General features: G+C 61.0%; 42 protein-coding genes. 19 read left to right on the plus strand and 23 right to left on the minus strand.

Annotation, left to right across the window (positions count from 1 at the left end):
* Nucleotides 1-22: 22 nt before the first annotated feature.
* The gene (locus KGB29_RS19660) at nt 23-850 is read left to right on the plus strand and encodes a 1-aminocyclopropane-1-carboxylate deaminase/D-cysteine desulfhydrase (RefSeq protein WP_411740513.1); all 828 of its coding nucleotides are present in this window, start codon (nt 23-25) and stop codon (nt 848-850) included.
* Between the two features lie 113 nt (nt 851-963).
* On the opposite strand, the gene KGB29_RS19665 is transcribed toward KGB29_RS19660, so the two are convergent.
* From KGB29_RS19665 to KGB29_RS19675, 3 genes are all read right to left on the minus strand, one after another.
* Entirely contained in the window at nt 964-1533 is a 570-nt protein-coding gene (locus KGB29_RS19665) for a cytochrome b (RefSeq protein WP_090456690.1), read from the minus strand.
* 240 nt (nt 1534-1773) lie between these two features.
* Nucleotides 1774-2601: a phosphonoacetaldehyde hydrolase gene (gene phnX, locus KGB29_RS19670; protein ID WP_102671614.1), complete on the minus strand. Its 828-nt coding sequence runs from the start codon at nt 2599-2601 to the stop codon at nt 1774-1776.
* A gap of 157 nt (nt 2602-2758) precedes the next feature.
* Nucleotides 2759-3868: a 2-aminoethylphosphonate--pyruvate transaminase gene (locus KGB29_RS19675; protein ID WP_150812581.1), complete on the minus strand. Its 1110-nt coding sequence runs from the start codon at nt 3866-3868 to the stop codon at nt 2759-2761.
* A gap of 109 nt (nt 3869-3977) precedes the next feature.
* On the opposite strand from KGB29_RS19675, the gene KGB29_RS19680 reads away from it, so the two are divergent.
* On the plus strand, nt 3978-4841 hold the full coding sequence (locus KGB29_RS19680; protein ID WP_008020876.1) for a LysR substrate-binding domain-containing protein: 864 nt from the start codon (nt 3978-3980) through the stop codon (nt 4839-4841).
* A 121-nt stretch (nt 4842-4962) separates the two neighbouring features.
* Here the strand turns inward: KGB29_RS19680 and KGB29_RS19685 are convergent, their stop codons facing one another.
* Nucleotides 4963-5835, minus strand: a complete 873-nt coding sequence (locus KGB29_RS19685) for a LysR family transcriptional regulator (RefSeq protein WP_150812582.1) — start codon at nt 5833-5835, stop codon at nt 4963-4965.
* 268 nt (nt 5836-6103) lie between these two features.
* Here KGB29_RS19685 and KGB29_RS19690 point away from each other — a divergent pair, with 268 nt between their 5' ends.
* Both KGB29_RS19690 and KGB29_RS19695 read left to right on the plus strand, forming a co-directional pair.
* On the plus strand, nt 6104-7429 hold the full coding sequence (locus tag KGB29_RS19690) for an MFS transporter (protein ID WP_150812583.1): 1326 nt from the start codon (nt 6104-6106) through the stop codon (nt 7427-7429).
* 70 nt (nt 7430-7499) lie between these two features.
* Nucleotides 7500-8891: an FAD-dependent oxidoreductase gene (locus KGB29_RS19695; RefSeq protein WP_150812584.1), complete on the plus strand. Its 1392-nt coding sequence runs from the start codon at nt 7500-7502 to the stop codon at nt 8889-8891.
* Between the two features lie 3 nt (nt 8892-8894).
* On the opposite strand, the gene KGB29_RS19700 is transcribed toward KGB29_RS19695, so the two are convergent.
* Nucleotides 8895-10316, minus strand: a complete 1422-nt coding sequence (locus KGB29_RS19700; RefSeq protein ID WP_150812626.1) for a type VI secretion system Vgr family protein — start codon at nt 10314-10316, stop codon at nt 8895-8897.
* A gap of 225 nt (nt 10317-10541) precedes the next feature.
* On the opposite strand from KGB29_RS19700, the gene KGB29_RS19705 reads away from it, so the two are divergent.
* Nucleotides 10542-11246, plus strand: a complete 705-nt coding sequence (locus KGB29_RS19705; RefSeq protein ID WP_056854673.1) for a YebC/PmpR family DNA-binding transcriptional regulator — start codon at nt 10542-10544, stop codon at nt 11244-11246.
* Between the two features lie 136 nt (nt 11247-11382).
* Here the strand turns inward: KGB29_RS19705 and KGB29_RS19710 are convergent, their stop codons facing one another.
* The 4 genes from KGB29_RS19710 to KGB29_RS19725 all read right to left on the minus strand — a co-directional run bounded on the left by KGB29_RS19710 (nt 11383) and on the right by KGB29_RS19725 (nt 15457).
* Entirely contained in the window at nt 11383-12696 is a 1314-nt protein-coding gene (locus KGB29_RS19710; protein WP_150812585.1) for a leucine-rich repeat-containing protein kinase family protein, read from the minus strand.
* A 215-nt stretch (nt 12697-12911) separates the two neighbouring features.
* Nucleotides 12912-14036, minus strand: a complete 1125-nt coding sequence (gene zapE / locus KGB29_RS19715) for a cell division protein ZapE (protein WP_150812586.1) — start codon at nt 14034-14036, stop codon at nt 12912-12914.
* 165 nt (nt 14037-14201) lie between these two features.
* Nucleotides 14202-14954, minus strand: coding sequence for an anti-sigma factor family protein (locus tag KGB29_RS19720; RefSeq protein WP_102671605.1), 753 nt, complete (start codon nt 14952-14954; stop codon nt 14202-14204).
* Complete coding sequence (locus tag KGB29_RS19725) at nt 14951-15457, minus strand: sigma-70 family RNA polymerase sigma factor (RefSeq protein ID WP_150812587.1); 507 nt, start codon at nt 15455-15457, stop codon at nt 14951-14953. Before KGB29_RS19725 ends, KGB29_RS19720 begins: the two co-directional genes overlap by 4 nt.
* Nucleotides 15458-15615: 158 nt before the next feature.
* Here KGB29_RS19725 and KGB29_RS19730 point away from each other — a divergent pair, with 158 nt between their 5' ends.
* Together KGB29_RS19730 and KGB29_RS19735 are read left to right on the plus strand one after the other, a co-directional pair.
* Nucleotides 15616-16701, plus strand: a complete 1086-nt coding sequence (locus KGB29_RS19730; protein ID WP_223616476.1) for a catalase family peroxidase — start codon at nt 15616-15618, stop codon at nt 16699-16701.
* Entirely contained in the window at nt 16698-17243 is a 546-nt protein-coding gene (locus KGB29_RS19735) for a cytochrome b (RefSeq protein ID WP_102671603.1), read from the plus strand. Before KGB29_RS19730 ends, KGB29_RS19735 begins: the two co-directional genes overlap by 4 nt.
* Nucleotides 17244-17305: 62 nt before the next feature.
* Here the strand turns inward: KGB29_RS19735 and KGB29_RS19740 are convergent, their stop codons facing one another.
* Both KGB29_RS19740 and KGB29_RS19745 read right to left on the minus strand, forming a co-directional pair.
* Nucleotides 17306-18457, minus strand: coding sequence for a M14-type cytosolic carboxypeptidase (locus tag KGB29_RS19740; protein WP_150812589.1), 1152 nt, complete (start codon nt 18455-18457; stop codon nt 17306-17308).
* Between the two features lie 485 nt (nt 18458-18942).
* Nucleotides 18943-19284 carry a DUF6124 family protein gene (locus tag KGB29_RS19745; RefSeq protein ID WP_150812590.1) on the minus strand — a complete coding sequence of 114 codons (342 nt, stop codon included), beginning with the start codon at nt 19282-19284 and terminating at the stop codon, nt 18943-18945.
* Nucleotides 19285-19413: 129 nt separating this feature from the next.
* Here KGB29_RS19745 and KGB29_RS19750 point away from each other — a divergent pair, with 129 nt between their 5' ends.
* Nucleotides 19414-20061: a LexA family protein gene (locus KGB29_RS19750; RefSeq protein ID WP_150812591.1), complete on the plus strand. Its 648-nt coding sequence runs from the start codon at nt 19414-19416 to the stop codon at nt 20059-20061.
* Nucleotides 20062-20100: 39 nt separating this feature from the next.
* Here the strand turns inward: KGB29_RS19750 and KGB29_RS19755 are convergent, their stop codons facing one another.
* The 4 genes from KGB29_RS19755 to KGB29_RS19770 all read right to left on the minus strand — a co-directional run bounded on the left by KGB29_RS19755 (nt 20101) and on the right by KGB29_RS19770 (nt 25782).
* Nucleotides 20101-22056, minus strand: coding sequence for an acetyl/propionyl/methylcrotonyl-CoA carboxylase subunit alpha (locus KGB29_RS19755; RefSeq protein WP_150812592.1), 1956 nt, complete (start codon nt 22054-22056; stop codon nt 20101-20103).
* The gene (locus KGB29_RS19760; RefSeq protein ID WP_150812593.1) at nt 22056-22868 is read right to left on the minus strand and encodes a gamma-carboxygeranoyl-CoA hydratase; all 813 of its coding nucleotides are present in this window, start codon (nt 22866-22868) and stop codon (nt 22056-22058) included. The genes KGB29_RS19755 and KGB29_RS19760 overlap by 1 nt, the downstream gene beginning before the upstream one ends.
* A 130-nt stretch (nt 22869-22998) precedes the next feature.
* Entirely contained in the window at nt 22999-24606 is a 1608-nt protein-coding gene (locus KGB29_RS19765; protein WP_150812594.1) for a carboxyl transferase domain-containing protein, read from the minus strand.
* A gap of 12 nt (nt 24607-24618) precedes the next feature.
* On the minus strand, nt 24619-25782 hold the full coding sequence (locus tag KGB29_RS19770) for an isovaleryl-CoA dehydrogenase (RefSeq protein ID WP_007946948.1): 1164 nt from the start codon (nt 25780-25782) through the stop codon (nt 24619-24621).
* Nucleotides 25783-26123: 341 nt separating this feature from the next.
* Here KGB29_RS19770 and KGB29_RS19775 point away from each other — a divergent pair, with 341 nt between their 5' ends.
* A complete protein-coding gene (locus KGB29_RS19775) occupies nt 26124-27821 on the plus strand; it encodes an AMP-binding protein (RefSeq protein WP_150812595.1) in 1698 nt (565 codons plus the stop codon).
* Nucleotides 27822-28503: 682 nt separating this feature from the next.
* Here KGB29_RS19775 and KGB29_RS19780 read toward each other — a convergent pair.
* The 3 genes from KGB29_RS19780 to KGB29_RS19790 form a co-directional block, all read right to left on the minus strand.
* Complete coding sequence (locus KGB29_RS19780; protein ID WP_150812596.1) at nt 28504-29403, minus strand: hydroxymethylglutaryl-CoA lyase; 900 nt, start codon at nt 29401-29403, stop codon at nt 28504-28506.
* Between the two features lie 146 nt (nt 29404-29549).
* Entirely contained in the window at nt 29550-29951 is a 402-nt protein-coding gene (locus tag KGB29_RS19785) for a MerR family transcriptional regulator (protein WP_057714129.1), read from the minus strand.
* 206 nt (nt 29952-30157) lie between these two features.
* Nucleotides 30158-31087: a LysR family transcriptional regulator gene (locus tag KGB29_RS19790; protein WP_090456650.1), complete on the minus strand. Its 930-nt coding sequence runs from the start codon at nt 31085-31087 to the stop codon at nt 30158-30160.
* 165 nt (nt 31088-31252) lie between these two features.
* Here KGB29_RS19790 and KGB29_RS19795 point away from each other — a divergent pair, with 165 nt between their 5' ends.
* A complete protein-coding gene (locus tag KGB29_RS19795; RefSeq protein WP_095059574.1) occupies nt 31253-32482 on the plus strand; it encodes an acyl-CoA dehydrogenase in 1230 nt (409 codons plus the stop codon).
* A gap of 125 nt (nt 32483-32607) precedes the next feature.
* On the opposite strand, the gene KGB29_RS19800 is transcribed toward KGB29_RS19795, so the two are convergent.
* Both KGB29_RS19800 and xthA read right to left on the minus strand, forming a co-directional pair.
* The gene (locus KGB29_RS19800) at nt 32608-33948 is read right to left on the minus strand and encodes a phosphate ABC transporter substrate-binding/OmpA family protein (protein ID WP_150812597.1); all 1341 of its coding nucleotides are present in this window, start codon (nt 33946-33948) and stop codon (nt 32608-32610) included.
* A gap of 190 nt (nt 33949-34138) precedes the next feature.
* Entirely contained in the window at nt 34139-34951 is an 813-nt protein-coding gene (gene xthA, locus KGB29_RS19805) for an exodeoxyribonuclease III (RefSeq protein WP_057714133.1), read from the minus strand.
* A 285-nt stretch (nt 34952-35236) separates the two neighbouring features.
* On the opposite strand from xthA, the gene KGB29_RS19810 reads away from it, so the two are divergent.
* The 7 genes from KGB29_RS19810 to KGB29_RS19840 all read left to right on the plus strand — a co-directional run bounded on the left by KGB29_RS19810 (nt 35237) and on the right by KGB29_RS19840 (nt 46423).
* Nucleotides 35237-35887, plus strand: coding sequence for a GNAT family N-acetyltransferase (locus KGB29_RS19810; RefSeq protein ID WP_150812598.1), 651 nt, complete (start codon nt 35237-35239; stop codon nt 35885-35887).
* 65 nt (nt 35888-35952) lie between these two features.
* Nucleotides 35953-37680 (plus strand): autotransporter assembly complex protein TamA, encoded by a 1728-nt coding sequence (locus KGB29_RS19815; RefSeq protein ID WP_150812599.1) that lies wholly within the window; start codon nt 35953-35955, stop codon nt 37678-37680.
* Nucleotides 37677-41348, plus strand: a complete 3672-nt coding sequence (locus KGB29_RS19820) for a translocation/assembly module TamB domain-containing protein (protein WP_218543916.1) — start codon at nt 37677-37679, stop codon at nt 41346-41348. The genes KGB29_RS19815 and KGB29_RS19820 overlap by 4 nt, the downstream gene beginning before the upstream one ends.
* A gap of 238 nt (nt 41349-41586) precedes the next feature.
* Nucleotides 41587-42060, plus strand: a complete 474-nt coding sequence (locus KGB29_RS19825; RefSeq protein WP_150812601.1) for a MarR family winged helix-turn-helix transcriptional regulator — start codon at nt 41587-41589, stop codon at nt 42058-42060.
* The gene (locus KGB29_RS19830; RefSeq protein ID WP_150812602.1) at nt 42057-43526 is read left to right on the plus strand and encodes an efflux transporter outer membrane subunit; all 1470 of its coding nucleotides are present in this window, start codon (nt 42057-42059) and stop codon (nt 43524-43526) included. Before KGB29_RS19825 ends, KGB29_RS19830 begins: the two co-directional genes overlap by 4 nt.
* 15 nt (nt 43527-43541) lie before the next feature.
* Nucleotides 43542-44744 (plus strand): efflux RND transporter periplasmic adaptor subunit, encoded by a 1203-nt coding sequence (locus KGB29_RS19835; protein WP_150812603.1) that lies wholly within the window; start codon nt 43542-43544, stop codon nt 44742-44744.
* Between the two features lie 146 nt (nt 44745-44890).
* Complete coding sequence (locus KGB29_RS19840; RefSeq protein WP_150812604.1) at nt 44891-46423, plus strand: DHA2 family efflux MFS transporter permease subunit; 1533 nt, start codon at nt 44891-44893, stop codon at nt 46421-46423.
* 122 nt (nt 46424-46545) lie between these two features.
* On the opposite strand, the gene lpxH is transcribed toward KGB29_RS19840, so the two are convergent.
* Nucleotides 46546-47298, minus strand: a complete 753-nt coding sequence (gene lpxH, locus KGB29_RS19845) for a UDP-2,3-diacylglucosamine diphosphatase (protein ID WP_150812605.1) — start codon at nt 47296-47298, stop codon at nt 46546-46548.
* Entirely contained in the window at nt 47295-47798 is a 504-nt protein-coding gene (locus KGB29_RS19850; RefSeq protein WP_008053603.1) for a peptidylprolyl isomerase, read from the minus strand. The genes lpxH and KGB29_RS19850 overlap by 4 nt, the downstream gene beginning before the upstream one ends.
* A 250-nt stretch (nt 47799-48048) precedes the next feature.
* On the opposite strand from KGB29_RS19850, the gene KGB29_RS19855 reads away from it, so the two are divergent.
* Nucleotides 48049-49746 carry a glutamine--tRNA ligase/YqeY domain fusion protein gene (locus tag KGB29_RS19855; RefSeq protein ID WP_150812606.1) on the plus strand — a complete coding sequence of 566 codons (1698 nt, stop codon included), beginning with the start codon at nt 48049-48051 and terminating at the stop codon, nt 49744-49746.
* Between the two features lie 20 nt (nt 49747-49766).
* Nucleotides 49767-51149 carry a cysteine--tRNA ligase gene (gene cysS / locus KGB29_RS19860; RefSeq protein WP_007970481.1) on the plus strand — a complete coding sequence of 461 codons (1383 nt, stop codon included), beginning with the start codon at nt 49767-49769 and terminating at the stop codon, nt 51147-51149.
* 232 nt (nt 51150-51381) lie between these two features.
* On the opposite strand, the gene KGB29_RS19865 is transcribed toward cysS, so the two are convergent.
* Complete coding sequence (locus KGB29_RS19865) at nt 51382-53220, minus strand: sigma-54-dependent Fis family transcriptional regulator (RefSeq protein ID WP_150812607.1); 1839 nt, start codon at nt 53218-53220, stop codon at nt 51382-51384.
* Nucleotides 53221-53351 lie beyond the last annotated feature (131 nt).

A 53351-nucleotide genomic window follows, 5' to 3' on the forward strand; every position in this document is an offset into this window, starting at 1 on the left:
AGATGGGTATAAGAGACAGCGTCTGGACCGGATCGACCCGCTGATCAGCGGCAACAAATGGTTCAAGCTCATCGAACACCTTAAAGCCGCCGACCGTCTGGGTGCCGAAGGCATCATCAGTCTCGGTGGCGCGCACTCCAATCATCTTCATGCGTTGGCGGCGGCGGGCAAGCGATTCGGTTTTTCCACCGTCGGCCTGTTGCGCGGGCATCCTCAGCAAACCCCGACGGTCAAGGACTTGCAGGCGTTCGGCATGGAGTTGCACTGGCTGGGCTATGCAGGCTATCGAGCGAGGCATGAAGCGGGTTTCTGGCAACCCTGGCAAACCCGCTATCCGACATTGCATCCAGTGCCTGAAGGGGGAGGTGGATTACCCGGTGCTGAAGGTTGCATGCAATTGCGGGCCAAAGTTTGTACCCAATTGGCGGGCTTGGGCTGGAGTGACTATGACGGCTGGTGGCTGGCCTGCGGAACCGGCACGACCCTGGCCGGCCTGGTACTGGCCGAGGCGGGGGATCATCCGGTATATGGTGCCCTGGCGGTGCCTGATGACCACGGGGTGGCGCAGCAGGTCGAGCGGATCGTGCAGGAAGCGGAGGTGGTCGATGCAGTGTATGAACTGTTCGAGGCCAGTCGCGGCGGGTTTGCCAAGGTTGATCCGTTGCTGCTCGACTTTATTGAAAAGACGGAGCAGGCGGGAAATATTCCACTGGAGCCGCTGTATACCGGCAAGGCACTGCTGGCACTCAAGCACCAAGTGGAAGCGGGCAAGTTCGCCCGGGGCACGCGGCTGATCTTCGTCCACACTGGCGGCTTGCAGGGCCGGCGGGGATTCAATTCACAAACCTGAGCGGTGCTGCGATCCAGTGTGGGAGCGGGCTTGCTCGCGAAGGCGGAGTATCAGTCGATTTTGTATAGCCTGACACACTGCCTTCGCGAGCAAGCCCGCTCCCACATTGGAGTTCATTGGTCTGAGAGATCGCGGTTCACGCGCTTGGGCATCATCCGCAGCAATGTGTTATCGCCCACCACATAATGGTGATACAGCCCGGCCACGGCATGCAGGCCGATCAGCCAATAGCCGATAGTGCCGCCGAGCTCATGCCAGCCCTGGAGCTGTTTGGCCAGGTCCTTGTTTTCCGCTACCAGCATCGGCAGGTCTACACCGTAGAACATCACCTGATTGCCTTTGGCGCTGGTGACCAGCCACCCGAGAATCGGCGTGACGATCATGAAAATGTAAAGCGCCCAGTGCATCAGCCTGGCCAGTGTCGTTTGCCAGTGCGGCGAGGCCGGGAAGATCTGCGGCGCCGGGCCGAGGCTGCGTGCGAACAATCGCAGCCAGACCAGAACGAATACGGTCAGGCCGAGCATGAAGTGTGATTCGACGATCAGCGTGCGCGCGCCACTGCCCTTGGGAAAGAATCCGCGAAACTCGATACAGGCGTAAACCAGCACCAGCAGGACCAGCATCAGCCAATGCAGCGCGATCGATACGGTGCTGTAGCGCGACTCAGAGTTTTTCCACGGCATGGGGTGTTCCTCAGAGGTCCGGTTTAAAGCCACCGTTCTTGTCCGACGGTGTGCGTTAACTGTAATCCTGTTTCACCGGATTTGCCTGAGGCGATTGGTCGCTGGGTGTTCTGGTTCGGGTAACAGACGGAAAAAACTGTAGGAGCGAGCCTGCTCGCGATGGTGTGTCAGTCGACATCAATGTATCTGACACACCATCGCGAGCAAGCTCGCTCCTACAGGAGGGGGGCGTTGCGGTATTTAGCTCGACTGTGGCATTTCGCCGTTGGCCAGGCGCTTGTTGATGTCGGCGATCACTTCCGGCAGATCGGTGATGGTGTCGATCATGTAATGCGGGCGTGAACCTTCGAACATTCCGTGGATGCGCTTGCGCTCGCTGTCCAGTTGGTCGCAACCCAAGGCACGATAGCCTTCGTAGTCCAGGCCCAGGGCGTTGCCCGAGCAGATCAGCGCAACGGTCCACATGCCGGCGCGGCGACCCTCGAGAATGCCCGGCACCGTGTCATCGATCTTCACGCACGCGGCGACATCGTCGATGCCCAGGGCGATGACGTTGGCCAGCGCCTGGGCGGGCCATGGGCGACCATTCGGGACTTCGTCGGTGGCGACCACGTGGTCGGCCACGTAACCGTTGGTGGCGGCCAGTTCGACCACCTTGTCCATGACCTGTTTCGGGTAACCGGAGCAGGAGCCGATCTTGATCCCTTGCTGGCGCAGGTTGGCGATGGTCTCCAGTGCCCCGGGAATCAGCGCCGAGTGCTCGGCGATTTTTTCGATCTGCAGCGGCATGAAACGCTGGTAGATGGCAGTGACGTCATCGTCGGTCGGCGTGCGGCCGAACACTTTGCGATAACGCTCGGCAACTTCCGGCAGGTCGCACAGGGTGCGGATGTGGTCCCACTTGCCCATGCCCATCGGGCCACGGGCTTCTTCGATGGACACCTGGACGTCGAACTCGGCGAAGGCCTCGACGAAAATCTGCGTCGGGGCGAAGGAGCCGAAGTCGACCACGGTGCCGGCCCAGTCGAGGATGGCGGCTTGCAGTTTGGTTGGGTTGGCGTAGTTCATGGTGATCAAATCCTGTGGCAACTGGCTGATAGGGGAGCTGCTTTGGTTTGGGTGGGAGCGGGCTTGCTCGCGAAGGCGGTGTATCAGCCGGCATAAATGTCGAATGCCAGACCCTCTTCGCGAGCAAGCCCGCTCCCACAGGGGAATGTGGTGTGGTTTAGATGTCGAGGACTTCCATCTCGCGCAGTACCTCGCCAATCGCGGCCACCGCTTCGCGCATTTGCGCCGGGTTGACATGGCCGATGCAGCCGACGCGGAAGGTTTCGACCTGGGTCAGTTTGCCGGGGTAGAGGATGTAGCCCTTGGCCTTGACCCGCTCGTAGAATTCTTTGAACGCGTAGCGCGGATCTTTCGGGGCGTGGAAGGTGGCGATGATCGGCGCCTGGATAGCCGCCGGCAGGAAGCTGCGCAGCCCCAGTTTGCCCATCTCTTCCATCAATGCCTGGCAGTTGGCGGCGTAGCGTTCGTGCCGCGCCGGCAAGCCGCCTTCTTCGTTGTATTGCAGCAGGGCTTCGTGCAGCGCCGCGACCACATGGGTCGGCGGGGTGAAGCGCCACTGGCCGGTCTTGGCCATGTAGGCGTGCTGATCCTGCAGGTCCATCGCCAGCGAATGCGAGTTGCCGGCGGCGCTGGTCAGGGATTCTTTGCGAGCGAAGACAAAACCCATGCCCGGTACGCCCTCCAGGCATTTGCCCGAGGCGGCGATCAGTGCGTCGAACGGCACTTGCTGTGCATCCACGGGCAGCGCGCCGAAGGAGCTCATGGCGTCGATGATCAGGCGCTTGCCGTGTTGCGCCACTACTTGGGCGATCTCTGGCAGCGGATTGAGGATGCCGGTACTGGTTTCGCAGTGAATCAGGGCGACATGGGTAATGTCTTGATCGGCACGTAGCAGGCGGTCGACGTCGGCGGCGGTGGTCGGCTCATCTTCTGCGGTTTCGAAAGTACTGAAGGAGCGGCCCAGTACTTCGCAGATTTTCGCCAGGCGTTTGCCGTAGGCGCCGTTGATCAGGACCAGAATCTTGCCGTCCCGAGGCACCAGCGTGCCGATCGCCGCCTCGACCGCGAAGGTGCCGCTGCCTTGCAAAGGCACGCAGTGGTGGGTGGCAGTGCCGTTGATGATGGCCAGCAGTTGCTCGCAGAGGCTGGCGGTCAGTTGATTGAAGCGGTCATCCCATGAACCCCAGTCGATCATCATCGCCTGACGGGTGCGGGGCGACGTGGTCAACGGGCCGGGGGTGAGCAGGATGGGTTCGGCAGTACTCATTCTCATGTCCTCGCAATCGATGGGATGAAGCTACGGGGCCTAAATTGCAATTTGCCGTGTTATCAATCAAATTGTTTATTGTTATGCCAGCCATCAGTGAGGGTTATTCATGAACCTGTTTCAGCTCCGCGCCTTCGATGCCGTGGCCCGGGAAGGCAGTTTTACCCGGGCGGCGGCGCGGCTGTTCATCAGCCAGCCGGCGGTCACCGGGCACATCAAGGCCCTGGAGGAGCACTACCAGATCACCCTGCTGCGCCGCACCGCCCGACGGGTGGAGCTGACGGAGGAGGGCACCAAACTGGCGGCCATCACCCGGGCGATGTTCGGCCTGGCCGAAGAGGCGCAAGTGATGCTCGAAGCCAACCGGCAATTGCTGACCGGGCGTCTGGAGGTGGCGGCGGACGGCCCGCACATGGTCATGCCGATGCTCGCCAGCCTGCGGGCGCGCTATCCGGGGATCACGGTGAACCTGCGCCTGGGCAACGCCCAGGAAACCCTGGCGGCGCTGCTGTCCGAACATGCCGACGTGGCGGTGCTGACCGAGGTCGAGCCGCGCAAGGGCCTGCATCTGCAGGCGCTGAACGAATCGCGGATTTGCGCGCTGGTGCCCGACGGGCATCCTTGGGCGCAGAAGACTAAAGGCGTGCAGCTCAAGGAGCTGGACCAGGTGATCATGGTGTTGCGCGAACCGAGTTCGATTACCCGGCGCACCTTCGATGAGGCTTGCGCCCAGGCCAGGGTCAATCCACGGGTGTTGCTGGAACTGGACAGCCGCGAAGCTGTGACCGAGGCGGTGGCCGCCGAACTGGGGGTGGGGGTGGTGTCGTCGGTGGAGGTCAGCCACGATCCACGGGTGGCGGCGGTACCGATCATTGGCGAGGGGTTGGTGAACCGGCACATGATCGGGTGCATGGAGCGGCGCAGGGATTTGCGCTTGATTCAGGCGTTTTTCGGGTTGGCGCCGGGCCGATAGACCGAAGCGCGGCCTTCGCGAGCAAGCCCGCTCCCACATTTGATCGGTGTAGATCACAAATTCTGTATCCGACACAAATCCAGTGTGGGAGCGGGCTTGCTCGCGAAGGGGCCGGACCTGCTTACATAAGACTCTCGCGCACCATCTCAAGAAACGTCGCCACCACCCGCCGTGAACTCTGCTCGCGCAAGCACACCAACGTCTCGGTCAACCGCCGCTTGCAATCGATAATCGGCAGCGCACACACCCGCGAATCCGCGCCAAACTCGGCAGCCGACACCACGCCCACACCAATCCCCACCACCACCGCCTCTCGAGCTGCCTCGCGACCTTCAACCTGAATCGCCGGCCGAATGCGAAACCCGGCCCTCGCCATTTCCTCCTCCAGCGTCTGCCGGGTCACCGAACCGATTTCCCGCAACACCAGTGGCGTGTCGTCGAGGTCCGCGAGGGTGATGGATTCGCGGTCGGCCCACGGATGATTGCGCGACACGAACGCCACCATCGGGTCGTTGCGCAGGGGCAGTGAAATCAGGCGTTCATCGCTGACATCACGACCCAGCAATGCAAGGTCGGCCTGATAGTTGAACAGTCGAAACAGCGACTCATCGGTGTTGCCGGTTTCGATCTTCACGCTGATCCCGGGGTAGCGTTCGCAGAACCGGGCAATCTGCGGCAGCACGTGCACCGGTGCATCCACCGCCAGAATCAGGCTACCGGTCTGCAAGGCCTGGGATTCCTGAAGCAGTTCCTGGGCTTCCGCCTCGATCACAAAAAGCCGCTGGGTAACGCTCAACAGACGCTCGCCCAGATCGGTCAGGCGCACCGAGCGCTTGTTGCGGTGAAACAGCAAAACACCGTAGCGCTCTTCGAGCTTGCGCACCTGGTCGGAAATCGCCGGTTGCGTCAGAAACAGGCGTTCGGCGGCCTTGGTAAAGCTTCCATGGACCGCCACGGCGTGGAAAGCTTTGAGCTGGGCGTGGGACACCGACATGGGAATCTCCAGTAACAAGCTGAACTTATATTTGAAATACGATAAATCGATTTCACTTATTAATCAGTAATTGTTTTTATCCACCTCAGCCCCGCTGACTGGTCAGTCGAACAGCAGCGGGTGCCATGAGCCTGTGCGTGCAACTACAGGACTCATCTGACCGGTATCCGCCGTAGGGACAGGGCGATATCGCAGTGCTCAACAATAAAAACACAGGCGTTTTCTTCCAATTCTGCCGGCACACTCACACCCTGAGGTCAGAACCACAATGAACAAGCACATCGGCACCATCAAGCGTTGGCGCGTGCAGATCTTCGCGATCACCTGGCTCGCCTACGCCGCGTTCTATTTCACCCGCAAAGCATTCTCGGTCGCCAAACTCGGTATTGGCGAAGACCCGACCTTCATGCTCGACAAAATGGCCATGGCCAACCTCGACGCCATCTACCTGACGGCTTACGCCGTCGGTCAGTTCACCTGGGGCATCCTCGCAGACCGTTTTGGCCCGCGAGTTGTGGTGCTCGGCGGGTTGCTGATTTCCGCCGCCGCGGCGCTGGTGATGGGCAACTTCGCAACGTTACCGATTTTCGCTACCTGCATGCTGATACAAGGCCTGGCGCAGTCCACCGGTTGGTCGGGGCTGTGCAAGAACCTCGGCAGCTTCTTTCCCTCCGAGCAACGCGGACGGGTATTGGGCCTGTGGAGTTCCTGCTACGCCTTTGGCGGTCTGGTAGCCTCGCCGTTTGCCGGTTGGTGGGCGTACACGCTCATCGGCAGCTGGCATGCGGCGTTCATTTCCAGTGCGGCGGTGGTTGGGCTGGTCGCCGTGCTGTTTTTTATTTTCCAACGCAACAAACCGGAGGACGTCGGCTTGCCGGCGGTGGAGCCGGAGCCTGAGCTGACCGCCGAACAAGCCGAGGCGCAAAGCAAAATCAGCATGTGGGAGCCTTTGAAGGAAATCCTGCGCAACCGCACGGTGCTGGTATTGGGATTGGCGTACTTCATGCTCAAGCCGGCGCGCTACGCGATTCTGCTGTGGGGGCCGGTGATCGTCTTCGAACAGATGCCTTCGGTGGGCAAGGTCGGCGCGGCGATCATTCCGACTGCGTTCGAGCTGGCCGGGTTGCTCGGGCCAATCCTGATTGGCCTGGCCTCGGACAAACTGTTCGGCGCCCGGCGCATGCCGGCTTGCGTGATCAGCCTGCTGGCGCTGACGATGTCCCTGGCGTTTTTCATGGGCGCCCTGCATACCGGCAGCGTGCTGCTGGTGGTGGCGCTGCTGTTCGTCATGGGCCTGACCCTCTACGGACCGGACTCGATGATCAGCGGCGCGGCCGCCATCGACTTCGGCACCGCCAAGGCCGGCGCCACGGCAGCCGGTTTCGTCAACGGCTGCGGTTCGGTCGGGGCGATTCTCGGCGGGCTGCTGCCAGGCTACTTCGACACCGTTACCGTGTTCATCGTCTTCGCCGGCTGCGCCATGTTCTCGGCGCTGGTATTGATCCCGCACTGGAACAGCCGCCCCGGTGGCCTGGGCACTCACTTCGCCTACGTGCCCAATCAGGCGATGACCATCAAACCCCTGCGTACCTGAATCCTGTCCCTCGTCGCCTGCTGCACCTGCGGCAGGCCGGCGTGTGGGCCACTGACCGGAGATTGACCCCATGAGACCCTTTTGGCTGGACCAGGCCTTGAAGGCTGATGCATCCGAAACCTGTCCGCCACTGGAAGGCGACGCCCGCGCCGATGTCTGTATCGTCGGCGGTGGTTACACCGGGTTGTGGACCGCGATCATGCTCAAGGAGCAGAACCCCGAACTGGATGTGTTGCTGATCGAAGCGGACATCTGCGGTGCCGGGGCCAGTGGACGCAATGGCGGTTGTGCGTTGTCGTGGTCGGCCAAGTATTTCACCCTCGAACGTTTGTTCGGCGTCGAAGAAGCCGTGCGTCTGGTCCAAGAGTCCGAGCGCAGCATCCATGCCATCGGCGCCTTCTGCGAACAGTATGGGGTGGACGCCGATTACCGCCTCGATGGCACCCTCTACACCGCGACCAATCGCGCGCAGGTCGGCTCGACCGACGCTGTGATCGCGGCGCTGGAGCGCAACGGCATCAACTCGTTCACCCAGCGGCCGGTGGCCGATGTGCAGCGCATGGCCGGTTCCAGCAAACACCTGGAAGGCTGGTTTTCCCCGGCCGCGGCCAGTGTGCAGCCGGGCAAACTGGTGCGTGGCTTGCGCCGGGTAGCCCTGCAGCTGGGGGTGAGGATTCATGAAAACACCGCGATGACCGGGCTGGAGGAGGGCCGGCCAGCGGGCATTCAAACCCCCAAGGGCATCATTCGCGCCGACCGCGTGGTGCTGGCGATGAACGCCTGGATGGCCCGGGCGTTTCCGCAGTTCGAACGCAGCGTGGCGATCGTTTCCAGCGACATGCTGATCACCGAGCCTCGACCGGATTTACTCGACGAAATCGGTCTGACCAGCGGCGTCACGGTGCTCGATTCGCGGATTTTCGTGCACTACTACCACAACACGCCGGACGGCCGGATCATGCTCGGCAAGGGCGGCAACACCTTCGCCTATGGCGGGCGCATGCTGCCGGTGTTCGATCAGCCATCGCCTTATGCCGGCCTGTTGCAGAGCAGTCTCGCGGATTTCTTCCCGGCGTTTGCCGACGTTAAGGTCGAGGCGACCTGGAACGGTCCATCGGATCGATCGGTGACCGGGCTGCCGTTCTTCGGGCAGATGAGCGCCAGTGGCAATGTGTTTTACGGTTTCGGCTATTCCGGCAGCGGCGTCGGCCCCTGCCACATGGGCGGGCAGATTCTGGCGTCGATGGTTCAAGGCCTGGACAACCCCTGGACCCGTTCGCCGCTGGTCAATGGCCCTCTGGGCTTTTTCCCGCCGGAGCCGATTCGCTATATCGGCTCGCTGATGGTGCGCAACGCCATCCGCCGCAAGGAGCGCGCAGAGGATCACGGGCATCGGCCACGGCATCTGGACGTGCGTCTGGCGAAGTTCGCTGCTGCAGCCGGCAAGGCTGACAAGGGTTGAGCGTCAGGGTGCAGGGTCCGAGCGGGTGAGCAGCCAGTCGAACAGCAGGCGGGTATCGCCACGGGGCTCATGCGGGCGAGGGCGGTGAGGTTGTGGTCGAGGGCCCATGGTCGTACAAAGCACCGGGCGATCCGGGTCACTGTCGAGGAAAATCACCAGTACCTCGCTGCCAGCCACGGGCAAGCGGGCCGGATCGATCCAGTCCTCGGCGGTGGTCAGTGCCAGCGGTAGCCACAGGCCGTTGGACTCTGCTGCGGCTGGTTGCGTGGCGGGCCAGAGGTTCACCTGAACCCGGCCATCCTCGTCCACTGCCGCCGGTTGCCCGACCGGGCCGCACACGCGACCGGGCTGATACCCGGGGATACTCGGCCTGGGTTGTTTGAGCGCTGGCCTGAATACCGTCGACCAGGGGATGGCGCTGAATTGATTGCGGTAACCCGAGGCCGTGCCCGGTGTGTCGTCGAGCAGAATGGATGACTGACACCCCTGATGGCGGATTTCGGTAACCAGCCATTGATCATTGAAGTTCGCCAACGGGTGCTCGGCCACTTGCAGGATCCGGCCACTGCGTAATGCCCCTTGGCTACTTTGACCGTGGATCTGCTGGTGACGGCAGCGCAGGCGTTCCAGTTGTCGACGGCTGAGCTGGTCGCGATGTTGTTGCTCGCCAGCGGGACAGTGCCTCGCCGTGGCGAACGAGTGATTGGCTGCGCCTTCGCTGATGTCCGCTGCACCCGGATTCCTGGCACCTGGACGCACAGGGGAGAGCGTGGCGTCATGGCGCTGGAACAGTTCGCTGATCACCGGTTCCTGGTGTTCGCCGGGGGCGCCGTCGCTCATCGACATGAGTAGTGGCTCCTGGGGAAAACTCAGGCTGTCGTCGGCCAGCACCAGCACATGGCCGTCGCGTTGATGCTCGAAGTGATAGTGGATGCCTTCTTCCTCGCACAGCCGTTGCAGCAACGCCAGGTCGGATTCTTCGTACTGAATGCAAAAAGGTCGCAGGGGATAGTGCCTGGTTGCCAGTTCAAAGCGATAACTGCTGGCGGGCAACCCATGTTCCTCCAGCAATTGGCGCAGGATCATGGGCACGCTGGCGTGCTGGAAAATACGTCGGCATCGTTGCTGTTCCAGCACCTGGACACGAGGCACCAGCACCAGCTTGTAAGCGACCCGGTGCCCGCTTCGATGTTCACAACTGGCGCTGTCCAGCACGCCATGAATGCCTTGATCGTGGCCGAATTCGAGGAACGCCGGTTGGTGCAGCAATCGCTCAAGGTTCAGGGCTGGTGCCAGCCCGATCACCTCGATGTCGAATCGATAGGGCTGGTTGAGAGCTTCATGACCACTGAACCGGACCACCTGGAAGTTCAGGTCGTCTTCGAGAAGCGTCAGGGTGGTGGGACTTTCCTTGTCGTTGTGCATCGAACGCGCTACCGCTGTGGAGTAGGGTGCAAAGCGTACGAAACCCCGGCGCATTGCGGGCACGGTAAAGCGACATTTCCGAATTGCCCTACAACCGCTGGTGAAGATGTCGATGCAAGTCGGGATTTTTTGGTCGATTGCCAACTTTAGGCCGTATAAACTTGTGCAAAGCGTCGGCCAATAGATGTCTCGGCGCCACAGATGCCACAGATAAGAGAGTGAGAAATGGGCGCACAGTGGAAGGTTAAACACAAAGAAGCGGCAGCCAATGCCAAGGGCAAGATCTTCGGCAAACTGGTGAAAGAAATCACCATTGCTGCGCGCAACGGCGCTGATACAGCTACCAACGCGCACTTGCGCCTGGTGGTTGAACAGGCCAAGAAAGCTTCGATGCCCAAGGAAACACTGGATCGTGCCATCAAGAAGGGCGCGGGCCTGCTGGGCGAAACCGTGCAATACCATCGCGTGACCTATGAAGGGTTCGCCCCGCATCAGGTGCCGTTGATCGTTGAGTGCGTGACCGACAACATCAATCGCACCGTTGCCGAGATCCGCGTGGCGTTCCGCAAGGGTCAGCTGGGGGCTTCCGGTTCGGTGGCCTGGGACTTCAACCACGTCGGCATGATCGAAGCGTCGCCGGACACCCCGGACGCCGATCCGGAAATGGCCGCCATCGAAGCCGGTGCACAGGATTTCGAGCCGGGTGAAGAGGGGGCAACCCTGTTCCTGACCGAACCGACCGACCTCGACGCGGTGCAGAAAGCCCTGCCGGAACAAGGCTTCACCGTGCTGTCGGCCAAACTGGGCTACCAGCCGAAAAACCCGGTCAGCGGCCTGAGCGATGAGCAGATGGCGGAAGTCGAAGCGTTCCTCGAAGGCCTCGATAACCACGACGACGTGCAGGACATGTTTGTCGGGTTGGCGGGTTAAGTCTTTGTGTCAATGACGGCTCTGTTGTCTGGCAGGCCGTCATCGCGAGCAGGCTCGCTCCCACAGTTGACCGAGTTGCATGGTCTGGCGCGATCTAATGTGGGAGCGAGCTTGCTCGCGATTGACCGCGCAGCGGTCACAGACTTTCCAATTGCCGCACGATTTCGCTGAACCCCGGCCGTGCCAGCACTTGCGGCTGACAGCAACGCTGTTGCAGATCTTCCAGTACCCCACGCTGTTCGTCGCTCAACTCCGAATTAACCCGCTCCAGCAGTTCGCCCAGCAACACCCCGAACGCCCGCACCTCGATCCGCTGCAAGGCGCGGCTTTCCAGGCTGTCGGAAATCCCGTGGAACGACGCCGCGCCAAAATCCCCCAGCAAGCAATCGCCCTGTTCATTCCACAGAATATTGTGCCCGTAGAGATCGCCATGGGTGATGCCGTGGTTGTGCAAGTGTTCGGCCACCGAGGCAATGCCCGAGGCAATACGCAGCGCCACCGCCGCATTGAAACGCAAGCCTTCGGCATAAATGTCGCGGCTGCACGACGCCAGGCTCGGCAGGCTGGCGAGGTTGCGAAAACTCGGCGGGACCAACTGCATGACCAGCCCGGCGGTTTGTTGCGGGTGATCGACAATCCGCCCTTCGACGCGAATCAGATTCGGGTGCAGGCCTGCGGTGATGCAGGCGTTCATCTCGTGCAGCGGCGAGCCATCGCTGGTCATTTCACCCTTGTAGAGCTTCACCGCAACTGGCATGGCCGGTTGGTCGGTCGGTTGCCAGATAGCTTGATGAATCACTCCGGACGCCCCTTCGCCGAGCTTTTTCTCCAGGTGCAATGCCGACCAGTCAATGCGCGGTGTGGCATCGAGGGCGGCGGCATCGGCTTCGGTTTCCAGCGGATTACCGGCGTAGGCCAGCCAGGTCAGGCTTGGCAGCGTCAGCAGCCATTGCGGCAAGTCGGTGAACTGGTTGGCGGCGATGCGGATCAGCTCCAGCCGATGACAATTGTGCATCGACTCCGGCAACGCCTTCAGGCGGTTACCGGCAAGCATCAGCTTTTGCAGGTATGGCCGCTCTCCCAACGCGCTCGGCAGCGTCTCGATGCAATTGTCGGTCAGGATCAGCCAGCGCAGCAGCGGTGGCAGTGCCGCTGCGGGCACGTGGGCGATACGGTTGGCCTTGAAGCCGATCATCGTCAGTGCAGCGCATTGGCCAACACACGCCGGCAACTCGGTGAAACGGTTATCGGAGCAGAACAGCACGCGCAAACGGGTCAGGCGATGCAAGTCCTCTGGTAGCGCGCTCAGAGCATTGCCGCTGAGGTTGAGCACTTCCAGCGAATCCGCCAGATCGAAGATCTCCCGGGGAAACTCGGTCAGGCCTTCGGCCAGATCCAGCCGCGTGATGCCCGACAACTCGCCGGCGCGCAATTGAGCAAGGGTATGCATGAACAGATTCGCCATTAACCTAGAGGAGGGCGCGGGGCCCCGGAAATGGGCGACATGATAGCGGGAAAGATGTGGCGACTGTCAGGCCGCCTTCGCGAGCAAGCCCGCTCCCACATTTGATCGGTGTAGATCACAAATTCTGTATCCGACACAAATCCATTGTGGGAGCGGGCTTGCTCGCGAAGAAGTCAGTCAATGCAACAAAAAGCTATCGATCAGACCGGTTCGCTGACTTCGACCAGTTGTCCCAGTCGGCTGCGTGTGCGCGCCAGATCAATGGCATCGCCACCCAGGCTTTCGCGCAATGAGTGCTGACCGAGCAACGTCAGGTGCTTGTCCTGATCGTACAGCACGTCGATGAGATTGATAAAACGCTGCTGGGCGGCAATCGTGCAATCGCCCAGCAGTGGCAGTTCATCGATGATCCAGCGGTCGAACTGGCGGCACAGCTCCAGATAATCCATCACCGCCGTGGGCTGATCGCACAAATCGGTGAAGGTAAAACCGACGCCGCGCCCTTCGCAGAAACGTGCTCGCAAATGCCGGGTACCTACCGGCAACGAAACAGGCGGGGCATTGTGCCTGGGCAGGTTCAGCGATTGTCGTTGCGCCACGCTCGCCGGCCAGACGTAGTGACCTTGAGTGAACAACTGATGCGCATGGGTTCGGGCCTGGCTGCGGTAGTCGTGGGGCCCGCCGACCTCCATCACCTGCATGCGCGCATTGATCAAGTCGATCACCGGTTTGAAGCGGGCGTGGTACAGCGGATTGGGCAACAGGCCTTCGGGCGGATAATTGGAGGTGACCAGCAACAGGATGCCGCGCTGGAACAGTGCCTTGAACAACCGGGTGATGAGCATCGCATCGCCGATGTCGTGCACATGGAACTCATCGAAACACAGCACCTGGCAATCGCTGAGCAGTTCATCGAGGGTGATCGCCAGGGCGTCGGCCTGATCGCGGTGCTCGAACATGCCCTGGTGCAGTTGGGCGAAAAACTGATGGAAGTGCAGGCGTTGTTTTTGCGCGAGGGGAATGGCCCGGAAAAACCCGTCGAGCAGCCAGCTTTTGCCGCGCCCCACGGCACCATGCAGGTAAAGGCCGGGAAGGGGTTTCGCCGCAGTGCCCATCAGCATGCAGGCATGCCGGGCCATGCAGTCGATCACCCGCTGTTGGCTGTGACTGAGGGTATAGCCCTGTGCATGGGCCTGATGGCGAAAGTAGTCGTGGATGACCTGGCCTGTCGCGGCGCTACCGGGCGCCGGTGCCTTGCCGAGAAGGCGGCGCAACGTTTGCCAGCGCGATTTGATTCGCGAACGGCTGGGCGGTCGAACGGCCACTGGGATATCACCTCTGGTGTACGGGCAGGCTCTTTGTGCTGCGGCGCCATAGTGTAACCAGAGCAGGGAATCTGCTTCCAGCAGTGTCGGAATATTCCGGGCCACCGTCACTGGGCTCTAAAGGAACACCGCAAACTCCCACAAAAAAAAGCAGCTGGATGGCGATCAGAATTGAGTGGTCTGTTTGAGCATCCGCGCCGCCGGTGTATCCGCCGGGCTGACCATCGCATAGTTGTAGCCACTTCCCGACCAGTACTCGGCCTGCAACTCGCCATCACTGCGACTGCCCCTGGGCAGCAGGAAGTTTTTCGGCCCTGGCGGGCGCACGTAGAAACTGATTTTCTGCCCGCTCTGGTTCTCGTAGACCACCATCGCCGCCGGGCCTTGCTCGGTGCTCAGCAGGCGCCCGCTGACCGGTTTGAAACCGGCATCCGAAAGGTCGGGCAGGCGGTTGGCCTGTGTGAAGTAGCGGTCGAGCCAGCCTTGCATGTCACCGTCGTCGCCGACTTTGAAATCCGCCGGCAGGAGGCCTTGCTGGGCAATCAGGCGATAAGCCTGCAGCGCATCGGTCATTGGAAGCTGGGGACTCGCCAGTGTCATCTCCCGCGCTTGCCAGCCGCTGACACCGCCGACGCTGACGGCGATGAACAACACCGCGGCACTGGCCAGGTGTCTACGGGATTGGCGTTTAAGGCGCTGGCGTATAACCGCCGGATCCAGGTCCGGGTTCGAGGGTTGTTGCAAGGCGCCACTCAGAGCTGCGCGCAGTGTCTGGGCATCCTGCTGCCAGGCGCATACTTGCGCGGCCATCTGCGGGTTACCGGCCAGAAAAGTCTCCACCTGGCGTCGGTCGGCGTCGCTCAGTTGGTGGTCGACGTAGGCGTGCAGGTCACGCTCGCTGGGGGGCATGCTGATCATTTGAGTCTCCGCAGGGAAGGGCGGTTGATTTCGCCATCGCTGAGTTGGCGCAGGGCCTGGCGAGCCCGGGACAGGCGGGACATCACGGTGCCGGTGGGTACGTCGAGAATCTCGGCGACCTCTTTGTAACTCAAACCTTCCACCGACACCCAGAGCAGCAGCGCGCGCTGCTCGGTGGGCAGCCGGTCGAAGGCGTTGAGGGTCGATTGGGCAATCACGGTGCGCTCCACCGAGGGCTGGGCATCGTCACGCCCGGTGAAGAATTCGAGCATGCGCGCGTAGCGCCGGGAGCGACGGTGAGCATCGAGAAACTGCCGATAGAGAATCGAGAACAGCCAGGCGCGCAAGTCGCCCTCGGCGCGTTTGCCAGCCCAACTCGAGAGTGCCCGCTCCAGGCTCGCCTGCACCAGGTCGTCAGCGCTGCTGGTGCTGCGCGTCAACGACACGGCGAACCGTCGCAATCCTGGAATGATTTCCCTCAGTTGTTCGTCGATATCGTTCATGAAGTTCTGACTAGTCACTACGCTTGGGACTAGGAAGACGTCCGGTACCGGAGGTTATTCCACGTCAGAAAAAATAAACACCGCGCGTGGGAATAAACCTGCATGCGGTTCGTCTGCTTGATTCTTCTCACTTGTGGCCGATGGCCCTGGAGTCTTTCATGGTAGATCGATCATCACCGCCAACCCGGCCACCCTTGAGTGCGGCCAGCCTGACGTTGCGTCTGGCTGGCATTGCCGTGGTCGTTGCCGCCGTGGCTGGGGCGTTTGCCTACGTCAACGGCACCTTTGACCCACAGCGCCTGACCCCGAAGAAACTGATCAACGTGCTGGAAACCAACAACGGCGTGCATCCGGGTTTCCGTCGCAACCATTCCAAAGGCGTGTGCGTGATCGGGCATTTCGAGAGCAGCGGTGAGGCGCGCAGCTATTCCACCGCCCAGGTGTTCAACGAAGCTCGGACGCCGGTGGTCGGACGTTTCGCCTTGCCGGCCGGCAATCCTTATGCTCCGGACAGTGCCGTGCCGATCCGCAGCATGGCCTTGCGCTTCACCCAGGCGAACGGCCAGCAGTGGCGCACGGGGATGAACAGCATGCCGGTGTTCCCGGTGGGCACGCCCGAGGCGTTCTATCAATTGCAGCGGGCGCAGTCGCCGGACCCGGCTACGGGCAAGCCGAACCCGACCGCGGTTCCGGCGTTTTTCGGTGCGCATCCGGAAGCTGCGCCATTTCTGGCCTGGATCAAGACTGCCAAACCGTCAGCCAGTTACGTCACCGAGACCTATAACAGCGTCAACGCGTTTTATCTGGTGAACGCTGCCGGACAACGCCAGGCTGTGCGCTGGAGCATGGTGCCGGTAGCGCAGGATGCGTCGGGTGCCACGGCGCCCGAGGGCAGCGACTTTCTGGAGAAAGACCTGGTTCAGCGTATAGCCGCAGGACCGTTGCGTTGGCAGTTGAATATCATCCTGGCCAATCCCGGCGATCCAGTGAACGACGCCAGCAAAGCCTGGCCTGAAGGGCGCAAAGTGTTGAACGCAGGCACGCTGGTGCTGGAAAAACCCCAGCCGCAACTCAATGGCGAATGCCGTGACATCAATTACGACCCGCTGGTTTTACCCGCCGGCATCGAAGGGTCCGACGACCCGTTGCTCGCCGCTCGTTCAGCCGGTTACGCCAATTCCTACCTGCGTCGCACCAGCGAAGTCAGCCAGTTGCCCGCCGCCAAACAGGAGGCCCAGCAATGAGCACCCAACCCAACCACTTCGCTCCATTGGCACGACTGCTGCACTGGCTGATGGCACTGATGATCATCGCCATGCTGTTTATCGGTGCCGGCATGGTCGCCTCGGTGTCCGAACGGCATGAATGGCTGATCAATCTGCACAAACCTTTGGGTGTCGCGATTTTGCTGCTGGTGATCGTGCGGCTGGTGGTGCGGTTCTCCACCACGCAACCACCGCTGCCGGCGGATTTGCCGGGTTGGCAAGCGATGGCGGCCAAGGCCTCGCATGTATTGCTGTATGCCTTGATGCTGGTCTTGCCGCTGCTGGGCTGGACGATGATTTCGGCGTCGGGCGAACCGGTGATGCTCAGCAGTTCGTTGCAGTTGCCATCGATCGTGCCGGCGGACGCGCAGCTGTTTGCGTTTTTGCGCAAGGCTCATGGGTATTTGGCGTATCTGCTGTTTCTGACCGTGTTGCTGCATTTGGCGGCCGCGTTGTTTCACGGCTGGGTGCGGCGGGATGATGTGCTGGACAGCATGTTGCGGGGCAAGGATCGCGGCTAGTTGCAATGGAGAAAAAGATCGCAGCCTGCGGCAGGCGGCGATCTTTTGATCTTGAAGGGAGATCAGCGCAGGGTATCGACCATATCCGCAATGGTGGTGAGCACATCCTTGCCCAGCTGCTTCGAGCGCTTGCCCGACCAGCCCGTCAACGGGTTCGGATGATCATCGTGATCCTTGAACGGCATTTCCAGGGTCAGCGAAAGGCAGTCGTACTTCTGGCCCACGCTGTTGCAGGCCAGCGTCATGTTGGCCAGGCCCGGTTCATCGCGGGTGTAGCCGTGTTTGGTCTGGAAATCCTTTGTGGTGTGTTTCAGGTGGTTGCGGAAGTGTTCTTCGAGTTTTTCGATCCGCGGTGTGTAACCCGGATTGCCTTCGCAAGCAGCTGTGAACACATGAGGGATTTCCTCGTCACCATGGACGTCGAGGAACATATCGACGCCGTATTTTTCCATCTGCTGCTGAACGAACAGGACTTCCGGGCTGATTTCCTGGCTGGCGTTCTGCCAGGCGCGGTTCAGGTCCTGGCCCATGGCGTTGGTGCGCAGGTGTCCGTGGAAGGCGCCGTCCGGGTTCATGTTCGGCACCAGGTACAGATCGGCGCCGGCCAGCAGTTTGTTCAGCACTGGGTCGTCGTTTCTTTCCAGGCGTTCGATCACGCCTTCCATGAACCACTCGGCCATGTGCTCGCCTGGATGTTGCTGGGCGATGATCCACACTTTGCGCTGGCCTTCGGCGCCGGTGCCTTTGCGCAATAGCTGGATGTCGCGACCTTCGACACTCTTGCCGGTGACCAGCAGTTCGGTGCCGGCCTTGGTCAGCGCCTGCTCGATCAGCCAGTCGTGGCGGCCACGGCTGTAGGGTTCGAAGTAGGCGAACCAGGCATGGGTCTGCTCGGCTTCGAGGCTGAAGCGCAGGCAGTCGCCTTCGAAAATGGTCGGTACGCGGAACCAGTTGACGTGATCGTAGGACGCCACCGCCTGATAGCCGGCCCAGGCCTTGTTGTAGGAGGATTGGCTGGCATTGTTCAGGCGAAACCAGTGCTCCTGGCCGACATGCAGGCCGCTGGCCTTGAAGTGGAACCATTGGAAATGGTTGCTTTTGGTATCGGGGCGGATCGCCAGCAGGGGCTTGAGCGGGTCGCTGACATCGATTACCTGGATATTGCCGCTGTCGAAGTTGGCACTGATGTCGAAAGAAGATTTAGCCACGGCCATAATCGGGTCCTGAATATGATTTTTATGGTGGCTACTTTACACGCAAGAGTGGGGTGAAACCGAGGGGAATTGCGGGGTGCGAGGGTGGGGGCGTCCTCCTTGACGCCGCCGCAGCTTAGAGGCTATGCGATTGATTCTCAAGTGCTATCTGTCGCTGGTTTGAACCAATGATGCCGGGCTTCTCTTGCCAACTGGAATTCTTTTGATATCATCCGCGCCATCGAATTTGCGGCACCCAAAGACTTCATTAGCCTGAAGCCAAAGCCAGAAAAACTGGCAAAAAAAAGACCCGGCAAAAAGCCGGGTCAAAAACCGTGATTAGCCTGATGAGGAGATAGTCCAGGAGACCGACCTAAGGTCACCTGGTCCATCGACTGATCTCGCGATCAGTTAATGCAATAATAATCATTCTCGTTTGCAAGTCAAACGTTTTTACCTGCGCGACAGGAAAATTCTTTCCTGCCCTCTCGATTTGTCTTCTCACCTCAACCGTTTTCATACTTCTCTAGCGATCGATCGACCATCGCCTTGGCCATGTCGATCATGTGCACCGTCGAAAATGCCAGGTCGCGGCTTGCGCCTTGCAGGTGATTGGCGGACTCGTACGCGGTGGCGGCAGCACAGCGCAACAGGTCCAGGGCATGGACCAGCGCCTCTTCGCCGTTGATATTGCGGTTTACATCAAAAAGACGCGGCTCGGCCACTCCTTCCGAAACAGCTGGTTTCAAGTAATAGTCCAGCGCGCGTTGTGCCGCCGCCGAGTCCAAGGGCGAGGTAAAGGTGGTGTCGATGTGCATGTCCGGCAGGTCATTGGTGGGTTGGTTCATGGCGATGGCAAGCTCCGTGTTAGATTCAGATCCGTGAACCGATCCTAATACGAACTGTATTTGTGACGACAATTTAAATACTACATTTTGTGTTTTGATGGCTGGAGTCGCCCACGTATCGTGCCGCACATGGATAAATGGATTGAATTGGTCAAGGCCAAGATGAGTGAACTCAAAATCACTCAAGAGATACTCGCCGAGCGCCTCGGGATGTCCCAGGGCGGCATTGGCCACTGGCTCAACAAACGTCGTGAACCCGGCATCGAAGACATGAACCGTGTGCTGCGGGCGCTGGGCCTTGAGTTTCTCGAAGTGGCGCTGGTGATCCGGGAGCCGCAGGCGTCAACGGACGACGAAATCCCCCTGACACAGAAGTACAACCCGTACTTTCGCTACCCGGTCAGTGACTGGCGCGAACCTGCCGAAGTGCGTGACGGCGAGGTTCCGGTGTACGGAAAAGGGCACTTTGAACTGTCCGATTACCACGCCCGGGGGCCGGCATTCTGGTTGAGAGTGGCAGGCGATGCGATGACCGCACCCAATGGCATCAGCATCCCGGAAGGCATGCTGATCCTGGTGGACCCTGCGGTGGACGTCGAGCCTGGCAAACTGGTCATTGCCCAGTGGCCGGGCAGCAACGAAGCCACGTTCCGCAAGCTCATCGAAGAGGGCGGGCAGCGTTATCTGGTCCCGCTCAATCCGACGTATCCGAAAGCCTTGTACACCGAAGAGTGTCGAATCATCGGTGTAGTGGTTCAGGCAACAGCCAGGTTCTGATCAGATCGGTCCTCGCGATGCGTAGGACCGATCTTCATTTCACGCTTCTTCCAGTTCGACCAGCGCACTGCCTTCGCTGACCATTTCGCCTTCCTGGCAATACAGCGCCTTGATCACCCCGGCGTGGGGCGCGCGGATGCTGTGTTCCATCTTCATCGCTTCCAGTACCACCAATTGCGCCCCGGCCTCGACCGATTGCCCGGCCTCTACCAGTACCCGGACGATGCTGCCGTTCATGGGGGCGGTCAGCCCGCCCTGATGGCTGTGGCTGGCCTCGACGGCGCTGATCGGGTCGTAAGACTCGATGCGGCGCAACTCACCATCCCACTGCAAATACACATAGTCGCCACGGCGTATTGCGCGGTGCTGACGGCGCACGCCTTCGTGCTCGGTCAGCAGTTGCTCGCCCTTGAGCCGAGCGCTGTGGGCATTGATGTCGCCCAGCGTCAGCGCACGGTCCTGACCTTCACAACTCAGGTGAAGAGTGATTTCTCTCGGCAAGCCGGCACGCAGCCCGTTAGGTGCAGCCCACGGCGAACTCAGGTCATCGGCGCGGGTTGCATGGGGCTGGCTCTGGGCGAACGCCTGGGCGGCGGCTTGCCAGAAATCATCGCTGAGTTCCGCTGGGGTCGGCAGCAACTGTTCCTGATAACGGGGAATGAAGCCGGTATCCAGTTCGGCAGCGGCAAATGCCGGGTGGCCAATGATGCGCCGCAGGAAATTGATGTTGGTCTTCAGCCCGCCGATGGCGAATTCGTCGAGCATGCTCAGCAGGCGCAAGCGCGCCTGTTCACGGTCTTCACCCCAGGCAATCAACTTGCCGAGCATCGGGTCGTAGAAAGGCGAAATTTCATCGCCTTCTTCAACGCCGCTGTCCACTCGACGCCCCGGCCCTTGGGCGGATTCGCGATACAGCTCCAGGCGACCGGTCGCCGGCAGGAAATCATTGCCCGGGTCTTCGGCATACAGCCGCACTTCGATCGCGTGCCCCACCAGCGGCACCTGGTCTTGAGTCATCGGCAACGCTTCGCCGCGTGCCACGCGAATCTGCCAAGCCACCAAGTCGAGGCCCGTGATGGCTTCGGTGACCGGGTGTTCGACCTGCAGGCGGGTGTTCATCTCCATGAAGAAGAACTCGCCGCGCGCATCCAGCAAAAACTCCACGGTGCCGGCACCGACGTAGCCGATGGCCTGCGCCGAGCGTACGGCGGCCTCACCCATGGCGCGCCGCAGCTCCGGACTCAGGCCCGGCGCCGGTGCTTCTTCGACGACTTTCTGATGACGACGTTGAATCGAGCAGTCGCGTTCGTTGAGGTACAGGCAGTTGCCGTGCTGGTCGGCGAAGACCTGGATTTCCACGTGACGTGGCTTGAGCAGGTATTTTTCCACCAGCATCCGCGAATCGCCGAACGACGATTGCGCCTCACGCTGGGCCGAGGCCAGGGCTTCGGCCAATTGGCTGACGTCCTCGACCACTTTCATGCCTTTGCCGCCACCCCCGGCCGTGGCCTTGAGCAACACCGGATAGCCGATGCGTTCGCAGGCGGCGCGGAAGGTTTCCAGGTCCTGGGCTTCGCCGTGATAACCGGGCACCAGTGGCACGCCAGCGGTTTCCATCAGGGCTTTGGCGGCGGACTTGCTGCCCATGGCATCGATGGCCGAGGCGGGCGGGCCAAGGAAAATCAGGCCGGCCGCTTCGATGGCGCGGGCGAACCCGGCGTTCTCCGACAGAAAGCCATAGCCGGGGTGAATCGCCTGGGCGCCGCTGGCCTTGGCGGCAGCGATCAGTTTGTCGATCTGCAGATAGCTGTCGACGGCCTTGCTGCCGCCGAGGTCAACCCGAATGTCAGCTTCGCGGCTGTGCCGGGCGTCACGGTCGGTGGCGCTGTGCACGGCCACGGTGGTCAGGCCCAGGGCCTTGGCGGTACGCATTACCCGGCAAGCGATTTCGCCACGGTTGGCCACCAGCAGGGTGGTGAGGACAGGTGCGCTCATCAACGGGGCTCCTTGGTGGTTTCGGCTTGCCAGCTCGGCGGACGTTTTTGCAGGAAGGCGCGCAGGCCTTCCTGGCCTTCGGGGCTGACGCGGATGCGGGCGATGGCGTTTTCGGTGTAGCGGCGCAATGCCGGGGTCAGTGAACCGTCGCCGACTTCGCGCAACAGGTCCTTGCTGGCGCGCATCGCGGCCGGACTGTTGAGCAGCAGATTGTCGATCCATTGACCGACTTTCTGTTCCAGCTCGGCACCTGCATAGCTCTCCGACAACAATCCGATTTCCCGTGCCCGTTGCCCGCCGAAGCGCTCAGCGGTCAAGGCGTAGCGACGTGTAGCGCGCTCGCCAATGGCTTGCACCACGAACGGGCTGATTACCGCGGGTGCCAGGCCGATGCGCACTTCCGACAGGCAGAATTGCGCGTCATCGGCACCGATGGCCATGTCGCAGCAACTGATCAAGCCCAACGCGCCGCCAAAGGCTGCGCCTTGCACGACGGCCAGGGTCGGAATCTTCAGTTTGGCCAGGTTGTACATCAATTCCGCCAGTTCCCGGGCGTCATCGAGGTTGGTGGCGTAATCGAGCTCGGCCGATTGCTGCATCCAGGCCAGGTCGGCGCCGGCGCTGAAATGTTTACCACGACCGCGCACGATCAGAAACCGCAGGCTGGCATCGCTGGCGACTTTGTCGAGGGCGAGTATCAGTTCGCGGATCATTTCGGCATTGAAGGCGTTGTTCTTTTCTTCACGGCTGAGCCACAGCGTGGCAAATCCACGGGGGTCGGTCAGCAGTTCGAGGGTGTTGAAGTCGCTCATATTGTCCGTCTCCACAACTCTGTTCTGTAGGAGCGAGCCTGCTCGCGATGGTCTTGAGGACGCCGCTGGGTGTCAGGCTTTCAGCGTTATCGTTGACGACCATCGCGAGCGAGCTCGCTCCTACAAAAAATCACATCCGGAACACGCCGAAGCGGCTCGGTTCGATTGGCGCGTTCAACGACGCGGACAAGGCCAGGGCCAGTACGTCGCGGGTCTGGGCCGGGTCGATGACACCGTCGTCCCACAGACGCGCGCTGGAATAGTAGGGGTGACCCTGTTCTTCGTACTGGTCGAGGATCGGTTGCTTGATCTCGGCTTCCTGTTCGGCGCTGAAACCATGGCCGCTGCGTTCGGCCTGTTCGCGCTTGACCTGCACCAGCACGCCGGCCGCCTGTTCGGCGCCCATCACGCCGATTCGCGCATTCGGCCACATCCACAAGAAGCGCGGATCGTAGGCGCGACCGCACATGCCGTAGTTACCAGCACCGAAACTGCCGCCGATGATCACGGTGAACTTCGGCACCTTGGCGCAGGCCACGGCGGTCACCAGTTTCGCGCCGTGCTTGGCGATGCCGCCAGCTTCGTACTTCTGCCCGACCATGAAACCGGTGATGTTCTGCAGGAACAGCAGCGGAATGCCGCGCTGGCACGCCAGTTCGATGAAGTGCGCGCCTTTCTGCGCCGCTTCAGCGAAGAGGATGCCGTTGTTGGCGAGGATCGCGATCGGGTAACCGTGCAGGTAAGCAAAACCGCAGACCAGCGTCGTCCCGAACAGCGCCTTGAACTCGTCGAACACCGATCCGTCCACCAGCCGCGCAATCACTTCGCGCACGTCAAACGGTTGCTTGGCGTCGGCCGGGACCACGCCGTACAACTCGTCACTGCTGTAGAGCGGGGCGATCGGCGTGCGTTGCTGAACCTCGCCTTGCTTGCGCCAGTTGAGGTTGGCGATGCTGCGGCGTGCCAGTGCCAGGGCGTGTTCATCGCTCTCGGCATAATGGTCGGCCACACCGGAAATCTTGCAGTGCACATCGGCCCCGCCGAGGTCCTCGGCACTGACCACTTCACCCGTCGCGGCTTTCACCAGCGGCGGGCCGGCGAGGAAGATGGTCGCTTGTTCGCGGACCATGATCGCTTCGTCGGCCATGGCCGGTACATAGGCGCCGCCAGCGGTGCAGGAGCCCATGACCACGGCAATCTGCGGGATGCCCAGGGCGCTCATGTTGGCCTGGTTGAAGAAAATTCGTCCGAAGTGCTCGCGGTCCGGGAACACTTCATCCTGACGCGGCAGGTTGGCGCCGCCGGAGTCCACCAGATAGATGCACGGCAGACGGTTCTGCTGGGCGATGGTCTGGGCGCGAAGGTGCTTTTTCACCGTCAGCGGGTAATACGAACCACCTTTGACCGTGGCGTCGTTGGCGACAATCATGCACTCGACGCCTTCCACACGGCCGATCCCGGCAATTACGCCAGCAGCGGGGACGTCTTCGCCATACACCTCGTACGCTGCCAGTTGGCTGATTTCCAGAAACGGCGAACCCGGATCCAGCAAGCGGTTGATGCGCTCGCGAGGCAGCAATTTGCCCCGCGAGGTATGGCGTTCCTGAGCCTTCGGGCCGCCACCTTGCGCCACTTGGGCGAGCAGGGTGTGCAACGCGTCGACCTGCTTGAGCATCGCTGCGCTGTTGGCGGCGAACTCCGCTGAACGGGGGTTGAGCTGGGTATGCAGGGTAGCCATGTGCAGCTCCGTTTAGCGGGTTTCGTTGAACAGTTCGCGACCGATCAGCATGCGACGGATCTCACTGGTGCCCGCGCCGATTTCGTACAGCTTGGCGTCACGCAACAGACGGCCGGCCGGGAATTCATTGATGTAGCCGTTGCCACCGAGAATCTGGATCGCGTCGAGGGCCATTTGCGTAGCGCGTTCGGCGCTATAGAGGATCACGCCGGCGGCGTCCTTGCGTGTGGTCTCGCCGCGCTCGCAAGCCTGGGCCACGGCATACAGGTAGGCGCGGCTGGCGTTGAGTTGGGTGTACATGTCGGCGACCTTACCCTGGATCAGCTGGAATTCGCCGATGCTTTGGCCGAACTGCTTGCGGTCGTGGATGTACGGCACGATCAGGTCCATGCACGCCTGCATGATCCCGGTCGGGCCGCCGGAGAGCACGACACGCTCGTAGTCGAGGCCGCTCATCAGCACTTTCACGCCGCCATTGAGCACGCCGAGGATATTTTCTTCCGGCACCTCGACGTCATCGAAAAACAGCTCGCAGGTGTTCGAACCGCGCATGCCGAGCTTGTCGAACTTGTTGCTGCGGCTGAAGCCTTTCCAGTCGCGCTCGACGATGAAGGCGGTGATGCCGTGAGGGCCTTTTTCCAGGTCGGTCTTGGCGTAGATCACATAGGTGTTGGCGTCCGGACCGTTGGTGATCCAGGTCTTGCTGCCGTTGAGCACGTACTTGTCGCCGCGTTTATCGGCACGCAGTTTCATCGACACCACGTCGGAACCGGCATTCGGTTCGCTCATGGCCAAAGCGCCGATGTGCTCGCCGCTGATCAGCTTCGGCAGGTATTTGGATTTCTGCTCGTGGTTGCCGTTACGGTTGATCTGGTTGACGCACAGGTTGGAGTGCGCGCCGTAGGACAACGCCACCGAAGCCGAGCCACGGCTGATTTCTTCCATGGCCACCACGTGGGCCAGGTAACCCAGGCCGGCGCCGCCGTACTCTTCCGGCACGGTAATGCCCAGCAGGCCCATGTCGCCGAACTTGCGCCACAGGTCGGCGGGGAACAGGTTGTCGATGTCGATCTGAGCGGCGCGCGGGGCGATCTCCTTGGCGACGAAGGACTGAACCTGATCGCGCAGCATGTCGATGGTTTCACCGAGGGCAAAGTTCAGGGATGGATAGCTCATGGGTCACCTTTTGGCTTTTTTGTAGGGTGGGGAGGCCGTGATTGGGTTCTCACCTTTACGTTAACGTAAGCCTGTGACGAATGGCTGTCAATCACCCTTTACGTTAACGTCAACTTGAGCGAGAGTAGAGGCAGTTCAAGATAGAACGCGGACCTACCCTGTGGTGATGGTCTGTGACGAAAGGGCTTGCCCCCCGTTGGGCTGCGAAGCTGCCCCAAAATTTTCGATGTCTCGAAGATCTTGTGAGTGCTGCGCACTCAAACGGGGGCAAGCCCCCTCGCCACAGGTTGCTCCCATAGGTAGTCGCGGCAAGCCCATAAATAAAGACAATAGGGGTCGTCATGGATCAACCCAGTGCAAGCCCGCAACGCAGTTACACCCGTGGTTCCCAGGACAAAGCCTTGCTGGCGATGACCATCGGCCAGGCGTTCGACAACACGGTTGCGCAGTACCCGGACGGGGAGGCGCTGGTGGTGCGCCATCAACAGCTGCGTTACACCTGGCAGCAATTGGCCGAGGCCGCGGACCTGCACGCCAGGGCACTGCTGGCGCTGGGGCTGCAAGCCGGGGACCGCCTCGGTATCTGGGCGCCGAACTGTGCGCAGTGGTGCATCAGTCAAATTGCCACCGCGAAAATCGGCGTGATCCTGGTCAACATCAATCCGGCGTATCGCAGTTCCGAACTCGAATACGTGTTGAAGCAATCCGGCTGCCAATGGCTGGTGTGTGCCGGGGCCTTCAAGACTTCGAACTATCACGCCATGGTGCAGGGCCTGGTGCCGGAACTGGCGGAGCAGTCCATCGGCAAATTGCTCAGCGAGCGGTTGCCGGAGTTGCGCGGCGTGATCAGCCTGGATGTGCAGCCGCCCAGCGGTTTCCTGCCATGGTCGCAACTGACGGATCTGGCTGGCAGCGTGTCTCCTGAACAATTGCGCGAGCGTCAGGAAAGCCTGCATTTCGACCAGGCGGTGAACATCCAGTACACCTCTGGCACCACCGGTTTTCCCAAGGGCGCGACCCTCAGTCACTACAACATTCTCAACAACGGTTACATGGTTGGCGAAAGCCTGGGCTTGACGGCGGCCGATCGCCTGGTGATCCCGGTGCCGCTGTATCACTGCTTCGGCATGGTGATGGGCAATCTTGGCTGCATCACCCATGGCAGTACGATGATTTACCCGAACGACGCGTTCGATCCGTTGCTGACCCTGGGCACCGTGGCCGAAGAAAAGGCCACCGCGCTGTACGGCGTACCGACCATGTTCATCGCCATGCTCGATCAACCTCAGCGTGCCGGGTTCGACCTGTCGAGCCTGCGCACCGGGATCATGGCGGGCGCAACCTGTCCTATCGAGGTGATGCGCCGGGTCATCAGCGAAATGCACATGAGCGAAGTGCAGATTGCCTACGGCATGACGGAAACCAGTCCGGTGTCGTTGCAGACCGGTCCTTCAGACGACCTGGAACTGCGCGTGACCACCGTCGGCCGCACCCAGCCGCAACTGGAAAGCAAGATCATCGACGAAGCGGGCAACCTGGTGCCGCGTGGCACCATCGGTGAGCTATGCACCCGCGGTTACAGCGTGATGCTCGGCTATTGGAACAACCCTGAAGGCACGGCGGACGCCATCGATCAGGCTGGGTGGATGCACACCGGTGACCTGGCGAGCATGAACGACGAGGGTTACGTGTGCATTGCCGGGCGCAACAAGGACATGATCATCCGTGGTGGTGAGAATATTTACCCGCGGGAGCTGGAAGAATTTTTCTTCACTCATCCGGCCGTTGCGGACGTGCAGGTGATTGGCATTCCCTGCTCGCGCTACGGCGAAGAGATTGTCGCCTGGATCAAGTTCCACCCCGGCCACAGCGCTACCGAGCAAGAGCTGCAAGCCTGGTGCAAGGAGCGCATCGCGCACTTCAAAACGCCGCGCTACTTCAAGTTCGTCGAGGAGTTTCCGATGACGGTGACTGGCAAGATCCAGAAATTCCGGATGCGCGAGATCAGTATCGAGGAGTTGCGCGAAAAGCAGGAATGAAGAGGAAACCTGTGGGAGCGAGCTTGCTCGCGATGAGGGTGTGACATTCAACGTTTGTGCTGACTGATCCACCGCCATCGCGAGCAAGCTCGCTCCCACAGTGTCTTGAAGAGTTTTCAGAATCGCAGACAGCACAAAGGGGAGCCGAAGCTCCCCTTTAATTTTCGTTGCGCGTGCTCTTTTTTTATTATTGAGGGTCGGTCTGTTTTTGTTTTTGGCAACCGTTGCCCTTTACCGCTGTTTTTGGCGATCCCCATTCGGGATCAAGAGCAAACGTATTTTTTTGAGCGCTGATCTACTTTCTCGCTGAGCGATCCAACCAGTTCGGGAGCTACCTGAAGGTAGTTTTATTATTCTCTGCCCGGTTGCGGGTAACTCCGAAAAGCACCCTGAAAAGCACATCTTCTCCAAAAAAATCTGTTAGCTGCGTCTCTGCCGTGTTGTTTTTGTTATGTCAGAGTCGTTACGTCTTGTTTTTATTAGGTTTGCCGCAATTTTTTTATTCTTGTTATGCGATAGATATAGCAGGAGGCGTGCCAACTTTATAAAAGCCTTTAAAATCAATGGTTTGAAAATTTGTAGGATTTTGCGCCTCAGGCAAAACCCTACAATTTGTTTCCGTGTTACTCGCTTGTGCCCACGTTTCAGACACAGCGGTAACACCCGGACACACTCAGCGCACTCACTGTGCGCTGCGGGCCTTGGCCACGCGGGAACCGGTAGGGCGGCCCAATACCGTGCAAATCTGCTGACCGGCGAGCATCAGGGCGTCGAGGTCGATTCCAGTGTCGATGCCCAGGCCGTTGAGCAGGTAAACCACGTCTTCGGTGGCGACGTTACCGCTGGCGCCCTTGGCGTAGGGGCAGCCGCCGAGACCTGCGATGGAGCTGTCGAACACCGAGATGCCTTCCAGCAGGCTGGCGTAGATGTTGGCCACAGCCTGGCCGTAGGTATCGTGGAAGTGCCCGGCGAGTTTTTCCCGGGGCACCTCCTTCGATACCACTTCAAACATCTTGCGGGTTGCGCCAGCGGTGCCGGTGCCGATGGTGTCCCCCAGCGAGACCTCATAGCAGCCCATGGCATACAGCTCGCGGGCGACCACGGCGACCTGCTCCGGGGCGACATGACCTTCATAGGGGCAGCCCAGTACGCAGGACACATACCCGCGCACGGTCACCCCATGTTGTCTGGCGGCGTCCATGATCGGCCCGAAACGCTCCAGGCTTTCGCTGATCGAGCAATTGATGTTGCGCCGGGAAAACGCTTCGGACGCCGCCGCGAACACGGCCACTTCCTTGACCCCGGCAGCGAGGGCATCTTCGAAACCGCGCAAGTTGGGGGCGAGCGCGCCGTAGACCACGCCCGGTTTGCGCTGGATCTGCGCGAAGACCTCGGCAGAGCCGGCCATCTGCGGCACCCACTTGGGCGAAACGAAACTGCCGACTTCGATATAGCCGAGCCCGGCTGCGGTCAGTGCGTCGACCAGTTGCACCTTATCGGTAACACTGATGGGTTGGGCTTCATTTTGCAGGCCGTCGCGTGGGCCGACTTCGACAATGCGTACGTGGGTGGGGAGGGGCATGGGGTTCGACCTGTGCTGATTGTTCGGAGAACCCTGTAGGAGCGAGCCTGCTCGCGATGGGCTCCCAGGCACCGTGTTTATCCAGCAAACACGGGTTATCGTTAACGACCATCGCGAGCAGGCTCGCTCCTACAAGGGGTCGGGTTTTACTGAATGACTTCCTGGCTTTTGAGCGTCTGCTCCAGCGCCTGCACGCAGCGCTCTTCGGCGGTATCGAGTTCCAGTTTCATCTGTTCGATGTCCAGCATTTGCTGTTCAAGCTGCTCCCGGCGCTCACTGATTTTCGCCAGCATGCTGTGCAACTGTTTGGTGTTACCGCTGGACGGATCGTAGAGCTCGATCAGCTCGCGGCATTCAGCCAGGGAGAAACCGATGCGCTTGCCCCGCAGGATCAGCTTCAGGCTGACCTTGTCGCGGGGCGAGTAAATGCGTTCCTGGCCACGGCGCTCGGGGCTGAGCAGGCCTTGCTCTTCATAAAAGCGAATGGCGCGGGTGGTGATGTCGAGCTCGCGGGCGAGATCGGAAATGCTGTAGGTCTGGCTGCTCATGGACGCGCTCGCAAAAGGTCATGGCGCTAAGCTAATGGCAGGTTGACGTTTACGTCAAGGGGCAGCGATTTTTGCTGTTCTTGCTGGCCTCTTCGCGAGCAAGCCCGCTCCCACAGGGATCTGTGTAGGACACAAGTATTTTGTCCACTGAAGATCCAATGTGGGAGCGGGCTTGCTCGCGAAGAACGATAACGCGGTGTAGCGCCCTACACCTTCTCGAGCTTTTTCTCCTGCGCCGTCACCTGCTGGCACAACTCGATCATCTGCTCGCGCATCCAGCGGTTCGCCGGGTCCTGGTCAGTGCTTTCGTGCCAGTAGAGGTGGGTTTCCACCGGCGGTACATCGTTGACCGGCAGATAAAAGGCGTGCAAATCGTTACGACGGGCGAATCGTTCCGGTACGGTCATGACCATGTCGGTCTGCTGCAGCACTTGCGAGGCCATCAGGTAATGCTGGGAGCGCAGGGCGATCTTGCGCTGGATGCCCATCTTGCCCAGCGCCAGGTCGACATAGCCGAGGCCGCTGCGACGACTGGAAATATGGATGTGGGTCAGGCTCAGGTAATCGTCCAGTGTGAGTTTTTCCTTGCCCGCCAGCGGATGCCCCTTGCGCATGGCGCACACGTAGCGGTCCTCCATCAACTTGACGTGACGCACCTGCGGGTCGGTGTTGAGCGGCGCATCCACCGCGAAGTCGAGGCGGCCGGCGGCCAGTTCCTTGGTGGTTTCGCGACGTTTGGACAGGAAGCTTTCGATGATCACCGCCGGAGCCAGGCGGCGCAGGCGCTGGAACAGCGGCGGCAGGATCACCGCTTCGGTCAGGTCGGTCATGCTGATGCGATAGGTCTTGACCGCTTGCTGCGGGTTGAAAATGCGGCTTTCCTGCACCGACACGCGCAGCAGCGAGAGCGCGTTGCGCACCGGGCCGATGATGTTCTGTGCCATGGGCGTGGGCACCATGCCCTGGGCGGTGCGCACGAACAACGGGTCGTTGAAGGTCTCGCGCAACCGGGCCAGAGCGTTCGACACCGCTGGCTGGGTAATGCCCACAATCTGCCCGGCGCGGGTCAGGTTGGCTTCGGTGTAGATCGCGTCGAAGACGATGAAAAGGTTGAGATCGACCTTGCTCAGATTCATTACGCGGCTCTCTTATTGTGTGGGCGGGCTGACCGTGACGATCAGCCGATCATATATCGGTGATGAATGTTTATACACGCCGAGAATAGGCTAGGTAAATTATCAACGCTGTTCTAGCATCGATACATGACCTAAAACAACCTCCCCCAAGAAGGTATCTCGCTCATGGATTTCGCTTATTCGCCCAAGGTTCAGGAACTGCGTGAGCGCGTAACAGCGTTCATGGACACCTACGTCTATCCCGCCGAAGCCGTGTTCGAGCGCCAGGTCGCCGAGGGTGATCGCTGGCAGCCGACGGCGATCATGGAAGAACTGAAACTCAAGGCCAAGGCCGAAGGCCTGTGGAATTTGTTTCTGCCTGAGTCCGAACTGGGTGCCGGCCTGACCAACCTCGAATACGCGCCACTGGCGGAAATCATGGGCCGCTCGCTACTGGGGCCAGAGCCGTTCAACTGCTCGGCACCGGACACCGGCAACATGGAAGTGCTGGTGCGTTACGCCAACGAAGAGCAGAAACAACGCTGGCTCGAACCGCTGCTGCGGGGCGAGATCCGCTCGGCGTTCGCCATGACCGAACCGGACGTTGCGTCCTCCGACGCCACTAACATGGCCGCCCGTGCCGTGCGCGATGGCGACGAGTGGGTGATCAACGGCAAGAAATGGTGGACCTCGGGTGCTTGCGACCCGCGCTGCAAAATCCTGATTTTCATGGGCCTGAGCAATCCGGACGCGCCACGTCACGCCCAGCACTCGATGATTCTGGTGCCGGTGGATGCGCCCGGTGTGAAGATCGTGCGTCCACTGCCGGTGTTCGGTTACGACGATGCACCTCATGGGCACGCCGAAGTGCATTTCGAAAACGTGCGGGTGCCCTACGAAAACGTCCTGCTGGGCGAAGGACGCGGCTTCGAAATTGCTCAAGGTCGCCTTGGCCCTGGCCGGATTCACCATTGCATGCGTTCGATCGGCATGGCCGAGCGCGCCCTGGAACTGATGTGCAAGCGCTCGGTGAACCGCACGGCGTTCGGCAAGCCTCTGGCACGCCTGGGCGGCAACATCGACAAGATCGCCGACTCGCGGATGGAAATCGACATGGCACGCCTGCTGACGTTGAAAGCGGCGTACATGATGGACACCGTCGGCAACAAAGTGGCGAAAAGCGAGATCGCGCAGATCAAGGTCGTCGCGCCAAACGTGGCATTGCGGGTGATCGACCGGGCGATCCAGATCCATGGCGGGGCAGGGGTTTCCAACGATTTCCCGCTGGCCTACATGTATGCAATGCAACGCACCCTGCGCCTGGCCGACGGCCCGGACGAAGTGCACCGTGCGGCAATCGGCAAGTTCGAAATCGGCAAATATGTGCCGAAGGAGATGATGCGTAGCGGACACTAAGACCGCGGCGCCTGCCATTCGCGAGCAAGCCCGCTCCCACATTGGATCTCTCCACGGCGAAGATTCAGTGTGGGAGCGGGCTTGCTCGCGAAGGCGTCATTCCATTCAATGCACCAACATCTGGCTCAATACACCCAAACCTCAACCCGCCGATTCTTGATCCTTCCCTCATCGGCGCTATTGGCCGCCACCGGCATTTCGGCACCGAATCCGCGAATCTCGCGAAACACCACGCCGCTCTTCACCAACTCCCGCCGTACCGCCATGGCCCGCAGCTTCGACAACAGATCGGCGCGCGCCGGGTCGCTCTTGGCATCGCCAAACCCCACCAGCGTCACTTGCCCAGCCGTTTTGTCGTGCTGCTTTATATAGTCGAGCACCCGCCACAGGTCTTGTCGGGCCTTGTTGTCCAGGGTGGCGCTGCCTTCCTCGAAACGGAAGTTCACCGACAACCGTTGAGCATGTCTGCTTAGTGCCTGATAACCCTCTGGCATCAACGCATTGGGGGTAACGGCCATGGCCTGGACGGTTTGGGCAATAAAACCGTTGGCGGCCACAATGGCCTGACCCTTAGTGCTTTGGGCAAACGCCACCAAGGCATTGGCCCAGGGATTTTTCCCGTTGGGTGGCAGATAGAAGAACAGCCGACGGGACAACGGATAATCTTCCGTGGCAATCAGGCTGTTGAGCGGCGGCATGGCTTGCGATTGACCGTCGACAATGGCCACGGCTTTAGCCTGGCGCACGTAGGGCAAACCGATGAAACCGATGCCTTGCGGGTCTGCGCTGACCGCATCGGACAGTTGCTCGCTGGACTCGAAGCGCTTCGCCGTACCGCCGAGGATTTTCCCGTGGCCGCTGAGGACCAGTTCCTTGAAGGTGTCGTAGGTCCCGGACTGATTATCCCGTGCATACAGATGAATCGGCCCGCCGCGACCGCCAACGTCTTCCCAGCTCTTCACCTCGCCACTGAAAATGCGCGCCAGTTGCACGGTGTCGAGTTGGTTCAGCGGATTGTCCGGATGAAGGATGATCGCCAGGCCATCGATGGCAATGACCTGTTCGGCGCTCGGGCTTTTCAGGTCACCGAGCGATTGCAGGCTGGCCAGTTCGCTGTCCTTGATCGGGCGCGACGAGGCGGCCAGATCGGCGCTGGCTGCTTTGAGTGCAGTGAAACCGGTGCTGGAGCCATGGGCCGCTACCTCCACCACGACCCGACGGCCCTGAACGGTTTCGCCGACGATGCGCAGTTCGTTGGCGGTGTCCGGGGTTTCACGGCGGATCTTGCGCAGGCCCTGTTCACTCAACAGACCCTCGACCAGCGCCGGCCCCAATGCCGCACCGATGGTGTTGGAACCCTGAATCCGCAGCGCCGGGCCGTGTTCGGGTGTCGGCAAGTCGCCGGCCGAGGCCGCCTGCGGCAAGCCCGTGCACAGCATCAACAGGAACAACACGCGCAGCATCATGCCGGCACCATATATAGCCAAAGGAGGTGTCGGGAGATTAAGTCAGTAAGGTTTCCGAAAAATGACGCTTTGCAAATGTGGGAGCGGGCTTGCTCGCGAAGGGGCCATAACATTCAATGTCGATGTTGAATGTAAGACCGCCTTCGCGAGCAAGCCCGCTCCCACAAGGTATTGATGTGTCTGTTAGATGTCAGCTCAACTCAAGCCAGATCGGCGCATGGTCTGAAGGTTTTTCCATGCCTCGCAGTTCATAGTCCACACCGGCGGCCTTCACCCGTGGCAACAGGCCGTGGGAGGCGAGGATCAGGTCGATGCGCAGGCCACGCTTGGGCTCGTCTTCGAAGCCACGGCTGCGATAGTCGAACCAGCTGAAGGTGTCGGTCACGTCCGGGTTCAAGTGACGGAAACTGTCGACCAGGCCCCAGTTCTTCAGACGGGCCATCCACTCGCGCTCTTCCGGCAGGAAGCTGCACTTGCCGGTTTTCAGCCAGCGCTTCATGTTGTCCGGGCCGATGCCGATGTCGCAGTCTTCCGGGGAAATGTTCACATCGCCCATCACCACCAGCGGCTGGTCGTTCTTGAACTGGCTTTCCAGCAATTGCTGCAAATCGCCGTAGAAACGCTGCTTGGCCGGGAACTTGGTCGGGTGGTCGCGGCTTTCGCCCTGTGGGAAATAACCGTTCATGATGGTCACCGGCACGCCGTTGGCGTCGGCGAAGGTGCCCCAGATGAAGCGTCGTTGGGCGTCTTCTTCGTCGGTGGCGAAACCTTTATGCAGGGCCAGCGGCTCCTGGCGCGAGAGCAGGGCGACGCCGTAATGGCCTTTTTGCCCGTGGAAGTACACGTGATAACCCAGGGCCTGCACCTCGGCCAGCGGGAACTGTTCGTCGTGGACCTTGGTTTCCTGCAAGCCGATCACATCGGGTTGGTGCTTTTCGATCAGCGCCGCCAGCTGATGGGGACGGGCGCGCAGCCCGTTGATGTTGAAGGAGACGATCTTCATGGTCGGCAGTCCTGGCAAAAGGGCGATGCTAGCTGACATGTGGGAATCGGGCCAGTGTGGGTTGAGGGGATTCGGTTTTGCCTGTCAGTCTTGTGTGGGTAGTGATGGCCCTTTCGCGAGCAAGCCGGCTCCCACAAAAGCAAGGCTGGCGCATCACCTGTGGGAGCGGGCTTGCTCGCGAAGGCGATTTCATTGCCTACACTCATTTCGGAACTGTGTCAGCGCCAACAGGCTCGTAACAACAAGAGCGCAGCCACCCGAGCTGTGCCGGGGAGATCAACCGTCATGCCCGAAACCTCGACCGCCATCGCCGATATTCACATGCTCGACAGCGGCTACGCCCGCGAAGCGCGTTCGTTGCTGTACCAGGCTTATCGACACGAGCCGACCTTCGGCTATCTGTTCGAAGCCGAGCGCCCCGGCTACGAACAGCGGGTTCGCGCCACCGTGCGCGAGTTGGTGACCCAGCACTTTTTTCAGGACCTGCCGGCCATCGGCCTGCTGGTCAACGACCGCCTGATCGGTATCGCCCTGATCGCACCGCCGCAACGTCGCCTCGGCGTCACCGAAAGTTGGGCCTGGCGCCTGCGCATGGTGCTCAGTACGGGATTTCGCTGCACCCGTCGCTACCTCGAATATCACGCGGCCGTGGAGGCCTGTGTGCCGAATGAATCGGTGCACGTCTTGCCATTGTTGGGGGTTCATCCGCAGTTCCAGGGCAAACATTTCGGCGAACAACTGTTGCAAGCCGTGCACAACTGGTGCGCCGTGGATGAAAACTCACAGGGCGTGATCCTCGATACCGGGAACCCTCGCTACCTGGAGTTCTATAAACGTCAGGGCTACGAGGAAATCGGTGAGGTTGCTGTAGGACCGATTCGCGAGCACGTGTTTTTTCACCCCAATCCTCAGGTGTTACACACCGCAACGGCCTGAACCTCGAACTTTCCGGGCATGTCAGGCTCTATCACGTTCTCAAGCTCGTGATAGCATCCGCGCCTATGAAGTTTCCAGGAAGAATTACCAGCGGTGTGCTGATGCTGATGACCAGCTGCGCAGCGCTGGCACAAAGCGAATTGGATGTACGGATCAAACCGTCCAATGACGAGCTGAAAGCCAATATCGAAGGCTATATCGGCAGCCTCGGCGATCGCGATGAAGAAGCGTTGCTGCGCTTCAGCCGTGGCGCCGAAGAACAGGCGCGCAAGGCCGCCCAGGCCTTGGGCTATTATCAGCCGCACATCGACAGCGAGGTGAAGGGCGGCGAAAAGCCGCGCCTGGTGTTGACGGTCGACCCCGGCGAGCCGGTGCACTTGCGCAACGTCACGGTACGTGTCGACGGTCCGGCAGCCTCCCTCAAGGCCTTTCGAATTCCCAAAAGCGACGCGCTCAAGCCCGGCGCCGTGCTCAACCATGGGCATTACGAGGACGCCAAGCGCCTGATCCAGAATCAGGCTTCGCGTTATGGCTTTTTCAGCGGCCGTTTCACCCGTTCAAAATTGTCGGTCGATCCGCGGGCCGGCGTTGCCGATATCGAACTGATCTATGAAAGCGGTCCGCGCTATACCTTGGGCAAGGTCAGTTTCGAGGGCGATACGCCGTTCGATGACGAGTTGCTGCAACGCATGGTGCCGTTCAAGACCGGCACGCCGTATGACTCGGAACTGATCGCCGAGCTCAACCAGAATCTGCAATCGAGCGGCTACTTCGAAGGCGTGCGCGTGGACGCGGCACCCACGGCGTCCAGGGACGAGGCGATCCCGGTGGACGTCAAGCTCGAAACCCGCAAGCCGCGGACCATGGGCCTGGGCCTGGGTTTCTCCACCGACGTCGGCCCGCGGGCCAAGGCCAACTGGACCCGGCACTGGGTCAACGCGCAAGGGCACAGTTATGGCTGGGAAACCGAAGTCTCGGCACCTCGGCAAAACGTCGGGCTGTTCTACGACATTCCGCTGGACCCGCCACTGACCGACAAACTGCGTTTTGCCGGTGGCTACCAGAATGAAGAAATCGCCGATAAGGACAGCCACAGCAAGCTGCTGACCCTCGGCCCCGAGTGGCACAGCAAACTGCCCAGCGGCTGGCAACGGGTGGTGTCGCTGAAGTGGCAGCGCGAGGATTACCAACTGGGCGATGACTCGGGACTCAGTACCTTGCTGATGCCCGGTGTGAGCTATTCGTACCTCAAAAGCGACAACCGCATCGACCCGCACAACGGTTATCGCCTGCAATTCGAATCCAAAGTGGCCAAGGAAGGTCTGGGTTCCGACAGCAACCTGCTCTACGGCACGGCATTGGTCAAAGGCCTGACCACGGTGTTCGATAAACACCGCCTCCTCGGGCGGGTGCAGGTCGGCGGCAGTGCCACCAACGGCTTCAAATCGGTGCCGCCATCGCTGCGCTTCTTCGCCGGTGGCGATCAGAGCGTGCGTGGCTACGACTATCAGAGCCTGTCCCCGGAAAACTCCGACGGCGACCGCATTGGTGGCCGCTACATGGTCGCCGCCAGCGCGGAGTATCAGTATTCCATCGCCGAAAAATGGCGGATCGCGACCTTTGTCGATCAGGGCAACTCCTTCAACACGTTCGAACTGCCGAACCTCAAGACCGGGGTCGGTATCGGCGTGCGCTGGGTATCGCCGGTGGGGCCGATCCGCCTCGACCTGGCCCACGCGCTGGACGACGATGGCGGTATTCGACTGCACTTTTCCATGGGGCCTGAGCTGTGACGCGTGGTTTGAAAGCAACACTGCTGACGATGGTGGCGCTGGTGGCAGTGGTTGTCCTGACGCTGGCCACGGTGCTGGGCACGGCGACGGGCAGCCGCTGGGCATTGGGTTTCGTGCCGGGCTTGACCCTGGAAAACTTCCAGGGCCGGTTGGGCGGGCAGTGGAGTGCCGACCGGGTGCTGTGGCAGCAGGACAGCAACCGGGTTGAACTGAGCAAGGTGATTTTCGCCTGGTCGCCGTTGTGCCTGACCCGCATGACCCTGTGCATCGAGCAATTGCAGGCCGATCAGGTCAGCCTGACGTTCCCGCCGGGTGCCGAAGAGCCAGACAGCGGCCCGATCACGCTCCCGGAACTGAAGTTACCGTTGGCCCTCGAACTGGGGGAGATCAAGGTCGGCAGCCTGTTGTTCAACGGCAGCGAAGAACTCAAGGGCTTGCAACTGGCGGCGCACTGGACGACGGCCGGTTTGAAGATCGACGCGGTGTCGTTGCAGCGCGATGACCTGAGCCTGAACCTGTCCGGCCTGTTGCAGCCCTCCGGCAACTGGCCCCTCAGCGCCTCCGGCAAGGTGACCCTGTTGTCGACGCCTGAGCCGCTGGCGCTGGCGCTGAAAGTCGACGGCGACCTGCTCAAGACCCTGAACCTGAAAGCCGACAGCAGCGGTTACCTCAACGGGCAACTGACCGGCGAACTGCAACCGCTGGTGGAAAACCTGCCGGCCAAGGTGCGGATCACCGCCGATGGCTTCAAGCCCAGTGCCGATCTGCCGGACACCCTGCAACTCAATCAGCTTGAACTCACGGGGGCAGGCGACTTGAAGAACGGCTACGCGCTGCTCGGCAAAGCCACGCTGCCCGCCGAGCAAGGGCCCGTCACCCTGGCGCTGCAAGGCAAGGTCGACGCCAAGGGCGCGCAGATCGCCGCGCTGGACCTGACCGCCAACGACAAGCAAAGCCTCAAGCTCACCGGACAGCTGGATTGGAGCAAGGGCTTGAGCGCCGAGGCGAAGATCGACTGGCTGGATTTCCCGTGGCACAGGCTCTATCCGCTCATCGACGAACCGCAGGTAGCGCTTCGCACGTTCACTGGCGAAGTCTCTTACACCGACGGCAAGTACCTCGGGCATTTCGCCGCGGCGGCGGATGGTCCGGCCGGCGCCTTCACCCTGGCCAGCCCTTTCGCGGGCGACCTGACGAAAATCTACCTGCAACAGATTCAACTCCAGGCCGGGCAGGGCAAGGCTGAAGGGCACCTGAACCTGCAATTTGCCGACGGCATTGCCTGGGACACCGCGCTGGACCTGTCGGCGATCAACCCGGCGTACTGGGTCGCGGAGCTGCCGGGCACACTGGCCGGGCCGTTGCGCAGCACGGGCGAGATGAAGAACGAGGTGCTCAGCCTCAACGCCGACCTGGACCTCAAGGGCAAACTGCGCGGTCAGCCGGCGGTGATCCAGGCCAAGGCCGATGGCCGTGGCGAGCAATGGAACCTCAATACCCTGCAAGTTCGCCTCGGCGACAACAGCATCAGCGGCAAAGGCAGCCTGCAACAGAAACTCGCCGGCCAGATCGATCTCAAGTTGCCGCGCCTGGCCCAGCTCTGGCCGCAACTGCGGGGCCAGCTCAATGGCCGCGTGGATGTCGCCGGCACACTCAAGGCGCCCCAAGGCAAGCTTGACCTGCAAGGTTCGCAGCTGGCTTTCCAGGACCATCGCCTGCAAAGCCTGAACCTGGACGCCACGCTGGACAGTGCGCAACGGGCGAAAGTCGACCTCAAGGGCAGCGGCATCCGGGCGGGCGACACTTTACTGGGAACCCTGACCGCCAGCGGCCATGGCGACATCAAGAACCAGAAACTGAACCTCGATCTGCAAGGGCCGAAGCTGAAACTGGCGCTGGGTCTGGACGGTGCGCTGGACAAAGGCAATTGGCGCGGACGCCTGGCCAGCGGTGATATCCAGGCCGGTGGCCAGGACTGGAAGCTGCAAGGGCCGGCGAAACTCGAACGTCTGGCGGACGGCAAAATCACCTTTGGCGCCCATTGCTGGGCCTCCGGCCAGGCCAGCCTCTGCGGTGAAGACTCGCGCCTAATGCCCGAGCCGAAGCTGCGTTATCACCTCAAGCAATTCCCGATCGACAGCCTCGCGCAGTGGTTGCCGAAGGATTTCGCCTGGCAGGGACGGCTCAACGCCGAGCTGCAACTGGACCTGCCGGCCAGTGGCCCGAACGGCCAGGTCAGCGTCGATGCCGGCGGCGGCACGTTGCGCATCAAGGACAAGGACCAGTGGCTGGACTTCCCGTACCAGACCCTGAAACTCACCAGCAAACTCACGCCCAAGCGCATCGACACCGAGCTCAACTTCGTCGGTGGCAAACTCGGCGAGCTGATGGTGCAGGCGCAGCTCAATCCGTTGCCGAAGAACAAACCGTTGAGCGGCTCGTTCCGCTTGAGCGGGCTGGACCTTTCAGTGGCGCGACCGTTCGTGCCGATGGTCGAGAAGCTGACCGGGCGCTTGAATGGCAGCGGCACGATTTCCGGTGGGCTGCTGGCACCGCAGGTCAATGGCAGCCTGCAACTCAGCGACGGTCAGATCTCCGGTCCTGAATTGCCGATGGAGCTGAAAAATCTGCACCTCCAGGCGCTCATCGCCGGTGAAAGCGTGCAACTGAACGGTGGCTGGGACAGTGGCAAGGCCGGGCATGGCAGCCTGAACGGCAACGTCGCGTGGGGCCAGGCGCTGGTGGTGGATCTGGCGCTCAAGGGTTCGCAGTTGCCAGTCACCGTCGAGCCTTACGCCAAGCTGGAAGTCGCGCCTGACCTGAAAATCTCGATGAAGGGCGATGAGTTGGTCATCGCCGGCAAAGTGCTGGTGCCCAGGGGCGACATCACCATTCGCGAGTTGCCGCCATCGACGGTCAAGGTCTCCGATGACACGGTGATCGTCGGTCAGCAGACCGAGGAGGGCAAGCCGCCGCTGGCAATGAAAATGGATATCGAAGTGCTGGTCGGCGAGGACAAGCTGAGCTTTGCAGGATTTGGCCTGACCGCGAATGTGCAGGGGCACGTGCACATCGGCGACAACATGGACACCCGTGGCGAGCTGTGGCTCAACGATGGGCGATATCGCGCCTACGGCCAGCGGCTATCGGTGCGCCGGGCACGCTTGCTGTTTGCAGGTCCCATCGATCAGCCGTACCTGGACATCGAGGCCATTCGCAAGACCGACGACATCATTGCCGGCATTCGTTTGAGTGGCAGCGCCGAGCAGCCGACCACGCAGATCTTCTCCGAACCGGCCATGAGCCAGGAGCAGGCCTTGTCCTATCTGGTGCTCGGGCGTCCGCTGAGCAGCAATGGCGAAGACAACAACATGCTCGCCCAGGCGGCCCTCGGGTTGGGCTTGATGGGCAGCTCCGGGGTGACCAGCGGCATCGCCAAGAACCTGGGCATCCAGGACTTCCAGCTGGACACCCAAGGCAGTGGTGACGCCACCAGTGTGGTGGCCAGCGGCAATATTTCCGAGAAGCTCAGCCTGCGCTATGGCGTCGGCGTGTTTGAACCGGCCAACACCATTGCCCTGCGCTACAAACTGAGCAAGAGGGTCTACCTCGAAGCCGCCGGCGGCGTGGCCAGTTCGCTGGACATCTTCTACAAGCGGGATTTCTAGGCCCGCATTCCGTACAAAAGACCGAGTCGCCCCATTCGCGAGCAAGCCCGCTCCTACAGGTTCAGCGTGATCCCTGTGGGAGCGGGCTTGCTCGCGAAGGCGTCTGAGTTATCACCGCAATACCCGACTCCGTTTATCAGGTATTTAGCAAGCAACCTAACTATTACGTTGACATTCGCTGCCTAGGCAGTAACATCTTGACATACATTCACTGCCTAGGCAGCTAATTGGTGGTCAGATGAAACATTTCTCCCCGGAAGATTTCCAGAATTGCCATCTCGGCCTGTTGCTCGGGCGTGCCGCGCTGCTCAAGGACCGGATCATCGACACCCACATGGAACCCCACGGCATCACCGCCGCGCAGTTCAAGGTGTTGATCATCATGGCCCAGTACGGCGTCGATTCGCCGGGCGAGTTGTGCCGTCACCTGTCCCTGGACAGCGGCTCGATGACGCGCATGCTCGATCGTCTGGAACAGAAAGGTTTCCTTGCTCGCCAACGCTCCGAGGCAGATCGCCGCCAAGTGCAGCTTGTGCTCACGGAAGAAGGGCAGAAGCTCGCCGGGCGGTTGCCGCACATCGGCGCAGAAGCCATGAATGAACTGGCCGGTGCCATCACTCCGGAAGAACTGAAAACCCTGGAGTTGATCCTGAAGAAAATTTTGGTGGCAGCCGGTGACGCGATCACCCTGCTGCGGGTAGGTGACAAATGAGCAGTAACCCCTTGCGTACCGGCTTGAGCCTGGTGCTGTTGGCCATGAGCGTCGCCGGTTGCGCCAGTTACAGCGGCCTGAAAACCGAAGGCGTCAGCCTCGACGCGAAGACCCTCAAGGCGGGGCAATCCCTCAGCGGTGTGACGTTGTCCCCCGCGGCCTGGCCAAAAAGCGACTGGTGGAAAAGCCTCGGCGACCCGCAACTCGATGACCTGATCCGCGAGGCCCTGCGCGACAGCCCGGACATGCAGATCGCCGATGCCCGTGCCCATCAGGCCAGCGCCGCAGCCTACGCCGCTGACGCTGCGCGGATGCCGACCCTGGATGCCAGCGCTGGTATCAGCCGCTCGCGCCTGGCCCGGGACCAGGACCCGCTCGGGCAGGGTGACGCTTACGCCACCGTTCGCAACATCAGCACCGGTTTCAACTACGACTTCGACCTGTGGGGCGGTCAACGCGATGCCTGGGAAGCGGCCCTCGGCCAGGCTCGCGCCGCCGAAGTCGACCAGCAGGCTGCGCAACTGACGCTGGCCGCCGATGTCGCCCGGGCCTATAGCGATCTCGGTCAGGCGCACATCGTCTACGACCTGTCCAACGAGGACCTCAAGCGCACCCGGCAAATGCTCGACCTCAGCCAGCGGCGCCTGACTGCCGGGATCGACAGCCAGTACCAGTTCCAGCAGACCGAAAGCCTGGAAGCCACTTCCCGGGCCAACCTGATCGACGCCGAAAAACGCTTGAACAGCGCGAAAATTGCCCTGGCCGTTCTGCTCGGCAAAGGCCCGGACCGCGGCAATGAAATTGCCCGACCCAACATTCTTCAGTCGAGTGCGGTAGCGCTACCTTCGGTGCTGCCGGCCGAGTTGCTCGGGCGTCGCCCGGACCTGGTGGCCGCGCGCTGGCGGGTCGAGGCGGCGAGCAAAAGCATCGACGCCGGCAAGACCCGGTTCTATCCCAACCTGAACCTCAGTGCCGCTGCCGGCGCCGAATCCTTGCTGGGCGATGCGATGTTTGGTTCGGCCAGCCGTTTCTTCAACATTGCACCGACGATCTCTGTGCCGATCTTCGACGGTGGCCGCTTGCGCGCCGACCTCGATTCCCGTGACGCCGATTACGACCTCGCCGTGGCGCAGTACAACAAAAGCCTGGTCAAGGCGCTGGGGGATGTCAGCGACAGCGTCAACCAGTTGCGTGACATCGGCCGGCAGATCGCTGCCCAGCAGCACGCCACCGACATCGCCCAGAATTCCTACAACACCGTGGTCCAGCGTTACGGTTCCGGCATCGGCAACTACCTGGACGTGCTCAGCATCGAGCAGCAATTGCTCCAGGCCCAGCGGCAGCTGGCCAACCTGAATGCCGAGCAGATTGACCTGTCGATCCAACTGATGCAGGCGCTGGGCGGCGGTTTCCAGCCTGAGGCCATCGCCTCGGCCAACGCCACGTCAGCCACGCTGACCCACTAATTCAAGGTACTTGTCATGGCCACTGCCGATACAACTCAACCTCCTGAAAACACCCAGGGCAACCCCAATTCGGGCAAGCGCAAGTTCATGCTGCTGGTCCTGGCTGCCGTCGTCGTGCTCGGTTGCGCGGGTGTCTGGGCCTACCACGAATTCTACGGGCGCTGGAGCGAAAGCACCGACGACGCCTATGTGAACGGCAACGTGGTGGAAATCACGCCGCTGGTCACCGGCACCGTGGTCAGCATCGGCGCCGATGATGGCGATCTGGTGCACGAAGGCCAGGTGCTGGTGAACTTCGACCCGAACGACGCCGAAATCGGTCTGCAAAATGCCCAGGCCAATCTGGCGCGTACCGTGCGTCAGGTGCGTGGCTTGTATAGCGATGTGGACGGCATGAAGGCCCAGGTCAACGCCCAGAAAGCCGAAGTGCAAAAGGCCCAGGACAACTTCAGCCGCCGCAAGAGCCTAGCCGCCGGCGGGGCGATTTCCCAGGAAGAGCTGTCCCACGCCCGCGACGACCTGACCTCGGCGCAAAACGCCCTGGCCAATGCCGAACAAAAGCTCAAGACCACCAGCGCGCTGGTCGATGACACCGTGGTTTCATCGCACCCGGACGTGATGGCCGCCGCCGCGCAACTGCGTCAGGCCTACCTGAACAACGCCCGCAGCACCTTGATTGCGCCGGTGACCGGTTACGTGGCCAAGCGTTCTGTACAACTTGGCCAGCGCGTGCAACCGGGTACCGCGTTGATGGCGGTGATTCCCCTGGATCAGCTGTGGATCGACGCCAACTTCAAGGAAACCCAGTTGCGTGACATGCGCATCGGCCAACCGGTGCAGATCGAGACGGACCTGTACGGCAGCAGCGTCAAATACAGCGGCACCATCGACAGCCTCGGCGCCGGGACCGGCAGTGCGTTTGCCTTGCTGCCAGCGCAAAACGCCACCGGCAACTGGATCAAGATCGTGCAGCGCGTGCCGGTGCGAGTCCACGTCAACGCCGAGGAGCTGGCCAAACATCCGCTGCGGGTCGGCCTGTCGACCATGGTCGATGTGGACCTGCACGACCAGAGCGGGCCGGTGCTGGCGCAACAGCCGCCGCAGAAGGCTTCGTTCAGCACTAGCGTCTACGACCGTCAGCTGACCGAGGCCGACGCGATGATCACCCAGTTGATCCACGACAACAGCGCCGCGGTCAGCAAGACCGCGCAACGCTGATATGCCATTACATCGACCCTGTGGGAGCGGGCTTGCTCGCGAAGGCGGAGCGTCAGGCGACATCCATGTTGAATGTGCCGACCTCTTCGCGGGCAAGCCCGCTCCCACAGGGTTAGCTGCGCCCGTCTGGTTTCAAAGGATTTGCGATGAGCAATAACGCGTCTTTCACACCGCCCAGCCTGTTGCTCAGCACCATCGGCCTGTCGCTGGCGACCTTCATGCAAGTGCTCGACACCACCATCGCCAACGTGGCGTTGCCGACGATCTCCGGCAACCTGGGCGTGAGTTCGGAGCAGGGCACCTGGGTCATCACCTCGTTCGCCGTGAGCAACGCCATCGCCTTGCCGCTGACCGGTTGGCTCAGTCGGCGTTTCGGCGAGGTGAAGCTGTTTGTCTGGGCGACACTGCTGTTCGTACTGGCTTCGTTCCTGTGCGGGATTTCCACCTCGATGCCGGAGCTGGTGGGCTTCCGGGTGCTGCAAGGGGTAGTGGCCGGGCCACTGTACCCGATGACCCAGACCCTGCTGATTGCGGTTTACCCCCCGGCGAAACGGGGGCTGGCGCTAGCGCTGCTGGCGATGGTCACGGTGGTCGCGCCGATTGCCGGGCCGATCCTCGGCGGCTGGATCACCGACAGCTACAGCTGGCCGTGGATTTTCTTCATCAACGTGCCGATCGGCCTGTTCGCGGCATGGGTGGTCACCCAGCAGATGAAAAAGCGCCCGGTGGTCACCAGCCGCCAACCGATGGATTACGTCGGTCTGATCGCGCTGATCATCGGCGTCGGGGCTTTGCAGATCGTGCTCGACAAGGGCAACGATGCCGACTGGTTCGAATCGAGTTTCATCGTGATCGGCTCGGTGATTTCGGTGGTGGCCCTGGCGTTCTTCGTGATCTGGGAAATGACCGACGAACACCCGGTGGTCAACCTGCGCCTGTTCGCCCATCGTAACTTCCGCTACGGCACCATCGTGCTGATCCTGGGCTATGCCGGGTTCTTCGGGATCAACCTGATTTTGCCGCAGTGGCTGCAAACGCGGCTGGGCTATACCGCGACCTGGGCCGGTTTTGCCGTGGCCCCGCTGGGGATCCTGCCGGTGCTGCTGGCGCCGTTTGTCGGTAAGTACGCACCGAAATTCGACATGCGCCTGCTGGCGGGCGGGGCGTTCCTGGCCATCGGCCTGAGCTGTTTCATGCGCGCAGGCTTCACCAATGAAGTGGACTTCCAGCACATCGCCATGGTGCAACTGTTCATGGGGATCGGCGTGGCGCTGTTCTTCATGCCGACCCTGACCATCCTGCTCTCGGACCTGCCACCGAACCAGATTGCCGACGGTTCGGGGCTGGCGACATTCTTGCGGACCTTGGGCGGCAGTTTCGCGGCGTCGTTGACCACCTGGATCTGGATTCGTCGGGCGGACCAGCACCACGCCTACCTGACCGAAAGCATCACCCCCTTCGATCCGGCGACCCGCGAAGCGCTGACCCACCTGGGCGGGGCAGGGGCCAAGGCCTACACGCAGCTGGAGCAGACGGTGATCAGCCAGGCGTACATCATGTCCACGGTGGACTACTTCACCTTGCTGGGCTGGATGTTCCTGGGGCTGATCCTGATTGTCTGGCTGGCGAAGCCGCCGTTTACGGCGAAGGCCGGGCCAGAGGCTTCCGCGGGACACTAAACACCGCAAAACCATTGTGGGAGCGGGCTTGCTCGCGAAAGCGGTGGATCAGTCAATATAGATGTCGACTGACACGCCCTCTTCGCGAGCAAGCCCGCTCCCACAGGGTTATGTGTCTGGCTTCAGTTCGCGGGTGCTGCCAGTTGCGGTGGCGGAGTGAAATCAAACGGCGCAAGCGCAAACCCTTGCTCATCCACCTGCAATGCCCACCCTTGACGATCCCAGTCCCCCAGCACAATGCGCCGGGCCGCTTGCTCGCCAAGCTGCAACTTGTGAATCGCGGGACGGTGGGTATGCCCGTGGATCAGGGTTTTCACGCCGAATTCCTGCATGATCCGCGGAATCTCTTCGGGCGTGACATCGACGATGTCATTGGCCTTCATCCGCGTTTGCGCACGGCTTTCACTGCGCAGTTTGCGCGCCAGCTTGTGCCGGGTGCGCAGCGGCAGATGCCGCAGGATGAACAGGGTGATCGGGTTGCGCAGGTAGCGACGCAGCTTCATATAGGCTTCGTCGCGGGTACAGAGGCTGTCGCCGTGCATCAGCAGCACCGGCTCGCCGTTGAGCTGCACGACACTCGGATCCTTCAACAAGGTGCAGCCGGCTGCTTTGCAGAAGGCCTTGCCCAACATGAAGTCGCGATTGCCGTGCATCAGGAAAATGGCCGTGCCGCTGTCGCTCAATTCGCGCAGGGCCTGGCAGATGGAACGCTGGAAGGGTGTCATGGCGTCGTCGCCAATCCACACCTCGAAGAAGTCGCCCAGAATGTACAACGCACTCGCCGAGCGGGCGCGTCCGGCGAGCAAATCCAGAAACGCCCGGGTAATGTCCGGGCGCTCCTCTTCCAGATGTAAATCTGAAATCAGCAATATCACTCAATGATCTCGGCTTTCTCGATGATCACGTCGTCTGCCGGTACGTCCTGGTGGCCGGACTTGGAAGTGGTGGCCACGCCTTTGATCTTGTCGACAACGTCGGTGCCTGCGGTCACTTTACCGAATACTGCGTAGCCCCAGCCCTGAACGTTCTTGCCGCTGTGGTTCAGGAAGCTGTTGTCCGCCACGTTGATGAAGAACTGTGCGGAAGCCGAATGCGGCTCCATGGTGCGGGCCATGGCGACGGTGTACTTGTCGTTGGAAAGACCGTTGTCGGCTTCGTTCTGGATGCTTGGGCGCTTGTCTTTCTTTTCTTTCATGCCTGGCTCGAAACCGCCGCCCTGGATCATGAAGTTACCGATGACACGGTGGAAAACGGTGTTTTCGTAGTGACCGGCTTTAACGTACTCAACGAAGTTGGCCACGGTGATCGGGGCTTTGTCAGCGTTCAGTTCGAGGACGATGTCACCGAAGTTGGTAGTCAGTTTGACTTGGGTCATGATCGTTACTCACTTGAGGAATTCGTGGTGTTGGAACATCGCGTCCCGCCACCGGTTCAGCCTTTTTGGCCAAGGTGCGCAGTTTAGCGTGCCAGACGCGAATTTCGAGGCTGTTTTTTCATTTGCAGCCTATTAAATGCGACGGTTTACAGAGTGCGCTCTGTCAGGTACTTGACGGCATCGGCTATGATAGCGGCTTTGTTTTGTCCGGCCTTCATTACGGCCACGCACTTGTACGTTCAAGGATCCTATGAGCAAGCCCACTGTCGACCCTACCTCGAATGCCAAGACCGGCCCTGCCGTGCCGGTCAACTTCCTGCGGCCGATCATCCAGGCAGACCTGGACTCGGGCAAGCACACGCAGATCGTCACCCGTTTTCCGCCTGAACCCAACGGCTACCTGCACATCGGCCACGCCAAGTCGATCTGTGTGAACTTCGGCCTGGCCCAGGAGTTCGGCGGCGTCACGCACCTGCGTTTCGACGACACCAACCCGGCCAAGGAAGACCAGGAATACATCGACGCGATCGAAAGCGACGTCAAATGGCTGGGCTTCGAATGGTCCGGCGAAGTGCGCTACGCCTCGCAGTATTTCGACCAGTTGCATGACTGGGCGGTGGAGTTGATCAAGTCCGGCAATGCCTACGTCGACGACCTGACCCCGGAACAAGCCAAGGAATACCGTGGCAGCCTGACCGAGCCGGGCAAGAACAGCCCGTTCCGCGACCGCAGCGTCGAAGAGAACCTGGACCTGTTCGCCCGCATGAAAGCCGGCGAGTTCAAGGACGGCGCACGGGTGCTGCGGGCCAAGATCGACATGGCCTCGCCGAACATGAACCTGCGTGACCCGATCATGTATCGCATCCGTCACGCTCACCACCACCAGACCGGTGACAAGTGGTGCATCTACCCCAACTACGACTTCACCCACGGTCAGTCGGACGCCATCGAAGGCATCACCCATTCGATCTGCACCCTGGAGTTCGAAAGCCACCGTCCGCTGTACGAGTGGTTCCTCGAGCACTTGCCGGTACCGGCCAACCCGCGCCAGTACGAGTTCAGCCGCCTGAACCTGAACTACACCATCACCAGCAAGCGCAAGCTCAAGCAGCTGGTCGATGAAAAGCACGTCAACGGCTGGGACGACCCGCGCATGTCCACGCTGTCGGGTTTCCGCCGCCGTGGCTACACGCCTAAATCGATCCGCAACTTCTGCGAAATGATCGGCACCAACCGTTCCGACGGCGTGGTCGACTTCGGCATGCTCGAATTCAGCATCCGCGACGACCTCGACCACAGCGCCCCGCGCGCCATGTGCGTTTTGCGTCCGCTGAAAGTCGTGATCACCAACTACCCGGAAGGCCAGGTCGAAAACCTCGAACTGCCGTGCCACCCGAAAGAAGACATGGGCGTGCGCGCGTTGCCGTTCGCCCGTGAAATCTACATCGACCGTGACGACTTCATGGAAGAGCCGCCCAAGGGCTACAAGCGCCTGGAGCCGGCCGGTGAAGTGCGTCTGCGTGGCAGCTACGTGATCCGCGCCGACGAAGCGATCAAGGACGCCGATGGCAACATCGTCGAACTGCGCTGCTCCTACGATCCGGACACCCTGGGCAAGAACCCGGAAGGTCGCAAGGTCAAAGGCGTGATCCACTGGGTGCCGGCCGCTGCCAGCGTCGAGTGCGAAGTGCGTCTGTACGATCGTCTGTTCCGTTCTCCGAACCCGGAGAAGGCCGAAGACAGCGCCAGTTTCCTGGACAACATCAACCCTGATTCGCTGCAGGTACTCACCGGTTGTCGTGCCGAGCCTTCGCTGGGCAATGCACAGCCGGAAGACCGTTTCCAGTTCGAGCGCGAAGGTTACTTCGTCGCCGATCTCAAGGACTCGAAACCAGGTCAGCCGGTATTCAACCGTACCGTGACCCTGCGTGATTCGTGGGGCCAGTGATTTAGCGTCAAGGAATAAACGTGCTTACGATCTACAACACGCTCACCAAGAGCAAAGAAGTCTTCAAGCCGCTCGATGGCAACAAGGTGCGCATGTACGTGTGCGGCATGACCGTGTACGACTATTGCCACCTGGGCCACGGCCGCAGCATGGTCGCGTTCGACCTGGTGACGCGCTGGTTGCGCTTCAGCGGCTACGACCTGACCTACGTGCGCAACATCACCGACATCGACGACAAGATCATCAATCGGGCCAATGAGAACGGCGAGTCGTTCGAAGCGCTGACCGAACGCATGATCGCGGCGATGCACGAAGATGAAGCGCGCCTGAACATCAAGAAGCCGGACATGGAGCCGCGTGCCACGGATCACATCCCTGGCATGCACGCGATGATCCAGACCCTGATCGACAAGGGCTACGCCTACGCCCCGGGCAATGGCGACGTGTACTACCGCGTCGGCAAGTTCATGGGCTACGGCAAGCTGTCGCGCAAGAAGATCGAAGACCTGCGCATCGGCGCACGCATCGAAGTCGACGAGTCCAAGCAGGACCCGCTGGACTTCGTATTGTGGAAAGCCGCCAAACCGGGCGAACCGAGCTGGGAATCGCCGTGGGGCGCCGGGCGTCCGGGCTGGCACATCGAGTGCTCGGTGATGTCCACCTGCTGCCTGGGCGAGACCTTCGACATTCATGGCGGCGGCAGCGACCTTGAGTTCCCGCACCACGAAAACGAAATTGCCCAAAGCGAAGCGGCCACCGGCAAGACCTACGCCAACGCCTGGATGCATTGCGGCATGATCCGTATCAATGGCGAGAAGATGTCCAAGTCCTTGAACAACTTCTTCACCATTCGCGACGTGCTCGACAAGTACCACCCGGAAGTCGTGCGTTACCTGCTGGTGTCGAGCCACTACCGTAGTGCCATCAACTACTCGGAAGACAACCTCAAGGACGCCAAAGGCGCTCTGGAGCGTTTCTACCACGCGTTGAAAGGCCTGCCGAACGTGGCGCCAGCGGGCGGCGAAGCCTTCGTCGAGCGCTTCACCCAGGTGATGAACGACGACTTCGGTACGCCGGAAGCCTGTGCGGTGCTGTTCGAGATGGTCCGCGAGATCAACCGCCTGCGTGAGAGTGACCTGAACGCTGCGGCCGGTCTGGCCGCCCGTTTGAAAGAACTGGCCAGCGTGTTGGGTGTGTTGCAACTCGAAGCCGATGACTTCCTGCAGGCCGGCGCCGAAGGGCGCGTGGATGCAGCCGAAGTCGAGGCGCTGATTGCCGCGCGTCTGGCGGCACGCGCCGGCAAGGACTGGGCCGAATCCGACCGCATCCGCGACCAGCTCACCGCCATGGGCGTGGTGCTGGAAGACGGCAAGGGCGGCACGACCTGGCGTCTGGCTGACTGATTGCCTTGTTGGCTACGCCTTTTACAAAAGCAGAAACCCGCCTTGTGCGGGTTTTTGTTTGTGGGTATGGCAGGAAAATGCTATTCCAGCAGTGCTGACGCCTTCGCGAGCAAGCCCGCTCCCACATTTGATCTACGGTGTGTTTGAGTTTGGTGTACGACGCAAATCCAATGTGGGAGCGGGCTTGCTCGCGAACGGTCTCAAGCCGAACATTGCCAGTGCCGATCACTCGTCATTCCACTTGGCGCAATCGCTTGTAAAGGGTATTACGGCTTACTCCGAGCCTGCGCGCCAGATGGGAAATATTCCCCCCAACCGCCTGCAGCTGCCGATTCAACTCCTCGGCATCATCAAGATCAACCGCCAACGGCTCCGGCGTCTCCACCGGCTCCATCTCCAGATCGACAAAAAAATCATCCGGCAAATGCTCCGGCCTTATCGGTTGTTCCTCGGCCATGGCCAACGCCACCTGCATCACGCTGCTGACCTGACGCAGGTTTCCCGGCCACGGATGGCGCTCGAACAGCTCCAATACCTCGCGGCTCAGTCCGGCCCATTGGCTTGGTTCGCGATGCTGTTCCCACAGGCGTTTGAACAACGCCTCTTTATCACTGCGCTCTCTTAACGGTGGCAGTTCCAGGGTCAGGCCGCCGATGCGGTAATACAGGTCCTCACGAAACCGCCCCAGTTGTACCTGTTCGCGCAACGAGCGATTGGTCGCTGAAATGATGCGCAAGTCCACAGGAAACAACTCGCTGCTGCCCACGGGCTGCACGCAACGCTCCTGCAACACCCGCAACAGTCGCGCCTGGGTTGGCAGTGGCATATCGCCGATTTCATCGAGGAACAGCGTGCCTTTGTCAGCCTTGCGGATCAGGCCGATGCTGCCTTTCTGGTTGGCGCCGGTGAACGCGCCTTTCTCGTAGCCGAATAGCTCTGACTCGACCAGTTCGGCGGGGATCGCTGCACAGTTCACCGCAATAAACGCCTGTTTGCTGCGAGAGCTGGCCTGATGCAGGGCTTTGACGAAAACTTCCTTGCCGACGCCAGTCTCGCCGTGGATTAACAGCGGAATGTCTTTTTCCAGCAACCGCTCGGCCTGGCGCACAGCTTTTTCCACGCGGCTGTCGCCGAAGTGCAGGGTGTTGAGGCTGATCGCGGCCGGTGTTGGCGCAGTCACGGCAGGTTCGGCGAACACTCGCGGCTGAATCGGAACCTGCTTGGGTCTTTTCAGCAGACACTGGAAGCGGTTGCGCCCGGAAGCCTGCAGCGAGAAGGGCAAGCCTTCGGGTTGGTTCAACAACTCCAGCAGCGAGACCTTGAACAGGCTTTCGACACTGACCCGCGACAGGCTGATGCCCAGCAGGTTGTCGGCCCGGCGGTTGGCCGACAGCACTTGGCCGGTTTCATCGAATATCAGCAATCCGGCCCACTGACTGTCGAGGTTGTTCAGCCCGGTGTTGAACGTCAGCTGAAAATGCTGGCCATGGAACAGGTTGAGGATCAACCGGTTTTCCACGGTCTGGCTCATCATCTTGACCATGCCCAGCGTGTGGGAGGGCGGCAGGTAGCTGTCGCTAGACACGTCCAGCACCGCGATCACCTTGCGCTCGGTATCGAATATCGGCGCGGCGGAACCGGTCATGAAGCGGTTGGCCTTGAGGAAATGTTCGTCGTGCTCGATGTGCACCGCTTGCTCGCAGGCCAGGGCGGTGCCAATGGCGTTGGTGCCGGTGCAGCGTTCCATCCAGCTGGCGCCGGCGCTGAAACCCCGGGCCAGTTTCGGTTCGATAAAACGCTGGGTGCCCCACGACGTGAGTACCTGGCCCTGATGGTCGGCGAGCATGATCAGGCAATTGGAGTTGCTCAGGATGTTCTCGTAGTAGGGCAGCACTTCCTGATGGGTGGTTTGCACCAGTGAATGCTGGCTCTCCAGCAGTTGCGCGATGCCCGCGGCCGGCAATTGGTCGAATGCCGGTGTGCTCTGATGACTGAGGCCGAACGCGCGGCAACGGGACCAGGAGTCCTGGATGATGGCGTCGTGGGACAGCGGCGAGGCGGGTGCGGCCATGGCAGTCAGTCTCTGAATCAGCATTTTTATTGTTGTTATGGGCAGCTCGGCAACACACCGAACTACAGGTGGGAGCGGGCTTGCTCGCGAAGGCGGTGTATCAGTCAGATCATCGCTGAATGACACACCGC

The sequence above is a fragment of the Pseudomonas sp. BF-B-30 genome, assembly GCF_019956305.1.
Lineage (GTDB): Bacteria > Pseudomonadota > Gammaproteobacteria > Pseudomonadales > Pseudomonadaceae > Aquipseudomonas > Aquipseudomonas jessenii.

What these genes read in the sequence shown, in the direction of transcription:
- KGB29_RS19665 (WP_090456690.1), bottom strand. Translation starts at nt 1,533, where the DNA reads ATGCCGTGGAAAAACTCTGAGTCGCGCTACAGCACCGTATCGATCGCG.
- phnX (WP_102671614.1), bottom strand. Translation starts at nt 2,601, where the DNA reads ATGAACTACGCCAACCCAACCAAACTGCAAGCCGCCATCCTCGACTGG.
- KGB29_RS19675 (WP_150812581.1), bottom strand. Translation starts at nt 3,868, where the DNA reads ATGAGTACTGCCGAACCCATCCTGCTCACCCCCGGCCCGTTGACCACG.
- KGB29_RS19680 (WP_008020876.1), top strand. Translation starts at nt 3,978, where the DNA reads ATGAACCTGTTTCAGCTCCGCGCCTTCGATGCCGTGGCCCGGGAAGGC.
- KGB29_RS19685 (WP_150812582.1), bottom strand. Translation starts at nt 5,835, where the DNA reads ATGTCGGTGTCCCACGCCCAGCTCAAAGCTTTCCACGCCGTGGCGGTC.
- KGB29_RS19690 (WP_150812583.1), top strand. Translation starts at nt 6,104, where the DNA reads ATGAACAAGCACATCGGCACCATCAAGCGTTGGCGCGTGCAGATCTTC.
- KGB29_RS19695 (WP_150812584.1), top strand. Translation starts at nt 7,500, where the DNA reads ATGAGACCCTTTTGGCTGGACCAGGCCTTGAAGGCTGATGCATCCGAA.
- KGB29_RS19700 (WP_150812626.1), bottom strand. Translation starts at nt 10,316, where the DNA reads ATGCACAACGACAAGGAAAGTCCCACCACCCTGACGCTTCTCGAAGAC.
- KGB29_RS19705 (WP_056854673.1), top strand. Translation starts at nt 10,542, where the DNA reads ATGGGCGCACAGTGGAAGGTTAAACACAAAGAAGCGGCAGCCAATGCC.
- KGB29_RS19710 (WP_150812585.1), bottom strand. Translation starts at nt 12,696, where the DNA reads ATGCATACCCTTGCTCAATTGCGCGCCGGCGAGTTGTCGGGCATCACG.
- KGB29_RS19720 (WP_102671605.1), bottom strand. Translation starts at nt 14,954, where the DNA reads ATGATCAGCATGCCCCCCAGCGAGCGTGACCTGCACGCCTACGTCGAC.
- KGB29_RS19725 (WP_150812587.1), bottom strand. Translation starts at nt 15,457, where the DNA reads ATGAACGATATCGACGAACAACTGAGGGAAATCATTCCAGGATTGCGA.
- KGB29_RS19730 (WP_223616476.1), top strand. Translation starts at nt 15,616, where the DNA reads ATGGTAGATCGATCATCACCGCCAACCCGGCCACCCTTGAGTGCGGCC.
- KGB29_RS19735 (WP_102671603.1), top strand. Translation starts at nt 16,698, where the DNA reads ATGAGCACCCAACCCAACCACTTCGCTCCATTGGCACGACTGCTGCAC.
- KGB29_RS19740 (WP_150812589.1), bottom strand. Translation starts at nt 18,457, where the DNA reads ATGGCCGTGGCTAAATCTTCTTTCGACATCAGTGCCAACTTCGACAGC.
- KGB29_RS19745 (WP_150812590.1), bottom strand. Translation starts at nt 19,284, where the DNA reads ATGAACCAACCCACCAATGACCTGCCGGACATGCACATCGACACCACC.
- KGB29_RS19750 (WP_150812591.1), top strand. Translation starts at nt 19,414, where the DNA reads ATGGATAAATGGATTGAATTGGTCAAGGCCAAGATGAGTGAACTCAAA.
- KGB29_RS19755 (WP_150812592.1), bottom strand. Translation starts at nt 22,056, where the DNA reads ATGAGCGCACCTGTCCTCACCACCCTGCTGGTGGCCAACCGTGGCGAA.
- KGB29_RS19760 (WP_150812593.1), bottom strand. Translation starts at nt 22,868, where the DNA reads ATGAGCGACTTCAACACCCTCGAACTGCTGACCGACCCCCGTGGATTT.
- KGB29_RS19765 (WP_150812594.1), bottom strand. Translation starts at nt 24,606, where the DNA reads ATGGCTACCCTGCATACCCAGCTCAACCCCCGTTCAGCGGAGTTCGCC.
- KGB29_RS19770 (WP_007946948.1), bottom strand. Translation starts at nt 25,782, where the DNA reads ATGAGCTATCCATCCCTGAACTTTGCCCTCGGTGAAACCATCGACATG.
- KGB29_RS19775 (WP_150812595.1), top strand. Translation starts at nt 26,124, where the DNA reads ATGGATCAACCCAGTGCAAGCCCGCAACGCAGTTACACCCGTGGTTCC.
- KGB29_RS19780 (WP_150812596.1), bottom strand. Translation starts at nt 29,403, where the DNA reads ATGCCCCTCCCCACCCACGTACGCATTGTCGAAGTCGGCCCACGCGAC.
- KGB29_RS19785 (WP_057714129.1), bottom strand. Translation starts at nt 29,951, where the DNA reads ATGAGCAGCCAGACCTACAGCATTTCCGATCTCGCCCGCGAGCTCGAC.
- KGB29_RS19790 (WP_090456650.1), bottom strand. Translation starts at nt 31,087, where the DNA reads ATGAATCTGAGCAAGGTCGATCTCAACCTTTTCATCGTCTTCGACGCG.
- KGB29_RS19795 (WP_095059574.1), top strand. Translation starts at nt 31,253, where the DNA reads ATGGATTTCGCTTATTCGCCCAAGGTTCAGGAACTGCGTGAGCGCGTA.
- KGB29_RS19800 (WP_150812597.1), bottom strand. Translation starts at nt 33,948, where the DNA reads ATGATGCTGCGCGTGTTGTTCCTGTTGATGCTGTGCACGGGCTTGCCG.
- xthA (WP_057714133.1), bottom strand. Translation starts at nt 34,951, where the DNA reads ATGAAGATCGTCTCCTTCAACATCAACGGGCTGCGCGCCCGTCCCCAT.
- KGB29_RS19810 (WP_150812598.1), top strand. Translation starts at nt 35,237, where the DNA reads ATGCCCGAAACCTCGACCGCCATCGCCGATATTCACATGCTCGACAGC.
- KGB29_RS19815 (WP_150812599.1), top strand. Translation starts at nt 35,953, where the DNA reads ATGAAGTTTCCAGGAAGAATTACCAGCGGTGTGCTGATGCTGATGACC.
- KGB29_RS19825 (WP_150812601.1), top strand. Translation starts at nt 41,587, where the DNA reads ATGAAACATTTCTCCCCGGAAGATTTCCAGAATTGCCATCTCGGCCTG.
- KGB29_RS19830 (WP_150812602.1), top strand. Translation starts at nt 42,057, where the DNA reads ATGAGCAGTAACCCCTTGCGTACCGGCTTGAGCCTGGTGCTGTTGGCC.
- KGB29_RS19835 (WP_150812603.1), top strand. Translation starts at nt 43,542, where the DNA reads ATGGCCACTGCCGATACAACTCAACCTCCTGAAAACACCCAGGGCAAC.
- KGB29_RS19840 (WP_150812604.1), top strand. Translation starts at nt 44,891, where the DNA reads ATGAGCAATAACGCGTCTTTCACACCGCCCAGCCTGTTGCTCAGCACC.
- KGB29_RS19850 (WP_008053603.1), bottom strand. Translation starts at nt 47,798, where the DNA reads ATGACCCAAGTCAAACTGACTACCAACTTCGGTGACATCGTCCTCGAA.
- KGB29_RS19855 (WP_150812606.1), top strand. Translation starts at nt 48,049, where the DNA reads ATGAGCAAGCCCACTGTCGACCCTACCTCGAATGCCAAGACCGGCCCT.
- KGB29_RS19865 (WP_150812607.1), bottom strand. Translation starts at nt 53,220, where the DNA reads ATGGCCGCACCCGCCTCGCCGCTGTCCCACGACGCCATCATCCAGGAC.